Consider the following 54291-nt stretch of genomic DNA (forward strand, 5'->3'; position numbering starts at 1 on the left):
GTGGGAGACGGCAAGATCTTCGTCTACCCGGTGGAGGAATGCGTGCGCATCCGTACGGGCGAGCGTGGCGTGAGGGCCGTCTAGCCTCTTGCCGGCGCGCCCTTCGCAAGGCGCGCCGGCGTTCCCTAGAGGTCCTCGGCGGTGATGATCTCCTGCGGGATGAGCCGTGCCCCGTCGAGGACCTCGCGCAGGTAGGCAGCCTCGCGCTTCTTGAGGCAGGGCTCCAGGAGCTCGAAGCCGCGCACGGGGACCCCGCCCTGGTCGGTCTCCTCGTTGCCGCGGGGGTCGGGGAAGCGACGCATCGCGCGCTGGAGCATGAGGCGGTAGGCAGGCGCGAAGGGGGCGACGTCAAAGCGCCCGTCTGCGAGCTCGACGAGCTTGGCGAGGATCTGCAGGCCCGCACGGTCGAGGTCGCCCCAGTAGAGCACCTCGACGCGCTCGGCGCATAGCGTGGCAAGAAGGTCGGGCAGCTTGTGGGGGTCGTCGACCAGGTATCCGTTGCCAAAGACCACGCCGTGGACCCGCTCTCCGAGGATGCGCTTGCGACCCTCGACGAACATCGCGTTTCTCATGTTGACCCAGGGGTCGAGGTTCTCGGACACGACGAGGCGCATCTGGCGGTGGTGCTTGGGAATGTGGTGGAGCAGCTCGAGCTTGGCCTGCGGCCGGCAGCACAGCACGTCGGCGAGGCCCATGAGGTGCAGCAGCTTGCGCCCCTCGGACTCGAGCGCCAGGAACTTCTCGTCCCCAAAGACGCGGTAGGAGAGCTCGCGGCAGCTGAGGGTCCCGTCGCCGAGGGTGGGGGAGCCGGCGAGCGCGGCGTCGAGCGCGCGCAGCTCGCGCTCGTAGCGGACGAAGGCGTCGGGGGTGCTGAGCAGCCAGCCGTTGATCCACAGGCGCGGGTCGAGGTCGATGATCTTGCGGCGGATGTCGTTGAGCTCGGGCGTCTGCTTGCGGACGGTGTCGAGACGCGCGAGCGTGCGGGCGTCACGTCGTGCGGGCGGCTTGGGGCGCTCGGCGCGTGCGATGGCGCGCGGGGCGCCGTCGCTCTTTTCGGTGTGGTCGTCCGCCTCGCCGGGCTGGTCCTGGGGCTGGCGAGCCGAGAGGGAGAGGTCGTAGAAGTCTCCCTCCGAGGGGGAGAGCACCCCGATGCGTACGAGCGCCTTGAGGGAGGCGTCCCCCGCGCCGTACTTCGCGAGCACCTCGAGCACCTCCTCGCGCGCGAGGCGCGGCTTGCGCAGGCGTACGAGGCCGCTGGCGATTCCGCCCGCGTTGCCGCGCTCCTGAGCGGGCAGCTCCTTGCCCAGGACCTTGGCGAGCGCCACGACGGCGGCCTGCTCCTGCTCGGTGAGTTTCTGTGCCATGGGGTGCCTTTCGTTCGACTGGGCCTTCCAGCATACCGCGAAAGGAGGGAAGTGGCTCCTTGCATTGGCGCTGGCGCGACGCCGGGCCCTGCCCCCCGCCGTGAGCCAGCCGAAGAGCCGCGTGCAAAGGTCGTTTTGCGGCGGGCTCTTCGAATCGAGCGTGCAGTTTGGCCCTTCAGTCCATGAAGACAGGGTTTCGTGGAGCAGTTTGGCCTCTCAGTTCATGCCCTTTTGCCCCCTCAGAGCGAAATGGGACTCATTCGATTCAAATTATGGTTCTCTTTCCTGGGCAAACGGGAAATCGTGGCCGCGGTCGCGCCGAAAACTCATGTACCGAGAGGTCAAATTGCACAATCGACCCGCGTTTTCATGGCTCGAAGGGCCAAATTGCACAAAAGGATACCCCTGCTGGACCGCACGCCGCTGTTTTGGGCCCGGTCTGCAGTCCCCAATCCGGTTTCGCTCTCGGGCAGCCGCCCCTCAGGCATTCTCGGGCCGCTCCCTCTCATTAGCTGGCAGCTAATGAAATCGACGCGGCGCTCTCCAATAATGGGCTCGTTCGAACGCAGCCTCGTTGGACGCCAAGGGAAAGGCACAAGCATGAGCGACAAGAACATGGGCAAGAGCACGTCTGGAACGGCGATCGCGGGCCTGGTGCTGGGTATCGTCGCGGCGGTCTCGTCGTGGGTCCCCATCGTCAACAACCTCTCGTTTCTGATCGGCCTGGTCGGCCTCGTCCTGGCGGTCGTCGGCCTGGTGGGTGTCATGCGCGGAAAGAAGTCCGGCAAGGGGATGGCCATTGCGGCGCTTGTCGTGAACGTCGCTGCCATCGTCATCGTCTTGGGCACCCAGAGCGCCATGAGCGCCGCCATCGACGAGGCCACGAACGGCCCGGCGGTCTCCGGGGTCACCGCTCAGTCGAGCGACGACTCGGCGGACGACTCGGCGGACGCGTCGACCGGCGACTCCTCCCAGCCCGCCTCCACCGACCTTGCCCCCGGGACCTCCGTCGACCTGGCGAACGGGCTCTCCGTGACCGTGGATTCCGTCGAGGCCGGGCTCGTCAACTACGACGGGTCCACGGTCGTGGGCGTGCACGTCACCTACGTCAACAACGGGGAGGAGGGAGCCAGCTACAACTCCTACGACTGGAAGGGCGAGAACGCCGACGGCGCCCAGGAGCACACCGTCTACTTCAGCGAGGCGACCGACGACCTTGGCTACGGAACGCTCGCTGCCGGCGGCACCAAGTCCGGTACCATCTACTTTGCGGAGGGAGCCGTCAAGGCGCTGTACTTTGGCTCTCCGCTGAGTGACACCCCCACCGCAAGCTGGGTCGTAGAGTAAGGGCACACGATGAGCGAACCGCTGACCGAGGAGCTGCTCGACGAGCTTCTCTCCACGTCGAGCATCGACGACTACCTCGAGGAGCACGAGTCGCGCAGCCCGACCCTGGCCGAGTACCTCCAGCAGCTTCTGGACGAGAAGGGCCTCGAGCGCTCGCGCGTGGTGCGCATGGCAAACCTCAACGACACCTTCGGCTACCAGATCTTCCAGGGCACGCGACACCCAAGCCGCGACAAGGTCCTCCAGATCGCCTTCGCCATGGCGCTCACCCTGCGCGAGACCAACCGAGCGCTCACCGCGGCCGGCGTCTCGGAGCTCTACTGCAAGGACCGGCGCGACGCGATCATCATCTTCTGCATCGACCGCGGCTGCTCGCTGCAGAAGGTCAACGAGGAGCTCTATCGCTTCGGCGAGAAGACCGTCTGCTAGCGGCGCGGGCGCCTCCGCGTCACCGGGGGCGTCCGCGCGCTCTGCTACGATGTGCTCATGGAAGCCAGCACGAACAGCGGCGACGAGCTCGCCGCCTACCTTGCCTCGCTCGAGCGCGACGCCTGCTACCGCGTGGACGCGGTCTACAAGGACGGCCGCTACGAGCGCACCGAGCGCGTGTTCTTCGTGGGCGAGAACGGCGCCGAGCTCGGTCCGTTCGTGCGCAAGCTGCTCGTGGCGGACGCGGGGCTCGGCGGTGCCTACGAGACCCTGCTCGAGGCGCAGCGCGCCGGCGCCCGGTTCGCCCACCTCCCGCGCATCGTGGAGTGCCATCGCGGGGACGATCGCCTCGTCGTGGTGATGGAGCACGTCGAGGGGGAGACGCTCGCCGAGTGCGTGGATGGCGTCGACGGGGCTGCCGGGCGCCTCGACCTTGCCCGCTGGGTCTTCCCCGAGCTCTGCGACGCCGTGAGCGAGCTTCACGAGCGCATCGAGCCCCCGCTCATCCACCGCGACCTCAAGCCGAGCAACGTCATGGTGTCCAAGGCCGGTGTCACCCTCATTGACCTGGGCATCGCCCGCACGTTCAAGGAGGGCGCCGAGCGCGACACCGTGCGCTTCGGCACGCGTGCCTACGCGCCGCCCGAGCAGTTCGGCTTTGGCCAGACTGGCGTGACGAGTGATGTGTACGCGCTTGGGATGCTGCTCTTCTTCTGCCTCGCGGGCCGCGAGCCAACGACGCGTGACCGCGAGGAGGGCTTCGCGGGCGCCGGCGTGCCGGACGCGCTGCGCGCCGTGGTCCGCCACGCGACGGAGCTCGACCCGGCGGCGCGCTACGGCAGCGCGCGTGGGCTCAGGGCGGCGTTTCTCGCCGCGTTGCCTCAGGTGGGGGACGCGTCCGCGGGCGAGAAGGACGCTCGCTCGGCAGACACGCCGCCGACCTCCTTCGACTACCCGCGCGGCCGCGTCGCCCGCGCGCTTCCGGGTGAGGGGGGCGCGGGTCCGCTCTCGCGCGTGCCGGCATGGGTCGGCGTGGTCTGGAACACGGTGGTGCTTCTCGTCTGCGCGGTGCTCGTCGTGGGCTGCGTGATGGCGGTCGTCGATCCCACGCCGGAGAACGCCGCTTGGCCTGCGTGGTACCTGGCGTGGAGCTACTTCGCCTTCATGGTTCCGGAAATCGTCATCGCTGCCTACCTGCTGCTTGACCGGCGCCCGGTGCGCCGGGCGATTCCGCCGCTGGCACGTCTCACCGTGGGCCGCGAGCTTCGCGTGGGGCTTCTCGCCATGCTGGCGCTTCTCGCCGCGTGGATCGTTGCGACGGTGGTGATGCAGGCCGGGTAGTCGGGCGGCCTCGCGGCGCGCCGGACTTGACCGCTACCGCGCCTCGAAGGTCAGGTAGACGTACGAGCTGCTGTACTCGTCGTACTCCTCCTCCGGGTCGGTCTCGTAGCTCACCGTGCCGGAGAGGCCGCCCGCCGCGTCAAACCGGACGATGAGGTCGTCGTAGTACGAGCCTGCGCCGAACTGCTCCACGAACTCCTCCGGGAAGGTGGGCTCGGCCGCGAGCAGGCCGTCTGCGGCGACAGGCACGTCGAGCCCGGCGACCATCTCCGAGAGGCTCGCGAAGTCGCGCTCCGCCCGCGCGAGGTTCTCCTCCGGCGCGAGCGAGAGGTCGAAGTCTGTGTGGAAGTCCAGCGTCTCCACCACGCCGTCCTCGTTCATGGTCACGCACAGGCTGGACGTCTCCGGGTCACCGATGTCGAGCGTGTAGCCAAAGACGCGGTAGCCGTAGCTCTGGTAGCCCTCCTGCGGGTCGTCCGCGGAGACGTAGCCGCAGCCGCCGTCCTCGAACGCCGCGGCGACGGCGTCTATGGTCTCCGCGGCGGCCTGCTGCGCCTCGGACATGGCTGACGCCGACGCGGCGAAGCGCGGGACAAACACAATCACAAGTGCAATCACCGGGGCGAGAAACACCGCGAGGCGCCGCGGGGCGAGCCTGGGCATGGGCAGGCGGTAGCCCTCCGCGATGCGCCGGGCTGCCTCGTGCAGGGTGTGCATGAGGTGCCAGATGCCGAAGAGCCCGAGCGCGCCGGCGGCCACCTGCGCGGTCTCGCCGATGCCCTCGAGGTTCCTGTCGCCCCGCCCCTCGCCGACGGCCTGCGCCACGCGGCCCGCCGAGGCGAGGCCGAGGGCGGCGTTGAGCTCGCCGGGCGTGCTCGCGTCCACGTGCGGGGTGAGCGCCGCGCGCTCGACGGCGGCCCACTCGTCGGAGCCGGCGAGCGCGCGCGAGCGCACCAGCAGAACCATGGAGATGACCAGGTAGACGGCAACGATGGGAAGCAGCGCGAAGATGCCCACGTCATAGGTGCCCCGCGACTCCAGGGCGATGTCGTCGATCATGATGAGTACCACCCACGCCGCGAGCGTGGGGAAGATCGCGAGGAGGAAGTAGCCTCCCAGCTTGGGCCAGAGGTAGAGGCGCCGGATGAGGCGTACGTCTGAGTCGGTGAACATGGGGCTCCCTGGTCCTTCTTGCCGAGCGCGCCTAGCTGAGCAGACGCACGTTGGCCTCGAGCTCGGCGATGTTGTCCTGGTAGTGGAACGCGTGCATGCCCGCCGCCCGTGCGCCCTCGCAGTTGTCCGCGTTGTCGTCCACGAAGAGGCACTCCTCGGGCTCCAGCTCAAAGCGGTCGCAGAGCAGGCGGTAGACTGCCGGGTCCGGCTTCATGAGGCGCTCCTCGGCGGAGATGACGTAGCCGTCGAGGAAGGGGAGGGCGGGCGCGTGGGAGAGCTGCTCCATGACGCGTGTGTTGGCGTTGGAGAGCAGGTAGATGCCGTAGCCCTCTCCCTTGAGGCGGATGGCGAGGTCGTTGGTGGCCTCGATGGGGCGGGAGTGCTCCGGCCAGTGGCGGATGCACTCGCGAAGGTTGGGGCGCAGGCGCTCGGGCAGGTGGGCGGCGGCAACGCGGGACATGGTCTCGTGGCTGATGGTGCCGGAGTCCAGCAGGGCCCACGTGGTGGAGCCAAAGAGCGCGGCGTTGAGCAGCTCGGCGTCCTCGGGCGTGTCCGTGAAGAGCGTCGAGAAGTACGGCCCGTCGAAGGTCATGAGCACGTTGCCCATGTCAAAGATGACGTTTTTGATCGGTGCGCCGCTCGTCATGGGTGCCTCCCGCTGGTCGGGGTCCCTCCCTACAATCACGCTGAAAGTATACCGCTGGGCGGGGTGGCGGCTGCGGGCGGGCGCGTTGGGTGGCTCGTGCGGAGCTTTGCGTCGGGAGCGGGTGGGCCGCCACCATGCGTATCTAGGCGACAAGAACGTGGTTTTCCTGTCTGAACTGCTCGTAGTGCACGGCGAGAAGGTCGTTGCTCGGCGAAAGCTCGGGACGAACGGTCTCGCTTAGCCTCTTCATGTTGTAGCGCTCGTAGTCAGTGTTCCCAAGGCGGTCGCTGAGTCTCAGGACGTGTGTGTCCGGTTCAACGGAGATGAGGTGTGCGTCATAGAGTAGGTGAAGGTCCGCACGCAGGAGGATTCCGTTCTGTACGACCTGCGACCTACGCCCACGATAGGGATTGATGTGCGCGGCCTGGAGGACGGTTTCGACCGAGGTACCTGAAATGGCGCAGGCTCCCGCATACGCGTCCATGAGGTCGCTTCGGAATCTTCCCTGCTGCTCTCGTCTGATTATCTGAGCGGTGGCCACACGTCGTTCGTCGGATCCGTCGTACTCGATCATGACCTGCTGGCTCTTGGAGGGAAGTGCGTCGAAGCCCCGTGCGGCGAACGATCCCGCCGACTCAGTTGAGCTCGAGATTGGACCATGCAAGGTGAACATGTGCGTTGCGCCGTTGTAGCGTTCGACGAGGGCAAGGCCGAGCACGCGATAACCTTTGCGCTCACTCATCATGACCCCGACAGGAACGCCGTCGGTGAGGCAGTTCATCAGCGCCTCGTTGTAGCCTTGGCTCAAGTCGGACCCCTGATGTGCGGCGTAGTCGACGATCCAGGTCCCGTCGGCGAGTGGGATGGGCTTCCTGTCGTTGTAGCGCCCTGCTCCGCTTGAGTGGACCGAGAGGGCGTAACGCCGGCTTGACGCATAGGCAACGTGCGCAGCTCCGGGAACGTAGATGCCCGAGTCCCTGCTCAGCGGGATGGGCGTGTTCGGCTTGCGTTCCATTCGGTGGGGGAGCCGAGAGATCTTCTCGCCTGCGTTCTCGATGAACCACTCGTAGCATGGGACGAACTGCTCGGGAACGAGTCTCTTGGCGCGATCGAGCGACGGGAGAAGGATGGGGCACTCGTAGACAAGCTGACCAGACACGACTCCTCCCTTCCTTACCGGCGATTATAGGACAACCTCTGTCCCCCGCACGTGCTACACTGGCGCCACGGCAACGGATGGGAGGAAACACCATGGCTGACGTGCTCTTTGTTGAGTATCCCAAGTGCAGCACCTGCAGGCGGGCCAAGGCGTGGCTGGACGCGCACGGCGTGAGCTACACGGACCGCCACATCGTCGAGGACAACCCCACGGCAGACGAGCTCGTCGCCTGGCAGGCTCGCTCGGGCCTCCCCGTTCGCCGCTTCTTCAACACGAGCGGGCGGCTCTACCGCGAGCGGAACATCAAGGCCCTTCTCGACGCCGGAATGTCCGACGAGGACGCCTTCGCGCTGCTGTCCGAGGACGGGATGCTGGTGAAGCGACCGATCGTGGTGGGGGAAGACTTCGTGCTCGTGGGCTTTCGCGAGGCGGACTGGGAGGCGGCCCTATGCTGACGCGTGAGTTCTGCGCCGAGAACATGGAGCTCGTTCCCGCGGCGGTCGCTGCGGGCGCGGCGCGCGTCGAGCTCTGCGACAACCTGGCCGTGGGCGGCACCTCGCCCAGCTACGGCGTCATTCGCGCTGCCGTCGCGCACGCGCGCGAGACGGGCACGAGGGTGATGTGCATGGTCCGCCCGCGAGGCGGAAGCTTCGAGTACGACCCGGACGAGGCGGCCATGATGCGTGACGACCTGCTCTGCGCCAAGCGCCTCGGCGTGGACGGCGTGGTGTTCGGCTGCCTGCGCGACGGCCACCTCGACCGCGAGCTCACCTCCGAGCTGGCGCGTCTCGCGCACGAGGACGCGCCGGACGCTCCCGGTCACGTGGACGTGACCTTCCACATGGCCTTTGACGCCCTGCCAGCGGACGAGCAGCTCGCGGCCATCGACTGGCTCGCCGACCAGGGCGTGGAGCGCATCCTCACGCACGGTGGCGCGGCCGGCACGCCCATCGCGGACAACCTCGGGCGCCTGCGGGAGTTCGTCGAACGCGCCGCGGGCCGAATCACCATCTTGCCGGGTGGCGGCATCACCTGGGAGAACGCCGAGTCCGTGGCCCTTGAGCTCGGCGTTTCCGAGGTGCACGGCACCAAGATCGTCCGGGTGGCATAGCGTGGCCCAGGCAGGTGGGCGGACGCGGCGCGCTGCGGGCGCCGGCTCGGGGTTCGCCCAGGTGACGCCCGACCTGGGAGAGCATGTGAGTGGGGAGGTTCTTCTCGCCGCGCTCAAGGCGCCGGACGCGCGGGTGGAGAACACGTCCGTGTCCTCCCTCGAGCTGGAGGGCGTCTCCGCGGACGGGACGGCCTTTGAGAACGTGGTGTTTCGGAGCTGCACGTTCGATCGCGTGAACCTCTCCGGCTGCACGTTCACGGACGTGGTCTTTTCCGGCTGTCGGTTCGTGGGCTGTGACATGGGGCGCTGTTGGCTCAACCGCTGCGACTTTCGCAGCTGCTCGGCGCCTGGGCTGACGTTTCTCAAGGGGCGCCTCACCGGGGTGTCCATGACGGACAGCCAGATGGGGTACTGCGATCTCTCTGAGGCCACGGTCGACCGGCTGGTGGCGCGCGAGACCAGCCTCGTCGAGGCCAACGTCTACGGAACGAGGCTGCGCCGTGCGACGCTCGAGCGCTGTGACCTCACGCGCGCGACGGTCTTTCGCTCGAGTCTTGCCGGGATCGACCTCTCCACCTGCGAGATCGCGGGCATCCGCGTCTCGAGTGACTTTCACGAGCTGCGCGGCGCCACGGTGAGCGTCGAGCAGGCCGCGCAGCTCGTCGGGCTTCTTGGCGTCAAGGTAAAGGAGGACGAATGGCCCTGATAGACGAGAACGCCTCCCTCGAGGAGGTGCGGGCGGTCTTTAGGAACGACCACTTTGCCACCGACGCGTGCGGCTGTCGCGTCGTCGAGGCTGCGCGCGGGCATGCGGTCTGCGAGTTTGACATCACGCCGGGGCATCGCAACGAGAAGGGCGGCGTGATGGGCGGCGCCATCTTCACGGTTGCGGACCTCGCCTTTGCCGTTGCGTCCAACGTGGGCGAGGCCGTGACCGTCTCCGTGGCGAGCTCGATCGAGTTCATGAGCGCGGCGCGCGGGGAGAGGCTCATCGCCACGGCCGACGTGGACAAGAACGGCCGCACGCTGGCCTTCTACAACTGCCTCGTGACCGACGAGCTGGGCACGCCGGTGGCGCGCGTCACGCAGACCTGCATGCACCTGCGGGAGCGCTGAGGGGCCTCGGGCTCGGCCTTGGCGAGCGCGGGGCTAGTCCAGCTGCGCGAGCTGGGCCGGCAGCTCGCCCACGAGCGGGCGCATGTAGGTGCGAAGGCCCTCTCCGACTCCCATTCCGTCCGCGGAGATCCACTCGCTGGGCACGTTTCGTACCTGGTTGGCCACGGCGAGCACGTCGACGAGCTTGGTGCGGACCTCGTAGGGGGAGTCCGAGACGCGCTCGAGTGCGCACATCTTGGCGGTCTCCCCGGCAAAGGCAGCCTCGACCGCTGCGTACCCCAGGTCATAGGCCTCGTTGAGGTCGGTCTGGCTCGCGACGTAGCTGGCGCAGCGCTGGAGCGTGGAGAGCTCGACGGCGCGCGTCTTGCAGCCCAGCCGGTCCTTCGCGAGCGCCGCCAGGTAACGGCTCGCGCCCGAGAGCGTCGCGAGGTGCCCGAACTCGTCCGTGCCCACGCCCGGCGCCGCGGCGCGCTCGCAGACGAGCTGGCCGGATGCGTCACGCACGCCCTCGCTCACGCCCACCATCACCGTGTTCTTCTCGGCAAGAAGCGAGCCGAGGCGCTCCATGAGCGCGTCCTCGTTGAGGGGGACCTCCGGGAGCAGCACGACGTCCGGCTCGACGAGCGCGAGCGCGCAGGATGCGGTGAGCCAGCCTGCGTCGCGGCCCATGATCTCGACGAAGGTCACGCTCTTGAGGTTGTAGACGTCCGCGTCGTACGCGAGCTCGTTCATCGCGGTCGCGACGAAGCGGGCGGCGCTGCCGTAGCCAGGCGTGTGGTCGGTCCCGACGAGGTCGTTGTCGATGGTCTTGGGCACGCCGACGAAGCGGATGTCGCTGCCGGTCTGCTGTCCGTACGAGGCGAGCTTGGCGATGGTGTCCATGGAGTCGTTGCCGCCGATGTAGAGGACGGCGGACGCCCCCACCTCGTCGAAGCGCCTGAAGAGCCGTTCGTAGACGTCATGGCCTTCGGTGGGGGAGGGCAGCTTGAAGCGGCAGCTTCCAAGCCAGCTGGCGGGGGTGTTGCACAGAAGGTCGAGGTCAACGCGGCTTCCGAAGGCCTCGTCGAGTCGGACGGAGCGCCCGTCGAGGAACCCCTGGATTCCGTAGCGCATGCCCTCGACGCGCGCGCCTTCGAGGATGCCTGCGGCGATTACGCCCGCCAGGCTCGCGTTGATGGCCGCCGTGGGTCCGCCCGACTGTCCAACCAGCACGCACTTTTCGACCGCCACGATGCCTCCTTCGGTGTCTGCTCGATGTCGCAAAGCATATCTTATGTTCTGGAACGGCATCATCGTGTGTAATATCGGCCTTCGAGCCATGTTTTCCGGGGTCTGCGGTGCAATTTGACCTTTCGGTCCATGCAAATTCACCCCTAGGCCGTGGAACCAGTTCGAAGTATTTGCTAATAAAATGATAAACCCCAGTTGGCGAGAGGCTGCCGGCGTGTCAGGTCTCGTCAGTTCATGGACCGAAGGGCAAAACTGCACAGCGAGACGTGGGTTTCATGGATCGAAGGCCTCTTTTGCGCAAAAAGGCCGTCTCGGCAACGAGCCGAGACGGCCTCGGGGCGCCAGGCTGAGCCCGCGCGTGCGTCACGCGAGGTTGTAGAAGGCGTCCTTGCCCAGATACTCGGCGGAGGCGCCCAGCTCGTCCTCGATGCGCAGGAGCTGGTTGTACTTGGCCACGCGGTCGGTGCGGGCCGGGGCACCGGTTTTGATCTGGCCGGCGTTGGTGGCAACCGCGAGGTCTGCGATCGTGGTGTCCTCCGTCTCGCCGGAGCGGTGGCTCACCACGGCGGTGTATCCCGCGCGCTTTGCGGTCTCGATCGCGTCGAGCGTCTCGGTGAGGGTGCCGATCTGGTTGACCTTGATGAGGATGGCGTTGCCGGCGCCGACCTCGATGCCCCTCTTGAGGCGTGCCGTGTTGGTGACAAAGAGGTCGTCGCCCACGAGCTGGACCTTCTTGCCCAGGCGCTCGGTGAGCTTGACCCAGCCATCCCAGTCCTCCTCGGCCAGGCCGTCCTCGATGGAGACGATCGGGTACCGCTCCACGAGCTCGGCCCAGTAGTCGACCATCTCGTCCGACGTGAGCGTGCGGCCCTCGCCCTTGAGCTCGTAGGCGCCAGTCTCCTTGTTGTAGAGCTCGGAGGTGGCGGGGTCCATGGCAAACATGAAGTCCCTCCCCGGCTCAAAGCCCGCGGCACGCACGGCCTCCATCAGGTAGACGAACGGCTCGGCGTTTGTCTTGAGGTCCGGGGCAAAGCCGCCCTCGTCTCCCACGCCGGTGGAGAGGCCGGCCCCCTTGAGGGTGTCCTTGAGGGTGTGGTAGACCTGCGTGCACCAGCGAAGGCCGGTGGCGAAGTCGGGCGCTCCGACCGGCATGATCATGAACTCCTGGAAGTCGACGTTGTTGTCGGCGTGGACGCCGCCGTTCAGGATGTTCATCATCGGGACGGGCAGGGTGTGGGCACCCGCCCCGCCGAGGTAGGCGTAGAGCGGCAGGCCGGACGAGGCGGCCGCGGCGCGCGCGATCGCCAGCGAGCATCCCAGGATCGCGTTGGCACCCAGGCGGCCCTTGTTGGGGGTTCCGTCCGCGGCGATCATCGCGGCGTCGGCGCCGCGCTGGTCAGTGGCGTCGCGGCCCACGAGGACCGCGGCAAGCTCGTCGTTGACGTGGGCGACGGCCTGGGTGACGCCCTTGCCCATGTAGCGGTCCTTCTCGCCGTCGCGAAGCTCGACGGCCTCGAACTCGCCGGTGGACGCCCCGGAGGGCACGATGGCGCGGCCGAAGGAGCCGTCTTCGAGCGTGACCTCGACCTCGACGGTGGGGTTGCCGCGGGAGTCCAGGACCTCGCGACCGTACACCTTGGTAATCTTGCTCATGGCAGGCCTTTCTGTTTGAGTTGGCTAACTTTCATGTCCTAAGTATACCCGTTCTAACTTTCCCTAGACCGAGACGGCGAGAAGAACGTCGGCTTGCGCACTTTTCCCGCCCGCGTCCGAGCGCGGCGGGCGCGCGGTTATACTTTTCGTGATAGTGGCGCGGCTGGTCGTACGGGGACGCCCACCGCACGAGCGAGGAGGTTGCATGGGAGCGTTCTTTGGCGCGGTCTCGCACCGTGACGTTGCACTTGACGTGTTCTTTGGCGTGGACTACCACTCTCACCTCGGAACCCGCCGGGCGGGCATGGTGAGCTGCCGCGAGGGCGGCGGCTTCAACCGCCAGATCCACTCGATCGAGAACACCCCCTTCCGCACCAAGTTCGAGCACGACCTCCCCGCGCTCTCGGGCACCTGCGCCATGGGCTGCATCTCCGACAATGACCCGCAGCCCCTGCTTGTCCGCTCCCACCTGGGCGTCTACGCCATCTCGACGGTGGGTGCCATCGGCAACATGGACGAGCTCGTGGCTCGCTTCGAGGAGCAGGGCCACCAGTTCACCGCGATGGGGTCGGGCGGCGTCAACGTCAACGAGCTCGTGGCCGCGCTCGTGAACACGCAGGGCAGCATCGTCGAGGGCATCCGCTACGCGCAGGACCAGATCGAGGGCTCGCTCACGCTGCTCATCATGACCGAGTCGGGCGAGCTCATCGCCGCGCGCGACAAGATGGGCCGCCTGCCCGTCCTCATCGGCCGCGACGACGACGGCTACTGCGTGACCTTCGAGTCCTTCGCGTACGGCAAGCTCGGCTACGTCGACGAGCACGAGCTCGGCTCGGCGGAGATCGTGCGCATCACGGCGGACGGCTACGAGACGCTCTCCGCCCCCCGCGACGAGATGCGCATCTGTGCGTTCCTCTGGGTCTACTACGGCTATCCCAACTCCACCTACGAGGGCGTCAACGTGGAGTGCATGCGCTACCGCAACGGTCAGGTCATGGCGCGCACCGAGCGCGAGCGCGGGCTCCTGCCCGAGGTCGACTACGTTGCCGGCATGCCCGACAGCGGCCTGCCGCACGGAATCGGCTACGCCACCGAGTCCGGCGTGCCGCTCGCACGCCCCTTCGTCAAGTACACGCCCACCTGGCCGCGCTCCTTCATGCCCGCCAACCAGGAGGTCCGCAACCGCGTGGCCAAGATGAAGCAGATTCCGGTGCCCGAGCTCATCCGTGACAAGCGCCTGCTGCTCGTGGACGACTCCATCGTCCGCGGCACCCAGATGCGCGAGACGATCGACTTCCTGCGCGACACCGGCGCCTCCGAGGTCCACATGCGCTCGGCCTGCCCGCCGATCATGTACGGCTGCAAGTTCCTCTCGTTCTCCCGCAGCCGCTCCGAGTACGAGCTCATCGCTCGCCGCAAGGTCCGCGAGCTCGAGGGCGACGAGGGAGAGAAGCACCTCGACGAGTACGCCGACGGCACGACCGAGCGCGGCCGCTGCCTGCTTCGCTCCATCTGCGAGGAGATGGGCTTCGACTCGCTGGAGTACCAGAGCCTCGACGGCATGCTCGAGGCCATCGGCATCGACCGCAAGAAGGTCTGCACCTACTGCTGGAACGGCCGCGACTAACCTTTTCCCTCGTAGGCTTGACGTCAAGCCTGCGAGGCGTGGGACAGATGGGGTCGGAGGTAGGGTGTCCCACCTCCGACCCCGGTGTCTCACTGGGGGAAGCGCCGCTGTAAGCGATCGCCGTAGAGACACATCGCCGCAAGCAAGCCAAAAAGCGCGCACGTGATGATGAAGGGCAGTTGCGGCCACGCGGCGTACGCGATTCCCGCAGCAAGTCCGCCCACGACCCAGCCGACCGAGCGCATCTCGTTGTACAGGCTCACGAGCTCGCCCTGGTGCTCCGGGCTCGCTGAGGTCACGAGCTCCTGCACGAGCGGCAGGTGCATGGCGTTGAAGACAGTAAAGACGAGGTTGCCCGCCACGAACGCCGGCCCCGACCCAGCGATCGTGAACGCGAGGCTCGTAGCGCACGCCAGCATGAAGACCACGCCGATGCTGCGCAGCAGGCGTCCCCTCCGCATGAGGCGCAGGGCGATGAGCTGGTTTGCCACGAGCGTCACCACGCCGATCGACCCCTTCAGGTAGCCGATGTCGGCAGGCGTGAAGTCGAGCATGTCCTTGAGGTAGTAGTTGAGCGACTGCTCGTATATGGTGAGCGCGCTCATTGACACCAGCACCACGGCGAGAAACGCCACCACACGATGCCGCACCCGGAAGTCCGCGGAGCCGAGCTTGAGGGGGTTCCCGTCGCGTAGAAGCCGGCCGAGTCCAACGCGCTCGGTTCCGTACGCGCTTCCAAGCAGCGCGAGGGCGAGCCCCGCGACGGCGAGTACGCCCGTCTGCGCGAAGAACGACCGCACGTAGCCAGCGTCGCCGATGATCCCGCCCGCCGTGTAGCCCAGCGCCGTGGTGACCGCGGTCGCGGTGGCCAGATAGGTGAGGTTCCGCGCGCGCTTCTCGTCAGGCGAGGACCTCACGAGATAGACGAGCGACGCCACGTTAATCATGGCAACGAAGAAGCCGCTCAGAAGACGCCAGAGGATTACCTGGGCCTCGTTGGTTGACGCGAGAAACATCAGCTGCATCGCCGCGTAGCCAAGGCAGCCCACGGCAAAGACGCCCTTGCTCTCAAAGCGCACGCAGAGCTCGCCGGCCTCCTTTGAGAACAGGAAGCTCGTGAGGGCCATCGCTGCGTATGACACGCCAAAGATCCAGTCCTGCATTCCCATCTCCGCGATGAAGGTGGGGGTGACCGGGTGCACGAGGTTGAAGCCCAGGTTCTGGAGGCTCACAACCGCGATGAGAAACGCTGACTGGCTCATATGGGTCCTTTCGCCGACTAAGGCTATTATAATAAGCCATCGTTGTTTTATAAATGTGTCATAACAAGATGCGCGGCGGAGCGGGGAGGAGCGCAATGCCGCGCATCGCGCGAGACACGAAAGGAGGAGGCGAGCATGACGGGCAGTCCCATCGACAAGACGTCGGAAGAGCCCCTCTACTACCAGCTCTACAGCGTTCTCAAGGAGAGGATCGTCGACGGCACCTACCAGGTGGGGGAGACCCTCCCCAGCGAGAACGAGATGATCCGCGAGTTTGGCGTCTCTCGCATCACTGTTCGGCGCGCCCTCTCTGACCTAGAGAACGACGGCTACATCGAGAAGCGCAAGGGCAAGGGCTCCATCGTCTTGCGCATGCGGCTCGACCGCCCCCTCACGGTGTTCAACTCGTTCTCGGGCGACGCCATCGCGCGCGGCGACCGACCCGGCTCCATCGTCCTAAGCGTCGAGCGCATGCTCGCCGGCGTGCACGTGGCCGAGAAGCTCGGCATCTCGGCAAACGACGAGGTCTACGCGCTCATCCGTCTGCGCCTGCTCAACGGGCGCATCGTCGCTCTCCACAAGTCCTACGTCCGCACGGACCTCGGCTTCGAGATATCGCCGGAGGACTTCGGTGAGGACACGAGCCTCTACTCCTTCCTCGAGGAGCACGGCATCGTCTTGGGAAGCGCGGACGAGACCGTGGAGGCGCGCCTGGCGACCGCGGAGCTCCGGCGCTACCTCTTCATAGACGAGCAGTACTGCGCCGTGGTCTACAAGGAGCGCGTGACCTACGACGCCCGCATGAACCCAATCGAGTTCTCCGAGAACTCCTACCTCGGCGACCAGTACAAGTACTCCATCCACATCGTCAACGTGACGGGAGGCATCCAAAGGTGAGGCGCTTTGACTTCCACTCGCATCTTGGCAAGACGCGCAGCGGCGACGACAACAGCTGCTCTCAGATGGTCGAGCAGCTCTCGGCTTACGGCATCGAGAAAGTCGGCATCGTCTCGCTGTCCCAGAACAGCATGCGCGAGAACAACGACGTGATCGCGGCGGCCATGCGGGAGCGCCCCGACTTCGTGGTGGGCTACGCGGACATCGACCCGAAGGACCCGCTCGCCTACGACGAGATCGACCGCACCCTCGGTGACCTGCGTATGAACGGCGTCAAGTTCATGAGCTGGAAGCACGGCTACAACGTCGAGAACTGCCCGCAGCTCGAGGGCGTCGTGGACGCGATCGCGCGTTACGGCGTGCACATCCAGATCCACGGTGGGGCATCCCCGCTCTGCACGCCATACGTCTGGACGCTCTTCGCCCGCAAGCACCCCGAGATCGACTTCGTCTTCACGCACGTCTGCGGGCGCGAGTTTGGTACCACCTGCATCGAGCTCGTCCGCGACATACCCAACTTCTCCGTCGAGACGAGCGCAAACGAGGAGATGGACATCTTGCGTGAGGCCGTGCGCGTGCTTGGCAGCGAGCGCGTGGTCTTTGGAACGGACTGGCCCTACAAGCCCACCAACATCGAGGTCGACAAGATCTTGGAGCTCGGCCTCTCGGACGAGGAGCTGGAGAACGTGTTCTGGCGCAACGCGCAGCGCATCTGGGACACGCCCAACGCCTAGCGCCGGCAGCAGAGAAACCAGTCAGAAAGGGAGAACCATGAACGTCACCAACTTCCGTATTGATGACCGGCTCATCCACGGCCAGATCGTCACCCAGTGGATCGCTGACTCGGCGGCCAAGAGGATCGTCGTCGCCGACGACCGCGCTGCCGCGGACCCAACGCAGCAGATGCTGCTCAAGCTCACGGTGCCGGGAGGGATCTCGCTCGACATCCTGACGATCGCAGACGCTGCCGAGCTTCTCGCCAGGGACGAAAGCGAGCAGAACGTGCTGCTCATCGTGCGAAACCCCAAGGCTGCCTACGAGCTTGTCGAGGCGGGCTTCTCGCCCAAGAGTGTCAACGTGGGCAACATCTCGAACTCCCGCTCCGAGGTGGGACGCAAGCGCCTGCTCGCGTTCATCTACGTGGAGCCGGACGACGTGGCGTATCTCAGGAAGCTGATGGAAAGGGGGATTGAGCTCGAGATTCGCGCCGTCCCGGCGGACCGGCCCATCGACGTCGATGAGCTGCTGAGAAAAAACTCGCTTTAGAAGGGAAGGACCATGGATTCTGGACTGCTCGTGCAGGCTCTGGTGCTGACGCTTGTCACCTGGCTCATGTTCTTTGACAAGTACTGCACCCAGTTCTTCACGTACCGACCCGTGGTGATCGGGCCCATCGTTGGCCTCATCATGGGCAACTTCGAGATTGGCCTTCAGGTGGGCTGCATCGTGGAGCTCATGTTCCTGGGCCAGGTCTTCGTGGGTACGGCCCTGCCGCCCGAGGAGACCTTCTCGACGATCCTCGCCGCGGCCTTTGCGTGCATCGCAAACTCCACCGAGGTCGCGCTTGCCACGGCGCTCCCGCTTGCGGTTCTCGCCCAGATGGGCATGTACTTCCGCAACATGGTGCTGTGCGTCTGGACGGGGCACCGCCTCGAGGCTGCCGTCGAGCGGCATGACCTGAGGGGGATCACGATGAACTGCCTCGTACTCCCGAACGTGTTCAACTTCGTCCTGTTCGCTCTTCCGGTATTCTTGGCGGTCTACTTTGGAGCGGATTTGGTGCAGAGCATTATCAACGTGATCCCCCAGTCGATTATAACTGGCCTTGCCGTGGGCGGTAACATGATCGGCGCCGTCGGCCTCTCGCTGCTCATGAAGTCGATCAACTTCTCCAAGATGTGGTACTTCTTCCTGATTGGCTTCTTCTTCGCCAGCTACCTGGGCATCGGCAACATCGGCATCACCGTACTCGCCATCATCTGCGTCGCCGTCGCCTTCTACTCCGACCGCGAGCGCGACGAGCAGGTCGCCGTAGGCTGACCAATCCCACCGACACGCGACAGAAGGGCATAGCCATGTCTGAAACTGTGAACACCGCGCAGGACGAGTCCCTGCGGCGGCTCAGCAAGAAGGACCTCCTAAAGCTCTACATCTACTCCCAGGCCTTCGTCTCCGGCTTCAACTACGAGAAGCAGGAGGCCCCCGGCACCGTCTTCTCGCTCATCCCCGTGATTGAGAAGGTCTATGACAACGACGAGGAGAAGGTCGAGGCGTACCGTCGCCACACCGAGCTCTTCCTTACCGAGGCGCACCTCTCCCACCTGGTCCTGGGCATCACGGCGGCCATGGAGGAGGAGAACGCGCTGAGGCACGATATCGACCCGGCGTCCATCGGAGCCATCAAGTCTGCCCTCATGGGCCCGTTCGCCGGCATCGGCGACTCGCTCTACCACGGCACGCTGCGTCCGATCATGGCGGGCCTCGCCGTCTCGCTCATCACCGCGAGCGGCTACACCAGCCCGCTCGGCGCAATCCTGTTCCTCGTGGTGATGGCGGGCGTGGGCCAGGTGCTGCGCTACCTCGGAATCATGTACGGCTACAAGCAGGGCGTCTCTCTCGTGGCCAAGATCCAGAGTAGCGGCCTGCTCCAGAAGCTCACCAAATACGCCTCCATCGCCGCGTGCGTGGTCATCGGAGGCTTTGTCTCCAACCTCGTGGCCATGAACCTCGCGGTTACCTACTCCGCGGGGGAGACGGTGGTCTCCCTGCAGGAGACGCTCGACGGGATGATGCCGAGCATGCTTCCGCTGGCTCTCACGCTCGTGTGCTTCTGGCTCATCGACAAGAAGAAGGTCGGCCCCGTCCCGCTCATGTTCATCGTCATGATCCTGGGCGTCATCGGGAGCATGGCCGGAATCCTGGCCTAGCAGGCGTAAGGAGCTGAAATGGTCATCGACTATCATGCGCACCTCCCCTGGAGCAGGGAAGAGGACCGCTACCTTGTTGAGGACTGCCTGGAGGACATGGACGCCAACGGCATCGACGTGCGCATGATCTCCGCGCTGGACGGCTACTCGGTCCGCGAGCAGAACGCGGCCGTCCAGCGCGCAGTCGAGGCGCACCCCGACCGCCTGCTGGGCTCGGCGGTCATCAACCCGCGGATGCGCGATTGCCGGGAGGAGATGGAGCGCGTGGTGGCGTCGGGTGCGTTCCGCGCGATCGAGCTCGACGGCATGGAGCACAGCTACTACCCGGAGACCCAGCGCGTGTGGCTCGACCCCATCCTCGAGATGGCGAGAGACGCCGGAATGGTCGTCAACTGCTTCACCGGCTGGGGCCCGCGCTCGATGCCCGTGCAGTGGGCGCTCTACGCGCGACGCTTCCCGGGCCTTCCGTTCGTGATGCTCCACATGGGGACCACCGACTTTGGCTACGGCTGCGTGAAGATGGTCCCCGAGTACGACAACGTCTGGGTGGAGACGAGCTGCCTGTACGAGTTTCCCATCATCCGCAGGGCGCTTGCTGCCATCGACCACGAGAAGATCCTTTTTGGGACGCACTACCCGCACAAGTCGACGCACTGCTCGCTCCATGCGTTCGACCTTCTCGGCCTTGACGACGAATTCATCGAGCGGCATCGCTGCCTGAACGCAAAGGAGCTGCTGGGACTATGAGGAAGAAAAACGAGGTGCGGGCGCTGCTCGCCGAAGACGTCGTCTCGCTCTTCGACGACATCGACCAGAGCCGCGTGCTGGGGGCCAACGCGCAGATTGGGCTCATGCAGCAAATGATGCGCAGCGTGGTCGAGCACGCGCGTGGCGAGGGGCTCGACGTGATGCGCGGGCGCGTGGGAGACCTGGTGGACTACTACAAGGGGACGCGCGGGCAGAACTCGCGTGCGATCTACAACGCGCTGGGCGTCATGACGACCGCGTCGTTTGCCGAGGGCGTGACGGACGAAGGGGAGTTTGCGGGACGGCTGTTGCGCGACATCGACTCGTTCCAGGAGGACAACGCGCACAACGTGGAGAAGCTCGTGTCGTTTGCCGTGAACGCCTGCGCGCCCTTCTCGCACGTGATGTGCTTTGACTACTCGTCCACGGTGGAGGCGTTCATCCGGGCCCTGCCCGCGGACGTGGTCGTCTCGATTCCTGAGAGCCGGGCGCTTGACGGCGGGGCCCCGTTCCTGCGCGGGGCGGTGGAGTCCGGCCATGCGGTTCGCTTCATACCGGACACGTGCATGATGGACGAGCTCGCCTCCTGCGACGCTGCGTTCATCGGGGCGGAGACCATCTACGCGGACGGGACGACGTTCAACACCATCGGCTCTGACGTCCTGGCCGTGGTGGCACGCCATCTGGGAAAACCCTTCTACGTGCTGACGCCGCTGCTCAAGCTCGACCTGCGTGCGGTGCGTGGCACGCGAAGGCTGCGCCCGATGGAGTTTGACTACGCGCGTCGCCTGGGCGAGGTTGTTCCGGGCGAGCTGAGGGACCGCGTGGACTGCACCGGGGTGAAGCTCGTCTCGGTACCTGGGGAGCTGGTGACCGCCGTGGTGTGTGAGCGGGGCGTCATTCCGTCCGCGGGGCTGTTCCCGATTGCGCTCGAGTACGGCAGGAGTCTGGGGGAGGAGATCTGATGGTCGGAAGGGACCGCTTTCCGGTGGCGCTGGCGATGATCCAGCCGGAACCGATGCCGGGGTCGTACCGAAACGACGGGATGGGCATCGACGAGGTGGTCGAGCGGGCACTTGCCGAGGCGCAGATGCTTGCCGACAACGGGTTTGACGGCTACATCATCCAGAACCGCAACGACGCCCCGGTGCTCCAGCGCGCCAACGTGGAGACCATTGCGTACATGACGAGGGTGGCCCTTGAGCTGCGGCGAGCGTTTCCCCAGCTCATCCAGGGCATTCTCGTCAACTGGGACGGCGAGGCGTCGCTTGCTGTGGCAGACGCGGCGGGCAGCGACTTCATCCGCGTGGAGCATACCTACACCTCCGTGGAGGTTGGCTATGCCGGGCTCATGCACGCGCAGTGCGTTGACGTGCTGGCGCTCAAGAAGCGCCTGGGCTCCAAGGTGCCGGTGTTTGCGGACGTGCAGGAGGTGCACTACGAGCAGCTCTGCGGCAAGTCCGTGGTAGACAACGCCTGGGACACCGTGATGAACGCCTTTGCGGACGGGCTCTTCGTGGGCGGCCACTCGCTCGCGGAGAGCATGGAGCTCGTGCGCGCCGTGCGGGCGCGCCTGGGAGACGAGGTGCCCATCTTCCTGAGCAGCGGCTCGACGGGGGAAAACGTCAAGGAGATCCTCTCCGAGTACGACGGCGTGAGCGTTGGCACGTGGGTCAAGGACGGCAACATGAGAAACCCGATAAACCCCGAGCGCGCCCGCGTCTTCATGGACCAGGTGCGCGAGCTGAGGGCCGAGAGGAGCGCGCGTGGACGCTAGGTTTGTGGTGTGTGGGCACGGCAGGTTTGGCAGTGGCTTGCACGAGGCCCTGCGGCTGCTGTGCGGTGACGACGAGCGCGTTGCCTCGCTGGACTTCAAGGAGGGGGACAGCTTCGAGGAACTTGCAGAGCGCATGGCGGAGCTCGTGGATGAGGCGCCGGACGTTCCGACGGTCATCTGTACGGACGTGCAGGGAGGCTCTCCGTTTAAGGCGTCTGTGCTGACCGGGATGGGGCGCGACAACGTGCGCCTGGTCACGGGGACGAACTTCCCGCTGCTCATGGGGCTCGTCTTTCCCGCGGAGGAGACGGGGGACGTGGACAAGCTTGTGGCCGGCGCACTTTCCGCCGCACGCGACGCCCTCGTCACCGTCACCCTGTAGACACCTAGCCTCGCAGGCTTGACGTCAAGCCTGCGAGGCGTGGGACAGATGGGGTCGGAGGTGGGGCGTCCCCCTCCGACCCCGGTGTCTCACGGCGCCCTTAGCAGTTGCCCACGTAGACGTGGGGGAGACTCCGCCGCGCCACCTCGGCGAGGCGGTAGACGTCGCTCACGGGCGTGGCCGCGCGGTCCGTCATGCGCCAGCGCGGGAAGAAGCGCGTCACGTGGTAGGTGACGTCCCCCAGCCCCGCGAGCCAGCGGGCGATGGAGCCGACCGTCTCCTCCGAGTCGCTCAGGCCGGGCACCACGAGCGTGGTCACCTCGAGGTGACAGGCGGGGTCGGCGGCCAGGGTCTCGATCGTGTGCCGCACGCAGTCGAGGGCGCCCCCCGGCGCCCCGCACGCCCGGTAGACCTCGTCCGAGAAGCCCTTGAGGTCGATGTTGGCCGCGTCGACGAGGCCGGCGAGCTCTCCGAGCACGGAGTCGCACGCGCACCCGTTGGAGACGAGCACGTTGGCGAGCCCGGCCTCGCGTGCGAGGCGGGCGCAGTCCCGCACGTACTCCCAGCCCACCAGCGGCTCGTTGTACGTGTGGGCGATGCCCACGACGCGCGGGTCGCGTCGGCGCGCCGCGAGCGCCATCTCGACGAGCTCGTCGGGCGTCACCTCGCGCCAGCCGACGTCGCCTGACCCCGCCTGGGCGATGTCGTGGTTCTGGCAGAAGGGGCAGGCGAGGTTGCAGCCGTAGCTTCCGACGGAGACCACGTAGGATCCCGGCCTCCAGCGCGCGAGCGGCTTCTTCTCAACGGGGTCGAGCGCGAGCGAGGTCAGATGCCCGTAGCCTTCCGGGACCACGCGACCGCCCACGTTGCGCCGCGCCCGGCAGGCGCCAAGCGCGCCCGGGGCGAGGCGGCAGCGCCGCGGGCAGCTCGCGCAGACGGCGACCGCCGGGGCCGGCGCGCCCTTCTCTCCCGCGCCCTTCTCGCCCGCGCTCACGAGTGGCGCTCCACGCGAAAGCGCATCAGGCGCACGCCGGGCTCCCCGAGGTCGACGCCTCCCTTGCCTGCGGCAATGCGCAGCTGCTCATCCACGGTGTCCACCCCGTCGAGGTCGGGCAGCAGCAGGCCGCGCCGCCCGTCCGGGGCGCTTACGATGACGCCGTAGCGTCGCGGGTCGAGTGCCTGCGGCCCGTTCACGGGCTCGGGCTCCCCGAGGACGTCCACCTTGTAGACCAGCTCGGGCAGCTCCCGCTCCGTGACCGGCGAGAAGCGCGGGTCGTGGAGGCCTGCCGAGACCGCGTTGGCGATAATCTCCTCCGCGAGGTTCCCACGTGCGGGGGCGATGGTCCCGATGCAGCCCCTGAGCCGGCCGTTCTTTGAGATTGACACAAAGGCGCCCGCGCGGCGGGAACTGAGCCCGGCGCCGAGGCCGTCCGGCGGAGCCATGCGCTTGCCCGTGCGCACGCGGTGCTCGAGGGAGGCGCGCGCCAGCCGGACGAGGGGGTCCTCCTCGCTGCGGCGCCGCTTCATGTCCTCCCTGTGCCAGGCGTCGTAGCGCGCGTCCAGCGCACGCGAGGCGTCCTCGCCCTCCGGGCCGGCCGGGGTGAGGACGGCGACCCCGTACCCCACGCCAAAGGGGCCCTCGTACGAGAGGAGCTCCGCGTCGACGGCGGTGCGGTCGAGCGCGCCCGCCATGATCTGGAAGGAGCGCAGGCCGCACTCCGCCGCGCGCTCGCACAGGCTCGGGTCGGCCGTGAGCAGGCTGAGAAGGTCGTCCGACCCGAGCGCCGCGCAGGCGAGCTCGTCGAAGACGGGGCCCTCGGGCGCGTACCCGTACGGCCCGTCTGCGGAGAGCTTGTGGGAGAGGTCACCGGAGGCCACGTAGGCCACGCGCCTGCCCAGGGCCTGCGCCGCGCGCTGCACGAGCCGCCCCATGCGGTAGTGGTCGCGCGGGGAGAGCCCAGAGATCCCCATGCGCACCACGCGGTACGGGGCGACCTCCTCGCCCGCGCGCCGCCGGGCCTCGTAGGCCCCCTCGATGAAGTGCAGCGGGACGAGTGTGCCCCAGTCCAGCGACGCCTCGCGCTCGCCCCGCGTGCCGGCGCTCAGGCCCTCATCCCGGGCGAGGCGGCACAGCTCGCGGACCAGCTCCTCGTCGTAGGTCACCCGGGAGCCGTCTCGGGCGTCACCGAAGCGCGCGAACGTGCCGCGTGCGCCCGAGCCGGGGGAGACGTGCAGGTAGTCGAGGTACATGGCTGTGTGCGGGCTCGAGATGACGATGGTCTGGGGCTCGAGCTCGGCTATGCGCCGCGTCGCCTCGCGGTAGGCCTCGACGGTGCGGCGCGCGTCCTTCTCGCGCCCCTGGCCTACCCCGGCGACGATGACCGGCGGGTGCGGGACCGCGACGGCAATGACAACGGGCATGGTCCACCTCCTGTCTGCGCTTCTGTGCATTGTCCCCCTCGGGGCGGCTCCCGGGCGCCAGAACGCGGCGACGCGCACCGCATTCTCCGTGTGCGACAATGAAGCGGACTCGGGGCGGCTCCGGGCCCGCGGCCTGCCTGCCCGACCGGCGGTGAAGGGAGGACAGCGTGGCGCTCTTCGCACTTGGCGCGGCGTCGGCCGCCTACGGCGCGCTCATGGCCGTGCTCTACCCGGCTGGCGGCTTCTTCCTGGTGTGGATTGCGCTCGGCGCCGCGCTTGCGGCGCTTGGCTGGGCGAGAAGGACGTCTCGCTGGGCATGCCTCGCGGCCTGGGTCCGCGGGCTTGTCGTCGGGTGCTCTGCGGTGGTTCTTCTCGCCGTGTGCGCGCTCTGCGGCCTCGTTGCGAGCGCCGCCTCGGCGACGCCGCCTGCCGGCCTCGACTACCTGGTCGTGCTTGGCGCCGGCCTGCAGCCCGACGGCACGCCGAGCGAGGCGCTGACCTACCGGCTCGACGCGGCGCTCGACTACCTGGACGACAACCCCGAGACGACGTGTCTGGTCTCGGGCGGCCAGGGCGCGGGCGAGGTGCGCGCCGAGGCCGACGCCATGGCGGAGTACCTCGTCGCCCACGGTCTCGACGAGGGCCGCCTCGTGCGCGAGGACCGCTCGACCACCACCGCGGAGAACGTCCGCAACTCCGCCGGGCTCGTCGAGCCCGGCGCCGCGGTGGCGATCGTCACCAACGACTTCCACCTCTACCGGGCCCTGCGCATTGCCGAGAGAAACGGCCTCGCGGGCGCCCACGGCCTGGCGGCGCCGTCGAACCCGCTCTACCTGCCCCAGGCCGCGCTGCGCGAGTGCGCGGCCATCGTGAAGGACGCGCTAGTCGGAAACATCTGACGGGCGGGGGACGCCCCGGCCCGTGCGAGAGGAGACCGCATGAGAGTCGAGACCACTTGGGAGCGAGACGGCTACGTCCTGCGCTCGGCGGCAGCCGAGGACGTGGACGCGTACTGGGAGGCGTTCGACGCGCTCGACCCGGAGGGGATGCGCCTCACGGGGAGCGTGCCGCATACGCGCGAGGAGGTCACGAGCTTCTTCCTGCGCTGCGTGGACGACCCCGACCGCTTTGACTTCCTCGTCGTGGCGCCCGACGGCCGCATCGTGGGGGAGTCCGTCATCAACGAGGTGGACTGGGAGGCGAGAAACGCCAACTTCCGCATCTACCTCTTCGACGTGGGCGGCCGCGACCACGGCCTGGGCAGCTGGGCCACGTGCGCCACGAGGGACTTCGCCTTCGGCGAGGCGGGGCTCCATCGCCTCTCGCTCGACGTCTTCTCGATCAACCCCCGTGCGCGGCGCGTCTACGAGAAGGCCGGCTTCACGGTCGAGGGCGTGGAGCGCGACGCGATCTGGCTGGGGCCCGAGGAGGGCTACTGCGACGACGTCCTCATGGCGATTCTCGAGGACGAGTGGCGAGCGCTCGCGAGTGCGTAGCGCGCAAGACGAGGGCGCCCGGCCGTGGGGTCGGGCGCCCTCGCGCTGAGGTTCTTCTCGCCGGGCGGGACTCTTAGGCGGCTGCCTCGGCGTCGAGGGTCTCGCGGATGGCGAGGATGAACTCGCGCGTGCCGAGCGACTGCGGGTCGGGCAGCGTGGTGATGCGCGCGAGGTCCCCGGTCATCTTGCCGGCCTCGATGGTGTGGACGGTGGCCGCCTCCAGGCGGTTGGCAAAGTCCACGAGCTCGGGCAGCTCGTCGAGCTCGCCGCGCTTGCGCAGCGCGCCCGTCCAGGCGAAGATCGTGGCCACCGAGTTGGTCGAGGTGGGCTCGCCCTTCAGGTGCTTGTAGTAGTGGCGCTGGACGGTGCCGTGCGCGGCCTCGTACTCGAAGTAGCCGTGCGGGCTCACGAGCACCGAGGTCATCATGGCGAGGCTGCCGAAGGCGCTCGAGAGCATGTCGCTCATGACGTCGCCGTCGTAGTTCTTGCAGGCCCAGATGAAGCCGCCCTCGGACTTGACCACGCGGGCCACGGCGTCGTCGATCAGCGTGTAGAAGTACTCGATGCCCGCCGCCTCGAACCTTTCGCGGTACTCGGCCTCGTAGATGTCCGCGAAGACGTCTTTGAAGCGGTGGTCGTAGGTCTTGGATATGGTGTCCTTGGTGGCGAACCACAGGTCCTGGCCGGTGGAGAGCGCGTACTCGAAGCAGCTGCGCGCGAAGCTCTCGATGGAGGCGTCGAGGTTGTGCTGGCCCTGGACCACGCCCGGGCCGTCGAAGACGTGCACGAGCTCGCGGCGCTCGGCGCCGTCGGCCGCGGTGTAGACGAGCTCCACCTTGCCGGGGCCGTCCACGCGCATCTCGGCGTTCTTGTAGACGTCGCCGTAGGCGTGGCGCGCGATGGTGATGGGGCGCTTCCAGGTGGTGACCGTGGGCTCGATGCCCTTGACCACGATGGGGGCGCGGAAGACCGTGCCGTCCAGGAGCGCGCGGATGGTGCCGTTGGGGCTCTTCCACATCTGCTTGAGGCCGTACTCCTCCACGCGCGCGGCGTTGGGGGTGATGGTGGCGCACTTGACGGCCACGCCCAGGCGTTTGGTGGCCTCGGCGGAGTCAACGGTGACCTGGTCGTTCGTGGCGTCGCGGTGCTCGAGGCCGAGGTCGTAGTACTCGGTCTTGAGGTCAACGTACGGGCAGATGAGCTCGTCCTTGATGATCTGCCAGATGATGCGGGTCATCTCGTCGCCGTCCATCTCGACGAGCGGGGTCTTCATAGCAATCTTGGACATGCACGCCTCCTGTGGTCGGGTCGCACGCGTTGGATGGGGCGAGGTTATCACGTCGCGGGCCGCCCGCGCGCCGCATGGCGCAAGTTGAGACGGACTTGACATACGAGAGGTGTGCAATTTGGGCCTTCGAGCCATGTTTTTGCTCGTCTGCTGTGCAGTTTGGGCTCTCAGTCCATGCAATTTGGCGTGCCAGAGGGAGTGGGGGGAGCGTTTTCCCAGTTGATCATATTAAGTATGAAATCATAATGACGTTTGGGGGCGATTTTGCATGGACTGAAAGGCCAAATTGCGCTGCGACCCCTTGAAATCATGGACCGAAGGCCAGAATTGCACAGCGCCCCCCGAGGTCATGGCTCGAGGGGCGCCGCGGCGACTGGCTCTCCGGGGCCGGGAGCCTGCCCGTCGGGCTAGCCTTCCAATGCGGCGGCGAGCCAACTGGGCTGCTCCGAGCTCACGACGCGCGCGCAGCAGTAGGCGTCCTCGAGCGAGAGCGTCGCTACTGCTACGTAGCCCTCCGGGCGCAGCGCGAACGCGAGCGCCCCGTTGCCGTCCGGAACAAGGAGGAGCGTCTCGTCGGAGACGGGGTCGTAGGCGGTGGTGGCCATGCGCGGGTTGCGGGCTACGGCGTCGGACGCGGAGAACTCCGGGGCGGGGAGGCTTGGGTCGAGCGTGGCGAGGGCTGCGGGACCGAGGTAGCGGGCAGGCTTGCCGGCCCCGGAGGTGGAGAAGCCGGCGAGCTGCCAGGGAATGTCTCCCGACGCCGCGACGAGGCTGGCGTGCACGGGCTCGCCCTCCGAGGTGAGCAGGCCGGTGTCAAAGTCCGCGGAGGACCCATCGGGCGAGACGGCGAGAAGCCCCTCGGCCTGGATGCGGGCAAACGTCATGGAGAGGTAGCTGCGTAGGACGCGACGCCCCTCCCCCCAGGGCTCGGGGGCGGCGAGCTCCGCGAGGCGCTCGAGCGCCTCGTCCCACGATCCGAGGGCGACGGTCTGGGCAAGGGCCCGCTCGGGGTCGGCCGCCTCGTCCCCGGAGGGGGAGAGGAACGCCGACCAGGGGCCGGAGGGCATCGGGCTCAGCCCGTCGAGGCCCACCTCGCCGGGCTCGCCGGCGTCGACCTCGGAGAGCGCCCACCGCTTGCCCGCGACGGGCCGGGCCGAGCGGCGAAGCGTGACGCGAACGGGGGTCTTCCCGTCAGCCTGCAGGTAGCGGAGGGAGAAGGTGACGTTGCTGCGCGTCCCCTCGATCGAGCCGGTGGAACGTGCGGTTCGGAAGTCCTCCTCGAGCGTGGCCATGGGGTCGACATCGGCCGGGAGCACCTGGTAGAGGACGCTCAGCTGCTCGCTCGAGCAGCGCACGTCCGCGTGGAAGTCCTGTGGCAGGTCACTCTGGGGGCGGGAGACGACGGTCGAGCCGAGTGTGGGCGTGGGCTCGGCTGCGGAGGGACTTTCCTCGGGGACCTCGGCAGGCTCGGGGACGTAGGTGATGGTGAGCGAGATGGAGGGGGTCGTCCCGGACGTCACGGGCTCACCCGCGGCCTCGTCCGCCTCCTCGGTCGTGTCTTCCTGCGTCTCTGGCTTTGCCGCGGGCATGGGCTCTGCGTCGGCTCGTGCGGGCTCCTGCCCTTCCGCAGTCTCGGGCGCAGGGTTGGGCTCGGGTTCGGGCGCGGGCGCAGGTTCAGGCACGACCTCGACGGGAGCGACCTCAACGGGCGCCGTCTCGTCCGTCGTGACGGGCTCGGCCTCGGCCGCGGGCTCGGCCTCGGCCGCGGGCTCGGCCTCCGGCCGCCGCTCGACGTGGCGGGGCTTCACCGGCTTGAGCGCCTTGGCGCCGCGCCGCTTCCAGGGCTTTCCCTTCGCCGCAGCCTTGTCCGCGCCCGTCTTGGCGCGCTCCAGCGCGCGGTCGTACTCCTCGTTGGCGAGCACCGTCGCATAGACGTAGCCCTTCTTGAACACGGTGAGCTTGACGAACTCGCCGAGCTGCTCGCAGAGCTCGCGCATGTCCGCGCACCCCAGGTCCTCCGGGCAGAGCCCGTCGGCCGTGAGGGCCTCCTCGGCGCGCGGCAGCAGCGTCTGCTTCCCCACGCCGAGCGTATTTGAGAGAAGACGATACAGATACAGGCGATTACCTGCGGATATGTTGGGCATGATGCCTCTTTTCGGAGTATGGTGGCGCGCTGGGCGTGCGGGTGTTCGGACCTACTACCTTACTACCCAAACGCGCCGGGGGCGCTCACGCATCCGCCGCCGGCCCCTCCCGGCGCGCCGCCGTCCTGAGCGCGCGGTTGCGCAGGTTCGTGACGGTCGCCTCCATGCCGTGCGGAGCGTACGAGAGCGCCTCGAGAGACTCCAGGTCGTGCGGGAGGTACGCCGCGAGCGAGAGCTCCGCGGTCTGCACGGCGCGCCTCGGGGCCGGCCCCGGCGTCGTCGAGAGTGCCAGGACGCGCGCGCCCTGTGCCCCGAGCCGCTCCTCGTACTCGCTCGACGGCTCGTCAGGCCGCTCCGCGCGGGCGTCTCGGCTTGCCCACAGCAGCTCGTAGCCGGCAAGGGGCACCTGCGTGAGCATGAAGTCAAAGAGGGGCTGGCTGTCCGTGCGCAGCCTCACCTCCGCACCCTGCGCCAGGACGTCGCGGAAGTCCATCAGCCGCTCCATGCTCGCCATTCTCTTGCCGGCGTCGCGCTTGCGCGGGAACGGCGTGGGGAAGTTGAGGTAGATTCTCCCGAGCTCGCCCGGCGAGAAGAACTCGCGCACCCGCATGCCCGTTCCGGGGACGACAACGACGTTGGTCAGGCCGCTCTCGTGGACGCGCTGCGCTGCGTATGCCACGCAGATCGGCTCGGAGTCCATGGCGACGAACAGCACGTCGGGCTCGTGCCGCGCCGCCTCGACCGCAAAGGCGCCCTTGCCGCAGCCCAGGTCGAGGCGCACCTCCCGGTAGCGGGGGACGTCCGGCCCGGCTGCCCCGATCCCGGGCCAGCACGCCTCGGCCCAGCGACCTCGCCAGTGCTCGGGAGCGAGCTCGATGACGTCGCGGTAGCGCTCGAGGCGCTCCTCGAGCACAAAGTTCTTCGGCAGGCGTGCGTGCAGGGCGTGCATGGGGCTCCGTTTCCTCGTACGCTCGGGTCGTTGGCTCGTGCGGGCTACAGCAGCTCGTCGAGGGTGGCTCCATAGGAGGGGAGAAACTCGCGCACGAAGTCCGCAACCTCAGGCAGCTCGGCGGCCATCTCGTCGACGGCGGCGCGGCAGGTGCGCTCGGCGCTTCCAAACTCCGCGTTGCCGGAGCGGGCCTCGTCCACGCACTTGATGAGCGCGGAGATCTTGTCGGCGGCCTTCACGAGGCGGCGCAGGTAGCGCTCGTCCTCGTCCGCGTCCGAGGCGAGCCAGAAGACGTCCTCGAAGGCCGGGCGCAGGTCGGCGGGCAGCGCGCTCACGAGCCGCTCCTCCGCGCTGTGCTCGACGGCGCGGTACGCGTCGCGGATCGTTCCGTCGTGGTACTTCACGGGCGTAGGCATGTCCCCGGTGATGATCTCGGAGGCGTCGTGGTAGAGCGCCACGACCGCGGCCCGCTCGGCGTCGAGCTCCCGACCGAAGCGCACGTTGCCGATGACGCACAGCATGTGGGCGATCAGCGCCACCTCGAGCGAGTGCTCGGAGAGGTTCTCGGGGCGCGCGCTGCGCATGAGGGCCCAGCGCTCGATGTACTTCATGCGCGAGAGCAGCGCGAGGAAGTGCGACTCCCCGCCGCGCTCCGGGCCGAGGTTCTTCTCGCCCACTAGCCCAGGTCCTCCTGCGTGCTCTGCAGCGTGGCCATGAGGGCGGGGATGACCTGCTTCTTGCGGCTCACGACGCCCGGGAGGCGCGCCATGCCGTCCTTGGGCTCCACGTCAAAGGCGCGCGAGACGACCTCCTCGGCGCCCTCGCCGTACCACAGAATCTCGCTCGAGGAGCTCTTCACGTCCGTGAACAGGTAGAAGACGAGCGGCAGCTCCTCGGTCGCGGCGGCCTCGGCGAGGTAGGGCCCGACGAGCTCCTCGGCGGCCTTGCGGCTCCTCTCGGTCATGTAGCTGCCCTGGCCCACGCCGAACTTGACGTTGCCGCGGCTGAAGACCTTGAAGTCGCCGTTGAAGACCTCCTCGGCGGTGCGGCCGGTGAGGTCGGCACCCGCCTCGAACATGGCGTCGGCGTAGGTGTCGATGTCGACGCCGGCGATCCGTGCGAGGTCTGCCGCGGCGGCGCGGTCCACCTGAGTGCAGGTGGGGGAGCGGAAGGCCAGCGTGTCGGAGAGGATGGCGGAGAGCATGAGGCCCGCGACGTTCTTGGGGATCTCCACGCCGTTCTCGCGGTACATCATGTGCACGATCGTGCAGGTGCAGCCCACGGGCATGTTGCGGAAGTAGGCCGGGCTCGAGGTCTCGATGGAGCCGATGCGGTGGTGGTCGATGATCTCCATGATCTCGGCCTGCTCGAGGCCCTCGACGGACTGCGAGCGCTCGTTGTGGTCCACGAGGATGACGTGCTTCTTCTTGGCGGACAGCAGGCTCGGGGAGCTGATGAGGCCCACGTAGGTGCCGTTCTCGTCGATGACGGGGAAGAAGCGGTGGCGGCTCTGCGCCATCATCTTGCGCGCGTCGTCGATGGAGGTGTTGACGCTCGCCTTGAGGATGCCCTCGGAGAGCATCTTGGCGCGCACCGGGATGGACATAGAGATGAGGCGTGCGGCGGCGTAGGTGTCGTAGGGGGTGGTGATGATGGCGCAGCCGTGGCGCTCGGCGGAGGCGACCACGCGGTGCGAGACGTGGGCGCTGCAGCAGATCACGAGGCAGCTGGCCTCGCACTCGACGGCAAACTGCTGCGTCTCGTAGCGGTTGGTCACGAGCACGATGTCACCGGGCTTGACGGTGTCCTCCATCATCTCCGGCGTGGTGCCCACGCAGACGTTGCCCCCGGTCACGCGCGCCGTGGGGTCGCCGAGGATCATCTCGCCGTTGAGCGTGTCGATGATGTTGGCGTAGCAGGTGTTGGACGCGCCGATCACGCCCATGTCGAAGACGTCCATGTTGGCGTTGGCGATGTCCTTGACCGCGATGAGGCCCTCGAGGTGGTTGTCCTCGTCGGTGATGCAGAGGGTGTCCGCCTTGGCGTCGCGCATGAGGTTCCAGGCGGCAAAGAGGCTCATCTCTCCGTCGATGCCGCCCTGGCGCTGGATCTCGGTGTCCTTGACCTGCGGTGCGACGGACGTGATGAGCGCGGGCTCCTCAAAGCCAAAGTGGCGCAGGACAAACGCCGTCTCGCGGTTGACCGCGCCGGCGCGGCGCGGCTCATAGATGTTGGTGTGCTCGACCTCGTTCTTGAGGTGCGCGTACGCGATGGCCGAGCAGATGCTGTCCGTGTCCGGGCGCAGGTGGCCGATGACGTTGACCTTGCGAATACCCTCAGGCATTGGAGCTCCTCCTGTTGTGTTCCCCTGTCCTCTGATTGTGCCACGCGAGCCGGACCTTTTCAGGCGGGGCGTCCCCGAACGGCGTCATTCGTGCAGGCGCTGTGAACGCGCTGGCGAGAAGGACCGTGGGGCCGACTACCCGACGGTTCTTCTTGCCGGCGCGCCGCCCTGCGAAGTGATGATTTGTGTGTGGGCTTGGGGCCTGCCGGACCTCTCCCCGTATAATTGCGGCACGAGACAGAAAACCCCTGCTAGCGAAAGGCGAGAAACCCATGGCGGAGTTCGTCTACATGTTCAACCGCGCCCGCAAGGCCGTGCACGACAAGGTGATCCTGGACGACGTCACGGTGGGCGTGTACCCCGGCGCCAAGATCGGCGTGGTGGGCCCCAACGGCGCGGGCAAGTCCACGCTGCTCAAGGTCATGGCCGGTCTCGAGGACGTCTCCAACGGCGAGGCGCGCCTCTCCCCGGGCTACACGGTGGGCATCCTCCAGCAGGAGCCGCCGCTCGACGAGGACAAGACCGTGCGCGAGAACATCGAGCAGGCCTTTGGCGACGTCCTCGCCAAGATCGAGCGCTTCAACCAGGTGAGCGCCGAGATGGCCGACCCGGACGCGGACTTCGACGCGCTCATGGCCGAGATGGGCCAGCTCCAGGACGAGATCGACGCCGCCAACGGCTGGGACCTGGACTCCCAGCTCTCGCAGGCCATGGACGCGCTGCAGTGCCCCGACCCGGACTCCCCGGTGACGCACCTCTCCGGCGGCGAGCGCCGTCGCGTGGCCCTGTGCCGCCTGCTGCTCGAGGCCCCCGACCTGCTGCTTCTTGACGAGCCGACCAACCACCTGGACGCCGAGTCGGTGCTGTGGCTGGAGCAGTTCCTTCACCGCTACCCCGGCGCCGTCATGGCCGTCACGCACGACCGCTACTTCCTGGACGACGTGGCCGAGTGGATCTGCGAGGTCGACCGCGGCCAGCTCTACCCCTACGAGGGCAACTACTCCACCTACCTGGAGAAGAAGGCCGCGCGCCTCGAGGCGCAGAGCCAGCAGGACGCCCGCCGCGCTAAGAAGATGAAGTCCGAGCTCGCCTGGGTGCGCTCGAGCCCCAAGGCGCGCCAGGCCAAGAACCGGGCCCGCCTCGAGCGCTACGAGCAGATGGAGGCCGAGGCCCGCGCCGTGAAGCGCGTCGACTTCACCGACATCCACATTCCCGTGGGCCCGCGCCTGGGAGCCAAGGTCCTCGAGGCCGAGCACCTCTGCAAGAGCTTCGGCGACCGCGTGCTGATCGACGACCTCTCGTTCTCCCTGCCGCGCAACGGCATCGTGGGCGTGATCGGCCCCAACGGCGTGGGCAAGTCCACCCTGTTCAAGATGATCGTGGGGCAGGAGGAGCCCACGTCGGGCACGCTTACGGTGGGCGAGTCCGTCAAGCTCTCCTACGTGGACCAGATGCGCGAGGGCCTGGATGCCGAGAAGACCCTCTGGGAGGTCGTGAGCGACGGAAACGACTACATCCGCGTGGGCGAGGCCGAGATTCCGAGCCGTGCCTACGTGGCGGCCTTCGGCTTCAAGGGTGGGGACCAGCAGAAGCGCGCCGGCGTGCTCTCCGGCGGCGAGCGCAACCGCCTGAACCTGGCGCTCACGCTCAAGCAGGGCGGAAACCTGCTGCTGCTTGACGAGCCGACCAACGACCTCGACGTCGAGACCTTGGAGTCGCTCGAGGAGGCGCTCGAGGAGTTCCCGGGCTGCTCCGTGGTGATCTCCCACGACCGCTGGTTCCTCGACCGCGTTGCCACGCACATCCTGGCCTGGGAGGGCGACGACGAGAACCCCGGCCGCTGGCACTGGTTCGAGGGCAACTTCGAGGCCTACCAGGCAGACCGCGAGAGGCGCCTCGGCGCGGAGGCCTCCAAGCCGCACCGCCTGCACCGCAAGCTGACCCGCGACTAGAGTTAGGGCACAACCCGGCCATCGGCAGAGCGTGGCGAGAAGGACCGCGCGTCCTTCTCGCCACGCGTGCATTTGCCGGTGCCGGCGACGGTGCATGTGCGCGGAACTTTGACTTATGCACGATTCATTCGACCCCACAATGCGGAGGGCGGCGATTGGCCTGGGGCGGCTGGTTGCCGCCCTCCCGCTACTCGCGTCCGAGCACCCAGTCGATGGTGTTCGCCACTCGAATTCCTTCCTCGGTGACTCCAAGTCCCAGGCGGTCGAGGGTGAGCACCATTTTTGGGAACGCGTCTCGTATGGCCAGCAGCGGCGTCAGTTCGCGTTCGCGGGTCTTCTCGCCCAGCATGGTTTCTGTGACCTGCACGTAGAGGCGCTCATCGGCCCTTGTTGCCACAAAGTCCACCTCGCCGGTGCGAAGCGCACCCACCTCAATGTGATAACCGCGGCGTATGAGCTCGTTGAAGACCAGGTTCTCCAGCTGAAAACCGGTGTCGCCTGCCCGGAAACGGGTGGCGAGGTTCCTTAGCCCCAGGTCGACGGGATAGAACTTGCGCAGGGGTGCGAGCACGGTTTTGCCCTGAAGGCCGGTTTGCGATGCCTCGCGAACAATAAAGGCCTGCTCAAGGGCATTGATGTAATTGTCGATAGTCTCTGAACTGGTTCGTCTTCCCATGCTGGTGAGGGCACCCACCACCTTGTTGGTTGAGAAGAGATTGCCAGACGTGGAAAAGAGGTAGGCGATGAGACGTTGCAGCAAAGCGACGTCGCGCAGGTTGAGGCGCCGGGCCACGTCGTTCAGGACCACGGTGTCCATGATGGCGGAGAGCTCTCTCGCAGCCCCCTCCTGCGTTAGCTCGCGCAGGGCAAAGAGGCCCGGCATGCCCCCGAAGCGCAGGTAGTCGGCAAAGGCGGCATCCTCGGCGGAGGGTTCCCCGTACGCCTCAAGAAAGCTCAGGTATTCGGAGAAGGAGAGGGGGTGCACCGGAACGCTGACATATCGTCCGGACAGCAGCGTCGCAAGATCGGACGAAAGCATGTGGGCGTTTGAGCCGGTGACGTACACGTCCGTTGCGGGCCTCGTGTGCAGGCTGCGCACCACGCGCTCCCACCCCTCAACCTCTTGAATCTCATCGAGGAGAACATAGCTGGGCGTCTGCGGATCTGCGCGGTCAAAGGCCTCCTCTAACTCACAAACGAGCTCTTCTGCGGAGGTTGCCAGTGGCAGGCCGAACTCGTCGAGGCGCTTGAAGAAAATATTGCGCTCCGGCACGCCTTCGGCAACAAGCCGATCCCTGAATGCCGAGAGTATGGTTGACTTGCCGCAACGGCGAACGCCTTGGAGCACCTTGATCTGGGGGGTATCGCGCAGGGACTCGAGCAGCTCCTGATAGGAGGGGCGGTCAACGCGCGTGATTCTCTCAGTCATGTGAGCTCCTCTCATCATTTCGAGTATATCTGAAGCTAGAGTACTTTGAAGACGGAGTTTCAGGTATAACTGAAACTCCGTCCATAGAGTGTCGATGCTTCAGGCATGGCGGAAACTATGAACTCGTCAGGGTCCTTCTCGTCCGGGCGTCATGGCCGCCGACCGGCTGTTCCGCCGCGCAACGCGCTTGTCATCTGGCACGCACAAAACGTCCACAAGACGTTAGAATGAGGGCGCCCCGCGAGGGTGCCCTTTCTTGGGACAGACGGCGCACGGCGCCACGTAGATAGGAGAGCAGATGCACGGCGACATCAGGACGCGCAAGGCGGTCATCATCGGCGCGGGACGCGTGGGCAGCCACGTGGCCCTGTGCCTCATGTTCCAGCACCTCGTGAACGAGATCGTCTTCCTCGACGTCAACAAGGAGGCCGCGCGTGCCCAGGCGCTCGACCTCGAGGACCTGGCCTCCGGCCTCGGCGACTCGTTCACCATCCGCGTGGGCGAGTACGCGGACTGCCGCGACGCCCACTTCGTGATCCTCACCGCCGGCCGCAGCCGCCGCCCCGGCGAGACGCGCCTCCAGATGCTCGACGGCACCGTCAAGGTGCTCGACGGCATCGTGGGCCCGCTGCGCGACTCCGGCTTCCACGGCATCCTGATCAGCGTCTCCAACCCGGCCGACATCGTGGTCGAGTACCTCTACCGCAACCTCGGCCTGCCGCGCAACCAGGTCTTCGGCACCGGCACCGCGCTCGACTCCGCGCGCCTGCGCCGCGTGCTCTCCGAGACCATCGACGTCTCGAGCCGCCAGATCCAGGCCTTCTGCATGGGCGAGCACGGCGACTCCATGTTCATCCCCACCTCGCGCATCTCGGTCGAGGGCATCAACCTGCGCGAGTACCTCTCCCTGCGTGACGACGTGGTCGACTCCATCGACTTCGGTGACGTCATGCGCCGCGTGCGCGAGTCCGGCGCCGCGATCATCTCCGGCAAGGGCTGCACGGAGTTCGGCATCGCCTCGATCGTGGCCGACCTCGTCACCTCGATCCTGCACAACGAGAAGCGCGTGGTCCCGCTCTCCACGCACCTCGAGGGCGAGTACGGCGAGTCGGGCATCTCCGCCGGCGTCCCGTGCGTGATCGGCGACCGCGGCGTCGACTCGGTGCTCGAGATCGACCTCTCCTACGACGAGCGCCGTGCGATGCGCAAGTCCTGCTCGATCATCCGCGACTACTGCGAGAAGGCGCTTCCCGCTCAGGAGTAGGGCCTGCGGTGGGAGGATCTCGGCCCGTCGTCCCCGTGCGCGCGGGGCGGCGGGCCGCTTTCGTTCCCGCGGGGGCCGGCGCCGCGGCCCGAAAAGGCTTACCAAACCGTCATGCAACAGCTTGCTGGGGGGGGGTTCTCCCAGCGTACAATGGAGCGGCTTTCCGAGCCACGACGACAGGAGTCCCATGATCAGAATCGATCACGTGAGCAAGTCATACGACGGCGGCGCCACCCTCTCGGTGCGCGACCTCAGCCTCGAGATTCGCTCCGGCGAGATCTTCGGCCTGCTCGGCCCCAACGGAGCGGGCAAGTCAACGCTGCTCAACATGCTCGCGGGCGTCCTCGCGCCCACCTCGGGCACCATCGAGCTCGGCGGCGTGAACGTGGTGGAGAACCCGCTCGCCGCCAAGCGCAACCTCTGCTACGTGGGCGACTCGCCCGACCACCTGCTGCGCCTCAAGGGCCACGAGTTCCTGCGCTTCATCGCGGACGTCTACGAGGTTCCCCAGGACGTGCGCTCCGCGCGCATCGCCGAGCTCGCGCACGAGTACGGCATGGAGGGCGAGCTGGACAACCAGATCCAGTCCTACTCCCACGGCATGCGCCAGAAGATGATGATCATGGGCGCGCTGCTGCCCGACCCCGAGACCTGGATTCTCGACGAGCCCATGACCGGCCTCGACCCCAAGGCGTCGTGGCTGCTCAAGCAGTCCATGCGTCGCCACGCCGACGCGGGCAAGACGGTGCTCTTCTCCACCCACGTGCTCGACGTCGCCGAGAAGGTCGTGGACCGCGTGGGCGTGATCGCGCACGGCGAGCTGCTCTTCGTGGGCACCGTCAATCAGATGCGCGAGCACTTCAAGAGCAACGGCTCGCTCGAGGAGATGTTCCTCGAGCTCACCTCCGAGAACTCCCCGTTTGCGTCGGAGCCGGAGAGGGGCGCGGCGGGCGAGAAGAACGATGCCCCCGCGGCGCGCCCGGCGGGTGCGCCCGAGCCGCCGGAGGTGCGCTAGCATGGCGCGCGCGGCGGCCCAGGACTTCTCCTGGAAGCAGTTCCGCGTGATGCTGCGCGTGATCCGCAAGGGCGAGCAGCACCTCGACAACACCGGCATGGGCCTCGGCGGGGACGCCGAGGCCACGGGCAAGGGGGTCGCCACCAAGGTGGGGCTCGGCCTGAGGCGCGTTGCCATGGCGGTCCTCTACCTCATCCTCGCCGGTGCCTTCTTCGCGCTCGGCATCGGCCTGGGCGCGGCGGGCGTCACGCCCTACTCCGCCTTCAGCCTCTCGGTGGTCAGCCTCGTCACGCTCACGGTGCTCACGGGCGTCTACCAGGCCGTGAACATCCTCTACTTCGTTCGTGACCTCAGCTACTACCTCACGCTGCCCATCTCGGCCACCACGATCATGTGGGCCAAGCTCACGCACTTCCTGGCCCTCTCCGTGCTCGGCGACCTCATCCTCGTCCCCGTGCCGCTCGGCTGCCTCTTCGCGCAGAGCGCGCCGGCGCTCACCTGGCCGCTCACCGTCGTGGCCTTCGTGCTGTGCGCGGTGGCGGTCAACCTCGCGCTGGTCATCGTGTGCGTGCCCATCATGCGCTTCTCGCGCCTCGCGCACGACAAGGACCGCTTCTCGCGGGTCTTCGGCGGCCTCATCGTGGTGCTTGCGCTCGCCATTGGCGTGGGCAGCCAGTTCGCCCTGCGCGGCGACGGTCTTGCGAGCTTGGCCTCCGGTGCCGACGAGCTGCTCTCCGGCGGCGCTCCCATGGTGGTGATGGGCGTGATCTGCCCGCCCTCGCTCTTCGTGCGGCAGGCGCTGACCGGGGACGCGCTGGGCGTGGCGAGCGGGCTGGCGCTCATGGTGGCGAGCGTGGCGCTCTACGCGCTCGTCCTCTCCGCGCTCGCGCGGCGCTGGTACTTCGAGGGGGTCCAGTCGCTCCAGGGCGCGGGCGCCAAGAGCGGCCGCCGCGTGGAGGGCGCCGAGCTCGCGCGCGCCACGCGCTCGCGCGGCCAGGTCTCGGCCAATCTCTCCCGTGACTGGAAGACCATGGTCCGCGTGCCCGTGTTCTTCAACCAGTTCGTGCTGAGCTCGCTGCTCATGCCGCTCTACTTCGTGGTCATCATGGTGGCGAGCGGTGTCCTCGCGTTCTCGGAGATGGAGCAGGCCGGCGTCTCGGTCCCGTTGCTGCTCGAGCTCGTGCGGACGGCCACGGCCACCTTCACGCCGGGCAGCCTCGAGCTCGCGTGGTGCGCGGTGGGAGTGCTCGGCTTCTCCATCCTCCTCGGCTTCTCGTCCTACACCTTCACGATGGGCGTGAGCCGCGACGGGGACGACTTCTTCTTCCTGCGCGCCCTTCCCATGGACTGGCGCTCCTACCTCGTTGCCAAGTTCGTCTCGCCGTTCGCGCTCTCCACGGTGCCGATGCTCGTGCTCATGCTGGTGGCGCTCGTGGTGCTCGGCGTTCCCGTCGTGTCCGGCGCCTACCTCGTGCTCGTCTACCTGGGGGCCACCGCGACGCTCGGGCTGCTCTCGCTCGGGCTCGGGGCGCGCTTCCCGCGCCTCACCTGGGACAACGAGGCCCAGCTCGTCAAGGGTGGCGGCGCGACGCTCATGGTCTTCGCGGGACTCGTGGTGGGCGTCGTGGTGATGGCGCTGCCCGCGCTCGCGCTTCTCGCCGGGTGCCTGTGGCTCGTGATCGAGCCCTGGCTTTGCCTCGTGCTCGCGCTCGTCGCCTTCGTCGCGGAGGGTGCGGCGCTGGCGTGGTGGGTGCTGGGCCCCTGCGCGCGTCACCTCTCCCGCCTGGAGCGCTAGCGGAGAGCTCCGCGCGCCCGACGTCGCGAGGTGCCCCCTGCCCGAGGCCCTTCTCGCCTCCGTGGGCAGGGGGCACGCGTGTGCCTGGGGCCGGGACGCGCCCTGGATGCGCGCTACCCGACGAGCGCCTGGAGGATTGCCACGAACGCCGCGATCGACAGGGCGAGAAGTGCCGTGAGCCCCCAGGCCCTGGGGTTGCCCCAGTTCATGGCCCAGCCGACGCCAAAGCGCCGCGGCAAGATCACGGCCGGGTCCTCGCGGTTGACGTAGAAGATTCCCGCCTTCCAGTGCTCGTCGTCATCGAAGTCGAGCGTGCGGGCCGCGGGCGTGTGGCGCAGGAGCCGGGTGCCGGACTGTCCGTAGGCGGCCGACGTGCCCAGGGTCACCGCGCACGCGGCTACGCAGACCACGGCGACGCCGACGGCGGCGTGGCCCATGCTGATCACGCCCGCAAACGAGAGCGGCATGAGGGCGATCGACGCCTGGACGAGCATGCCGGCGGCGAGCAGCGCCAGGCTCTGCGCCCGGGCGAACGCCCCGTAGGCGAGGGAAGAGGAGGCGGGCGCCTCCGTGGAGACCGGGCGCTTGCTGCGCCGGATCATCCAGTGCGACGAGGCGAAGGCCCCGCCCAGGAAGAGCTGGATCGCCGCCGGGAACGCAAAGACGACCCACCCCTTTGCGATGGTGTCGTCGACCTGCCCCGCCGCGTTCATGTGGATGGGGACGACGTCGGGCATGGAGGGGTAGAGCGCTGCCGTCAGCGCGAGCGTGGCGAGAATGACGGGCAGGTAGAGGAGGTTCCACCAGAGCGAGAGGACCTGCGGGGCGTCCTGCGCGGCGGAGCCCACGACGGCGCTCGCGCGCTCGTGGCGGGCCTGCCACCCCTCGGCCCGCTTGATGGCGCGCACACGCGAGCGGAAGGCCAGCATCAGCAGGAACCCCGCGAGGGGAAGGGACAGCACCACGGCCGCGAGCCCGACGGGGCTGGTGCCGGCGAGCGTCCAGGAGAGCGCCACGGCGAGCGCGGAGAGGGCCAGCATCGCGAGTGAGTAGGCGACGCGCATGCGGCGCAGGCGCGGGTCGGCTTGGGCGACCTCGGGGACGGTGACGGCAAACGCCTCGCGGCGGCGCGTGAGCCACGGCACGAGGGCGAAGGTGGCCCCGGTGAGCAGGGTGATGAGCGCCATCATGGTGCGCCCGGTCAGGGAGACGAGCTCGGGTGACATGGTCAGGCCCCCTCGGGGAGGTCGGAGGCCGCGCGCAGCGCCGCCTCGACGAACGCGGCCCGCGTGCCCCCGGACGCCTTGAACTCCACGGCGAGCCTCCCGAGCTCCTCGTCGAGCGCCGCCTCGTCCATGCCGGCGGCCGGGTCCGCGGGGGCGTCCGCAACGTAGGCGCCGCGCCGGCCGAGCATGATGACGTACCCCTCGTCGCGCAGGGTCGCGTATGCCTTGTTGACGGTGTGCAGGTTGATGCCCAGGTCCTCCGCGAGCGAGCGCACGGAGGGCAGGGGGTCGCCGGGGCGCAGCTCGCCCGCGGCTATCCCCGCGATGACCTGGGCCCGCAGCTGCAGATACAGCGGGGTCTCGGAGAGCTTGTCCACGGTTATGACCATGAGGGTCGCTCTTCTCGCCGGCGTGTTCTTGTTCTATGGGAACTATAGCAGACGTCCGCGAAGTGTGGTATACCATCGCATCATCTGTTCTATTCCAGATAGAGCAGAGAGGCGTTGGCGGGGAGGGCCCCGCCGCGAAAGGAGGAAGCGATGGCGCGTCCCATTCTGGAGGTCGAGCACTTCACGAAGCGCTACGGCGACAAGGTCGCGGTTCGTGACGTCTCCCTGACGGTCGAGGCCGGGGACATCCTCGGGTTCATCGGGCACAACGGCGCGGGAAAGACCACGCTCATCCGCTCGGTGGTGGGCGCCCAGCCGGCGAGCGGCGGGCAGGTCCGCGTGTGCGGGGCGGACGTCGCGCGCGAGCCCGTGGCGGCCAAGCGCCGCCTGGCCTACGTCCCCGACAACCCCGACGTCTACGAGTTCATGACGGGCATCCAGTACCTCGACTTCATGGCCGACGTCTTTGGGGTGGACGCGGCCACGCGGCGCGCGCGTATCGCGGAGCTCGCCGAGCGGCTCGAGCTCACGTCCGCGCTCGGCGACCTCGCGGGCAGCTACTCCCACGGGATGCGGCAGAAGCTCGTCCTCGTGGGGGCGCTGCTGCACGACCCGGATCTGCTCGTTCTCGACGAGCCCTTCGTGGGTCTCGACCCCGCCGCGTCCCATGAGCTCAAGGCGCTCCTGCGCGAGCGCGCCGAGGCGGGCGGGGCGGTGTTCTTCTCGTCCCACGTACTCGAGGTCGTGGAGCGCCTCTGCGACCGGGTCGCCGTGATTCGCGCGGGTGAGCTCGTGGCCCTGGGGCCCACCGACGAGGTGTGCGGCAGCGAGTCGCTCGAGGACGTGTTCCTCGAGCTCGTCGAGGGCTCGCGCGACGAGAGGGGAGGTCGGTAGCGATGGGTGACTTCGGGAGGCTGGTCGCGCTCCAGGCGCGCTCGCTCGCATGGGGACTCGTGGGCCGCGGGCACGGCGGGAGGGCGCGGGCGCTTGGCGTCGCGCTCGGCGCGCTCGCGCTCTCGGGGCTCGCCGTCGCCTACCTGTACCTGACGGGAAGTGGGCTCGTGGCGCTGGGGCTCGCGCAGGCGATCCCGGCGCTCGCGGCCCTCGCGGGCTCGCTCGCAGGCGTGGCCTTTGCGTTCATGAAGGCCAACGGCACCCTCTTCGGCCTGCGCGACTACGACTTCGTGGCGGCCCTGCCGGTTCCCACAGCCGTTGTCGTGCTCGCGCGCATGGCAACGCTCCTCGGCAGCGGCGTGGCGCTCTCCTTGATCGTCTCCGCGCCGCTCTACGTCGCCTACTTCGGCGCGGTGCCGGCGGGTGCGCAGGCGCTCGCGTGCGCCGTCCTGGGGACGCTCGTCGCACCGCTCGCCCCGGTCGCCGTCGCGTCGCTCGCCGCCTTCGGCGTCTCCGCCGCGGCGGCGCGCTTCCGTCACGCGGGCGTGGCCTACCTGGTCCTCTCGCTCGCGCTCGTGGTCGCGATCGTCGTGGGGTCCGCGGTGCTCGGCGCGGAGGCGGGAGACATGGACGCCGACGCGCTCGTCGCCGCGGCGGGCGGCGCGGCGGCGCTCCTGAGCTCGTCGGTCGAGGCCGCCTACCCGCCGGCGGCGTGGCTCGCCGCGGCCGTGACGCACGGCTCGTGGGCCGGCCTCGCGGCGTTTCTCGGCACGTCGGCCCTTGTGTGCGCGGCCACGGCCGCGCTCGTGACGCGCCTCTACCCGCGGATGGGCGGCACGGTCTCCGTGCGCGGCGGCCGCTCGTTCAGCGCGAGCGGGATCCGGGGGAGGGTCGCCTCCCCGCTCGGGGCGCTCGTCATCAAGGAGCTTCGCCGCGTGGCCACGCTGCCGACCTATGCGCTCAACTGCTGCGTCGGGCTCGTGCTCATGGTGGTGCTGGCGGCGGCCCTGGGGGTGGTGGGGCTCGAGGGCCTGCTCACCTCCGGGGCGATCGACGGCGTGGACGTGACGGCCGAGCAGGCGGCCGCGATCTCGGTCCCGGTGTGTGCGGCGCTTCCGTGGGCCTTTGGCTTCTGCGCGGCGATGTCGCTCACGGCGGCCCCGTCCGTCTCGCTCGAGGGGCGCTCCGCGTGGGTGATGGCGTCGCTTCCGCTCGCGCGGCGCACGGTGCTCGGTGCAAAGCTGCTGGCGAACCTGGTGCTCGGCGGGGCCGCCATCGCCGTCTCCACGGCGGTCCTTCTCGCCTGCGGGAGGGTGGGCGTGACGTGCGCCCTCGAGTGCGCCGTGGTCGCGACGGGGATGCTCGCGGGCCTTTCCGGCCTCACGATCACGCTCGACGCGCGGCGCCCCAACTTCGGCTTCTCCTCGCCCAACGAGGTCGTCAAGCGCGGGTTTCCCATGATGGTGGGCGTCATGGGCGGCCTGGTCGTCTCGTTTGGGTGCGCCTTCGCGGCGTTTCTCGCCAGCTCCTCGCTCGGGCAGCTCGCGGCAGACGCCCTTAACGTGGGGGTGCCCGCGCTGGTTGCCGTCGCGGGCATGGCGGCGTTTCTGCGCGAGACGAACGACGAGCACGTCTACGCGTAGGCGCACGGGCGAGGGGCGGCCACGCATGACCGCCCCTCGGCGTGTTCCCCGTGCGTGTCCGGGCGGGCCTACCTGCGCGAGGCGGCAAAGGCGGCCGCTCCGACGATGCCTGCGTCGTTGAGCAGCGTCGCGGGATAGACGGGCGTCTCCACCTCGAGGTACGGGAAGAACTTCTCGTGCCGCTTGCTCACGCCGCCGCCTATGACAAAGGCCTCGGGGCTGAGGTAGAACTCGAGGAGGCGCAGGTACTTGGTCAGGCGCTTGCCCCACTTCTTCCAGCTGAGGTCCTCGCGCTGGCGGGCGGAGTCGGCCGCCAGCCGCTCGGCGTCCTCGCCGTGCTTGCCCATGGTGAGGTGGCCGAGCTCGCTGTTGGGCACGAGCACCCCGTCCATGACGAGCGCGGTCCCGATGCCGGTTCCCAGCGTGACGGTGACCACGAGCCCGCGGTGGCGGCGCGCCTCGCCGTAGAGGCTCTCGGCAAGGCCGGCCGCGTCGGCGTCGTTGACCACGTGGACGGGGCGCCGGCACGCCTCGGAGAGCTTGGCGGTTATGTCGACGCCCACCCAGGACTGGTCGAGGTTGGCCATGAAGCCGATGGGCCGGCCGGGGTGGACCGGCGCCGGGAAGGCAACGCCCACCGGCACGGACGCGTCCACCTCAAAGTGGTCGAGCAGCTGAGAGACGATCTGCGAGACCGCCTCGGGCGTGGACTCCTCTGGGGTGGGGGTGCGCAGGCGCTCTGCCGCAAAGCGGCCGCGCTCAAGGTCGACGGGCGCCCCCTTGATGCCGGACCCACCGATGTCGATGCCAAAAGCGTCCATGCCGTGCCTCCCGTTCCCTCGTGCGGACAGCTGGCAAAACTGTAGGACGCGCGGGTGCGGCCGCGGGCGAGAAGAACCCCGTGCGGCGGCGATGGGACGGCCAGCGTGCGGCGGACGGCTACGCCCGGACCTTGAGGGACTGCAGGTACGCCCTCTGCTCGGGCGTCACGCGGCGGCTCTCGCGCGCCTTCTGCAGCGACTTGTTGTGCGTCCACGCGTCCAGGCGCGGCGGGCGCGCCTCAAAGAGCGGAAGCGTCGCCTCGCCCTGGCGTATCAGGGCGTACGAGAAGTACCAGGCGCGTGCCATGTTGACGTAGTACTCCGGGCGGTCAATGTCTGCGACGAGCTGCAGCTGGCTCGGCTCGAAGGCGTCGCCCAGAAAGAGCGACATGAGCGTGGTCACGCCGAAGCGCACCACGTACTCGGGACTCTCAGGCGCGACCCACGAGCGGATTCTCTCGATCGTGGCGTCCAGGTCTCGCCCGAGGGCGCCCACGCGGATGAGGTCGCACGTGGCCCAGTTGTCCACGTGGGGGAGAAACGCCTCCAGCAGGCAGAACGCCTCCTCCGGCGTCCTGGCGAGAAGCCCGATGAGCTCGGCGTGGAGGTTCATCTCGTCATAGGTGGCGTGCGGCAGATGCGCCGCCACGAAGGCATGCGCCTCGTCCGGGCGCCTTCGTGCGAGCTCGCGGGCGTAGCGGCGCAGCGCGGGCGTGCGCACGCCGAGGATGCGCCCCGCCTCGACCGTGGGGACGAGCCTGGCCTGGAAGTCGCGATAGGCCGGGTCCGCCAGCGCGGCGAGCTCCTCTCGGATGGTCGGCATGGAGGCCCCTTCCGACTGCGGATGGTAGACCCATCTTAGGTTGCTTCGTGGCGATGCGCCCTTGTCGAGGATACATACCTTTGGTATGTTTATTCTGGCGAGAAGGACGGAGGTCCCCCATGGCGCGCAACAAGTATCCGGAGGAGACGGTCCGGCGCATCCTGGACGTGGCCGAGGAGCTCTTCATGACCCGCGGCTACGAGCGGACCACGATGGCCGACATCGTGGGCGGTCTCGGCGGGCTCACCAAAGGGGCCGTCTACCATCACTTCAAGAGCAAGGACGAGGTATTCGAGGCGGTGTTCGAGCGGGCCAACCGGCCCGTCGTGGAGCGCTCCGACGCGATCGTCGCCGACCCCTCGCTCACGGGCCTCGAGAAGCTCCGCGCGCTCGACGAGGCGTCCGCGTCCGGCCCCTCCGCGGAGATGTGGGCCGCGATGCGCCCGTCGGCCGACCCCGTGAAGAGCGCGCGCATCCTCGCGCGCGAGTACCAGGACGTGCTCGAAACCGCGCACGCCTACGTGGAGCCGGCCATCCGCGAGGGCGTGGAGGACGGGTCCATCCGCTGCGAGCACCCCCGCGAGACGGCGGAGGTCCTGCTCGTGATTGCCAACCTGTGGATGGTGCCGCTGTTCAACCCGGTTGCCTCGGAGGAGGAGTTTGCGGCGCGCGTGGAGGTCTTCCTCAAGGTGGCGCAGGCGCTTGGGATAGACCTTGTGGACTGGGAGTCCATCGACCCCTCGCGCGTGATTCGCGACGCGTGGGCGCCCTTTTCGGGGCAGGGGGAGCAAGATACGTCTGAGGCGTCTGGGGCGGGGGAGGAAACCGCCGGTGGCGCACGTGAAATGCAACCGGGGGTTGGTGGTGGCAACCGCTAGACGCCCGTATCGTGACACCTGGGCGAAGGAGAGCCGCCTCGTGCGGCTTCCTTTCGAGCCAATATACATACCAACCGCATGTATGAAAGGGGAAGATGATGACACAGGAGTCGGGCAGGCGGGGTGCGCGCCTCTTCTCGCCGGGGTTCGTGGCCATCATGGTCGCCCAGGTCTTCTCGCTGCTGGGGATGGAGATCCTGCAGTTCGTGATCCCGCTCCACCTGCTCAACCTCACGGGCTCGGGCACGCTCTACGGGGCGGTCGTCGCGCTCGGGAACGTGCCGTACCTGCTGCTCGCCCCCATCGGCGGTGTGGTCGCCGACCGCACGCGCAAGCGCGCCGTGATGGCGGCGTGCGACCTCGTGCTCGCCGCGGCGCTTCTCGGCTACCTGGCGCTCTCCGGGTCCACGCAGCTCGTCCCCCTCACGTCAGCCGTGCTGATGGTTGCCTTTGCGGCGCAGGCCATCTACCAGCCCTGCGTGCAGTCCTCGGTGCCGCGCGTGATGGCCCCCGAGCGCCTGGAGCAGGCCGTCGCGGTGACCAACCAGGTGAGCATGCTCACGGGCATCGGGGGGCCGGTGCTCGGCGGGCTCGTCTTCGGGTTCTTTGGGCTGGCGCCCATCGTGGTGGTCTCGGCGGCGTGCTTCGTGGCGGCGGGGGCCCTGGTGCTCGCGTTCGTGCGGGTGCCCTACGAGCCTCCCGCCCGCACGGCGGGGCCCCTCGCCACGGTCCGAAACGACCTCGCGGAAGCCCTGCGGTTCCTGCGCTCGCGTCCCGTTATGTGGCACATCATCATCGCCGCCACGCTCGTCAACCTGTTCGGCTCCTCCTTCTTCAACGTGGGCTCGTCCTACATCGTCACCGAGACGCTGGGCCTCTCCAACCAGCTGCTTGGGGTTCTCCAGGGCACCCTCGCGGTGGGCGGCCTCGTCGGCGGCGCCGTGGTGGCGCTGCGCCCGGGCGGGCTGGGGATCAAGAGCTCGCCGGCGCTTCTCGGCTGCACGGCAGCGGGCCTCGCTGCCATAGCGGCGGTGCTCGCTGCGCCGCTGCCCGCGCTCGGCGCCTACGCGGGGATGCTCGTCGCCTACCTCGCGTCGATGGCCTTCTGCATGGCGCTCTCCATCGTGGCCATGTCGTATCTGCAGCTCAAGGCGCCGGAGACGCTGGTGGGCAAGGTCATGGCGCTCACGGTCATGCTCGCAAACTTCGCGGCGCCCGCCGGCCAGGTGGTCTATGGGCTGGCCTTCGACCGCGTGCCGGCCTGGTCGGTCGCGCTCGTCGCCGCGGTGGCGACGGCGGCGGTCGCAGCGTGGCTCTCCCGCTCCATCCGCGAGAGGTAGGCGGCTATCTCGGCGTGCGAGCTGAGCTCGACGAGCTGGCAGGTTGCCGGGCGCCTCTCGAGAGCCTCGCGGATCAGAGGCTCCTTCTTCTCCCGGAACTCCATGACGTAGCGCTCGAACTCCGGGTCGTGCTTCGTCTTCTTCCAGGGGAGGTCCTCTCGCGGCCCTCCGATGCGAGAGCGGACGGCGTCGAGGCACTCCTGCGTGGGCGGGCTGAGGAGAAAGACGGTGTCGGCCCTCTCCAGGCGCTCCGGAAGCGTGCGCAGGTAGGTGCCGTCGATGATCCAGCGAGGCTGGGCGACGATCGCCGCGTGCTCCGCGTCGAATCTTTCCGGCGCAATGTGGCTGCCGTCGGGCAGGTGCCAGACCATGTCGAGGTAATGCAGGGGGAGGCCGGTGATGTCGCGCAGCGCCCTCCCGAGGGTGGACTTCCCGGCGCCCGAGCTGCCAACGATGGCGATGCGCTCCATGTGTCCCTCCCGTCTTGAAACCGAATATGTGTTCTGCTATAGTGTAGACGTGTAGACAGAGAAAAGCAACGGGGGTGGGAAATGGCTACGGCGGTTGTCTCGGGCCGGGTTGATGAGCGGGTGCGGCAGCGCGCGGATGCCTACATAAAGGCCGCGGGACTAACCCCGGCGGACGTCATTCGGGTGGTCTGGGAGAACATCGCGCGGACGGGCGAGGTCCCGGACGAGGGGGAGGCGCAGGGCGAGACCCCCGACGCGTTCGAGGACTTCATGGCGTTCAGGGCAAGCCTGCCCAAGGCAACGTGGCTCGCGGACCTGACGGACGAGCAGATGAAGGACATGATTGCGAGCCGCTATGCGTAGCTACAACAGCAGGCGCCTCCTCTTTGACACCAATGTCGTTCTTGATGCCGTTTGCCCCGAGCGTCCCCAGTCCAAGGAGGCATGTGAGGTTCTTCGCCTCTGCAACGGAGAAGGCGACATGGGAATTGTGGCCGTGAGCTCGCTCAAGGATGCGTACTACATCCTCTGCAGGCAGTATGGGGAGTCCTGCGCGCGGACCTCAATCAAGAAGCTCACGGAGCTGCTGACCATCGCGCCGATAGGCGCGGAGGAGTGTGATCTCTCTCTGCACGGGAACGAGCCCGACTTTGAGGACGGGCTCATCCGAGCCTGTGCGGAGCTCAATGACGTTGACTTCATCCTCACGCGGGACGCCCGCGCCTTCGCAAGGTCAAAGGTGCGGGCGGTCACGTGTGCGGAGTACCTTGAGATTGCGGGGTGGTAACCGAGGGCAAGCCTACCTAAACAGCGCGTTCATGAGCGCGGCTCCGTTGTAGCCGATGAAGGCGCCGATGGCTGCGGCGAGGAGCGTGAGCCCAATCGTGCGAATGACCTTCATCCAGCGCGGGATGAGGCGCTCGCGCCGGCCCTTCTCGGTGTCGCGGTCGATAGGCTCGCCCATCTGGAAGGCGAGAATCTCGTGGTAGGTGACGAGGTCGTGCTCCTTCTTGATGCGCTCGGCCCACGTGGCAGCAAACATCGCCACGCCCCACAGCGTGACGGCGAGAACCACCGTGGGAACCGTCTGCTCGGCCGGCCAGTCCCACACCACCAGCTGGGCAGAAAGCCACACGAGCGCCGCAATCATGAGCAGCAGGAAAACGAGCATTACGAAGCCGAGCCTCTTGAACGTGAGCGCGTCCTTCTCGATGGTCTTGGTCATGGTGTCCACATCTCCCTTGATCAGGCTGTCCACGGACGTGCCGAAGATCTCGGAGAGGAGAAGCAGGCTCTGGACGTCGGGATACGTCTTGTCGTTCTCCCAGGACGAGATGGTCTGGCGGCTCACGTACACGCGGCTCGCCAGCTCGTCCTGGGAGATTCCGAGAGCCGAGCGACGCTCTCTGATGCGCGACCCTATCTCCATGCCCTGCGCCCTCTCGTCCTTCTTGGTGCGCCCCTTGTCTGAGCGCAGACTGCCACGACCGGGTGCAGCGTACCATCAAAAGGGGCCGACGTGGGGTGCCCAGCGTTGTCAAATGACCTTTACATGCCAGCTGACCTGCGGTTCTGTCGCCCCATAGCATCAGTCTCGGTGATCGTGCCACCTCTTGCGGCGCCGGTTGCACAGCGGGATCGCAACGAGCAGAAGCGCGACGACGAAGAGGATCGTGAGGTCCATGGCCGTCACCCCCTAGAGCTCTCGGCGCTCGTAGAGTCGCAGGGAGATAGCGGCGGAGACGGCCAGCACGAGCGCGGACGCCACGAGCAGGACGCCCATGCTCGCCGCCACGCCCGCCGGCGTCTCGATGAAGGCGAGCAGGCTCGTGAGGGCGTCGGTGCCCACGATGCCGCCGTCGAGCAGGCCGCTGTTGCCGATCAGCGAGACGGGGAGCACGAAGAAGACGAGCACCATGATGAGCGGGAGGTACTGCGTGGCCTTGGACTGCCCGAAGCGGAAGTAGAGCGGCGTGACCACGCTCGCGACGAACGACCCCATGAAGATGCAGAAGAAGGAGGAGAAGAGCGTGGCGAGGACGTTCTCGAAGCGGTAGGCGAGCATCTCGGAGAGCCCCATGGGAAGGTCGACGAACGTGGCAAGGGCGGTCACCAGCCCCGCGCCCACGAGACCCGCCACGAGGCCCACGAGCCCGAGCGTCACGATTACGCCGTAGCGGGCGAGCACGACGTCGTGGCGGGAGAGCGGCATGGTGAGGCGGAAGAGCCCCCAGTCGTTCTGCTCGTCGTAGCCGGCGGCGCCCATGGCGCCCGTCATGAAGCACATGCAGGTCAGGATCGCGGGCGCGGCGATGATGGACTGCATGCCGCAGCAGACGAACAGGGAGACGAGAAAGCCGAGGAGCAGGAGCTGACGCACGTAGCTTGCGAAGATGGTCATCTCGACGAGGTAGGCGCGCTTCATTATCGGACACCGCCCTTCAGGGTGAGCGTGAGGTAGTCGTCTATGGTCATGCGGTCGCAGGGGATCTCGGGGAACCGGCGGGCAAAGTCGTAGCGGTCGGGGACGAGCACGTCGATGCCGTACTCGTGGCGCAGGTAGCGCAGCTCGCTCTCGGGCACCATCCCGGAGGCGGCCACGCGCTCGAAGTCCGCGACGCGGCAGCGGGCGACGCCCATCTCGTCGGTGATGGCGTCCTTGGGCAGGTCAAAGACGATGCGTCCCTCGTCGATGCAGACCACCCGGTCGGCGATGCGCTCGAGGTCGCTCGTGATGTGGCTGCTCATGAGGACGGCGCGGCCGGGCTCGGCCACGAAGTCGCGCAGGCGGTCGAGGACCTCGTCGCGCGCCATGGGGTCGAGCCCCGCCGTGGCCTCGTCGAGGATCAGGACGTGGGCGTCGTGGCTGAGGGCGCAGGCCAGGCTGAGCTTCATGCCCATGCCGCGCGAGAGGTCCTTGACGCACTTCTCGGCGGGGAGGTCGAAGGTGTCGATGAGCCTTGAGAAGCGGTGGGCGTCCCAGCGGTCGTAGGCGCGCGCGTAGATCGTGCCCACGTCGCGCACGCGCAGGTGGCCGGGCAGCGAGACCGTGTCGAAGACCACGCCGACGCGCTCCTTGGCGTGCGCCCCCTCCGGGCGGGAGAGCAGCTCGCTGGGCGTGCCGAGCACGCTCGACGTGCCGCCGTCGGTTGCGATGAGGCCGAGAAGAGCCTTGATGGTGGTGGACTTGCCGGCCCCGTTCTTGCCGACGAAGCCCACGACCTCGCCCTCGCGGACGTCAAGGTCGACGCCCTCCAGGGAGAAGCCCTCGTAGTGCTTGGTAAGCCCGTGCGCGCTGACGAGCGGCGTGTCGGTGGTGGTGTCTGAGGTGTGAGTGTTCATCAGTCGTCACTTTCCATGAGTAGGTTGAACATCTCCTTGAGCTCCCCGTCGGAGAGCCCGGCGGCCCGGCCGTCTGCGATGGCGCGCGTGAGCAGGGACTCTACGCCGCGCATCCGCTCCTCGCGGATGAGCTCCATGTTGCCGCCGGCGACGAAGCTTCCCTTTCCCTGCACCGTCTCGATGAACCCGGCCGCCTCGAGGTCCGTGTAGGCGCGCTTGGTGGTGATGACGCTCACGCGCAGCGAGCTCGCAAGGGCGCGGATGGACGGCAGCTGCTCGCCCTCGGCTAGCTCGCCCGCGAGGATCGCGGCCTTGACCTGGTCGGTGATCTGCTCGTAGATGGGCTTGTTGCTCGCGTTCGAGATGATGATTTCCACGTGACTCGGTTCCTTCCTCCCAGCCCGGCGGGGCGTCCCCCGTCGGGGAGCCGCACCTCGGGCGTCCCCGGTGCGCGGCAGGGGTCGCGGCGGACGTCTTCGCGCTTCCCCTACGGGTATAGTGTGTATACCCGATGACTACAGTATATACTCACCTATACACAGCGCAAGGAAGAATCGGGACTTTTTTGAGCGGGGCGTGGCGGGGCCCCACAAGCTCTGACTTATGTACGAGCAAGAGGTTCTTCTCGCCTGGCGAGAAGAACCTCACACAGCAACTACCTGCATATATGTAAGTCTGAATCAACAAACTCCGAGTTTTGCTCGAGCAAAAGTCGGAGTTCGGGGCTGGGCTGGCATGCCAAGGGGGCGCCGGCGCGCGCCGACGCCCCCGCAGGTGGGGCCTGACCGGGCCGCTACTTGACCGTGAGCACCGGGACGTCGACGGAGCGGAGCACGCCAAAGCTCACGCTGCCGAGCATGCCGCGCAGCGCGCCGAGTCCGCGCCGCCCCATGACCACGAGGTCGATGTCGTGGCTGGTGACGTAGTCGGCGATGCCCTCCACCGGGGAGCCGGCGATGACGGCGTCGGCCACGATCTTGCAGCGTGCGTCGTCGCGCGACTGGTCGACCACGTCCTGCACGTCCGCGCTTGCTCGCTGCACCACGGAGTTCATGATGCGCTCGTAGCTGTCGGGGTCGCCGAGCGCATAGGGGACGTCGAAGCCCTCGCCCATGAGCGTGGGGTTGGGCAGCGCGGCGGAGGGGATGACGGTCACCACGTGCACCTTGGCCTCGGGGTAGGGGCCCGCCAGCCCGAGCGCGATGTGCACGGCGCTCTTGGCGTGGTCAGACTCGTCGTAGGGAACCAGGATATTCTTGAAGAACATGGTTGCCTCCTTCGTCAGAGACTGCCGTCTACCTGCGTTATACCCTTCGCTCGGCGAGAAGGGCGTGCGTTCGGCGAGCGTTGGCGAAAACTAGCCTAAAGGGGCCTGCGCCGCACGGTCCGCGATTGCAGGGGGGTTGCCATGCGCGTCACGGTACTGATGGAGAACAGCACGCCCTCGAGTCGGCTGGCGGCGCGTCACGGACTCAGCCTGTGGCTGGAGCTCGACGACGGTCGCCGCGTCCTCTTTGACATGGGCCCCAACGACGGCTTTCTTGCCAACGCGCGGTCGCTCGGCGTGGACGTGACGGAGGCGGACCTGGCGGTGGTCTCCCACGGTCACTACGACCACGGGGGCGGGCTCGGCGCGTTTCTCGCCGCGTGCGGGGATGCGGGCCGCGACGTGCCCGTCTACGTGCGGGAGCACGCCTTCGAGGAGCACGTCTCCGGCACCCCGGAGCGCCACCACGCAATCGGGCTGGACCCGGCGCTGGCGACCGACCCGCGCGTGCGCCCGACGGGCGAGAGGTGCGACCTGGGAGGCGGGCTCGCGCTCTTCTCGACCGCGCGGCGCGCCCACCCCACGGCTCGCTCCAACGGACGCCTGATGGAGCGCCGAGACGGGGCGCTCGTGCCCGACCGCTTTCTCCACGAGCAAAGCCTGATCGTGCGCGAGGGCGATCGCCTCACGCTGGTCTCCGGCTGCTCGCACGGCGGCGTCCTCAACCTCATGGACGTCGCCGAGGAGCTTGCCGGCGCGCCGCTCACGTCCGTCGTGGCCGGCTTTCACCTCATGGATCCGAGCGGCGGGACCGTGGAGGACGAGGGGCTCACGCGCTCGCTCGCCCGCGAGCTCGCCGCGCGGCGCGCTCGCTACCTCACGTGCCACTGCACCGGCACCGACGCCTTCGCGC

At 67.9% G+C, this 54291-nt stretch carries 56 protein-coding genes (2 of these 56 only partly in view); 31 read left to right on the forward strand and 25 right to left on the reverse strand.

The features are described from left to right. Positions 1-84 carry the end of a P-II family nitrogen regulator gene (locus tag B5F23_RS04575; RefSeq protein ID WP_087352240.1) on the forward strand. It extends 255 nt beyond the left edge of the window, so only the last 84 of its 339 coding nucleotides appear in the window; its start codon lies beyond the left edge, outside the window; its stop codon occupies positions 82-84. A gap of 41 nt (positions 85-125) precedes the next feature. On the opposite strand, the gene B5F23_RS04580 is transcribed toward B5F23_RS04575, so the two are convergent. After that, complete coding sequence (locus B5F23_RS04580) at positions 126-1364, reverse strand: Wadjet anti-phage system protein JetD domain-containing protein (RefSeq protein WP_206392250.1); 1239 nt, start codon at positions 1362-1364, stop codon at positions 126-128. A 600-nt stretch (positions 1365-1964) separates the two neighbouring features. Between B5F23_RS04580 and B5F23_RS04585 the strand changes: the two genes are divergently transcribed. The 3 genes from B5F23_RS04585 to B5F23_RS04595 are packed head-to-tail and all read left to right on the forward strand — an operon-like array spanning position 1965 to position 4481. Then, a complete protein-coding gene (locus tag B5F23_RS04585; RefSeq protein WP_087352242.1) occupies positions 1965-2711 on the forward strand; it encodes a DUF4352 domain-containing protein in 747 nt (248 codons plus the stop codon). A gap of 9 nt (positions 2712-2720) precedes the next feature. Further along, a complete protein-coding gene (locus tag B5F23_RS04590; protein WP_087352244.1) occupies positions 2721-3140 on the forward strand; it encodes a transcriptional regulator in 420 nt (139 codons plus the stop codon). Positions 3141-3197: 57 nt separating this feature from the next. Continuing rightward, positions 3198-4481 carry a serine/threonine protein kinase gene (locus B5F23_RS04595; RefSeq protein ID WP_087352247.1) on the forward strand — a complete coding sequence of 428 codons (1284 nt, stop codon included), beginning with the start codon at positions 3198-3200 and terminating at the stop codon, positions 4479-4481. A gap of 33 nt (positions 4482-4514) precedes the next feature. Here B5F23_RS04595 and B5F23_RS04600 read toward each other — a convergent pair whose 3' ends face one another. The 3 genes from B5F23_RS04600 to B5F23_RS04610 all read right to left on the reverse strand — a co-directional run bounded on the left by B5F23_RS04600 (position 4515) and on the right by B5F23_RS04610 (position 7459). After that, positions 4515-5654 (reverse strand): hypothetical protein, encoded by a 1140-nt coding sequence (locus tag B5F23_RS04600; protein ID WP_087352249.1) that lies wholly within the window; start codon positions 5652-5654, stop codon positions 4515-4517. A 31-nt stretch (positions 5655-5685) separates the two neighbouring features. After that, on the reverse strand, positions 5686-6300 hold the full coding sequence (locus tag B5F23_RS04605) for an HAD family hydrolase (protein WP_087352251.1): 615 nt from the start codon (positions 6298-6300) through the stop codon (positions 5686-5688). A 142-nt stretch (positions 6301-6442) separates the two neighbouring features. Further along, positions 6443-7459 (reverse strand): HNH endonuclease, encoded by a 1017-nt coding sequence (locus B5F23_RS04610; RefSeq protein ID WP_087352252.1) that lies wholly within the window; start codon positions 7457-7459, stop codon positions 6443-6445. Between the two features lie 92 nt (positions 7460-7551). On the opposite strand from B5F23_RS04610, the gene B5F23_RS04615 reads away from it, so the two are divergent. The 4 genes from B5F23_RS04615 (at position 7552) to B5F23_RS04630 (ending at position 9686) form a co-directional block, all read left to right on the forward strand. Further along, positions 7552-7914 (forward strand): arsenate reductase family protein, encoded by a 363-nt coding sequence (locus B5F23_RS04615; protein WP_087352254.1) that lies wholly within the window; start codon positions 7552-7554, stop codon positions 7912-7914. After that, the gene (locus B5F23_RS04620; RefSeq protein WP_087352255.1) at positions 7908-8570 is read left to right on the forward strand and encodes a copper homeostasis protein CutC; all 663 of its coding nucleotides are present in this window, start codon (positions 7908-7910) and stop codon (positions 8568-8570) included. Before B5F23_RS04615 ends, B5F23_RS04620 begins: the two co-directional genes overlap by 7 nt. Positions 8571-8655: 85 nt before the next feature. Then, a complete protein-coding gene (locus B5F23_RS04625; RefSeq protein ID WP_241145799.1) occupies positions 8656-9276 on the forward strand; it encodes a pentapeptide repeat-containing protein in 621 nt (206 codons plus the stop codon). Continuing rightward, on the forward strand, positions 9267-9686 hold the full coding sequence (locus tag B5F23_RS04630; protein WP_206392253.1) for a PaaI family thioesterase: 420 nt from the start codon (positions 9267-9269) through the stop codon (positions 9684-9686). The genes B5F23_RS04625 and B5F23_RS04630 overlap by 10 nt, the downstream gene beginning before the upstream one ends. Positions 9687-9719: 33 nt before the next feature. Here B5F23_RS04630 and B5F23_RS04635 read toward each other — a convergent pair whose 3' ends face one another. Both B5F23_RS04635 and eno read right to left on the reverse strand, forming a co-directional pair. Continuing rightward, positions 9720-10916, reverse strand: coding sequence for a diphosphate--fructose-6-phosphate 1-phosphotransferase (locus B5F23_RS04635; protein ID WP_241145800.1), 1197 nt, complete (start codon positions 10914-10916; stop codon positions 9720-9722). Between the two features lie 363 nt (positions 10917-11279). Continuing rightward, positions 11280-12569: a phosphopyruvate hydratase gene (gene eno / locus B5F23_RS04640; protein WP_087352259.1), complete on the reverse strand. Its 1290-nt coding sequence runs from the start codon at positions 12567-12569 to the stop codon at positions 11280-11282. 205 nt (positions 12570-12774) lie between these two features. On the opposite strand from eno, the gene B5F23_RS04645 reads away from it, so the two are divergent. Then, positions 12775-14196 (forward strand): amidophosphoribosyltransferase, encoded by a 1422-nt coding sequence (locus B5F23_RS04645; RefSeq protein ID WP_087352261.1) that lies wholly within the window; start codon positions 12775-12777, stop codon positions 14194-14196. Positions 14197-14285: 89 nt separating this feature from the next. On the opposite strand, the gene B5F23_RS04650 is transcribed toward B5F23_RS04645, so the two are convergent. Then, positions 14286-15458, reverse strand: a complete 1173-nt coding sequence (locus B5F23_RS04650) for an MFS transporter (protein ID WP_087352263.1) — start codon at positions 15456-15458, stop codon at positions 14286-14288. Between the two features lie 135 nt (positions 15459-15593). Here B5F23_RS04650 and B5F23_RS04655 point away from each other — a divergent pair, with 135 nt between their 5' ends. Genes B5F23_RS04655 through B5F23_RS04695 form a run of 9 tightly spaced genes read left to right on the forward strand, consistent with a single transcriptional unit; the run spans position 15594 to position 22188 of the window. Then, positions 15594-16355: a GntR family transcriptional regulator gene (locus B5F23_RS04655; RefSeq protein ID WP_087352265.1), complete on the forward strand. Its 762-nt coding sequence runs from the start codon at positions 15594-15596 to the stop codon at positions 16353-16355. Continuing rightward, positions 16352-17089 (forward strand): amidohydrolase family protein, encoded by a 738-nt coding sequence (locus B5F23_RS04660; protein WP_087352267.1) that lies wholly within the window; start codon positions 16352-16354, stop codon positions 17087-17089. The genes B5F23_RS04655 and B5F23_RS04660 overlap by 4 nt, the downstream gene beginning before the upstream one ends. A gap of 37 nt (positions 17090-17126) precedes the next feature. Beyond that, positions 17127-17621, forward strand: a complete 495-nt coding sequence (locus tag B5F23_RS04665) for a PTS system mannose/fructose/N-acetylgalactosamine-transporter subunit IIB (protein WP_087352268.1) — start codon at positions 17127-17129, stop codon at positions 17619-17621. 12 nt (positions 17622-17633) lie between these two features. Further along, on the forward strand, positions 17634-18395 hold the full coding sequence (locus B5F23_RS04670; RefSeq protein ID WP_087352270.1) for a PTS mannose/fructose/sorbose/N-acetylgalactosamine transporter subunit IIC: 762 nt from the start codon (positions 17634-17636) through the stop codon (positions 18393-18395). Positions 18396-18430: 35 nt separating this feature from the next. Continuing rightward, positions 18431-19282, forward strand: coding sequence for a PTS system mannose/fructose/sorbose family transporter subunit IID (locus B5F23_RS04675; protein ID WP_087352271.1), 852 nt, complete (start codon positions 18431-18433; stop codon positions 19280-19282). 18 nt (positions 19283-19300) lie between these two features. Next, positions 19301-20029: an amidohydrolase family protein gene (locus B5F23_RS04680; RefSeq protein WP_087352273.1), complete on the forward strand. Its 729-nt coding sequence runs from the start codon at positions 19301-19303 to the stop codon at positions 20027-20029. Continuing rightward, on the forward strand, positions 20026-20994 hold the full coding sequence (locus B5F23_RS04685) for a hypothetical protein (protein WP_087352275.1): 969 nt from the start codon (positions 20026-20028) through the stop codon (positions 20992-20994). Before B5F23_RS04680 ends, B5F23_RS04685 begins: the two co-directional genes overlap by 4 nt. Beyond that, positions 20994-21806: a BtpA/SgcQ family protein gene (locus B5F23_RS04690; RefSeq protein ID WP_087352277.1), complete on the forward strand. Its 813-nt coding sequence runs from the start codon at positions 20994-20996 to the stop codon at positions 21804-21806. Before B5F23_RS04685 ends, B5F23_RS04690 begins: the two co-directional genes overlap by 1 nt. After that, positions 21796-22188 carry a PTS sugar transporter subunit IIA gene (locus B5F23_RS04695; RefSeq protein WP_087352279.1) on the forward strand — a complete coding sequence of 131 codons (393 nt, stop codon included), beginning with the start codon at positions 21796-21798 and terminating at the stop codon, positions 22186-22188. Before B5F23_RS04690 ends, B5F23_RS04695 begins: the two co-directional genes overlap by 11 nt. A 100-nt stretch (positions 22189-22288) precedes the next feature. Here B5F23_RS04695 and amrS read toward each other — a convergent pair whose 3' ends face one another. Further along, the gene (gene amrS / locus B5F23_RS04700) at positions 22289-23182 is read right to left on the reverse strand and encodes an AmmeMemoRadiSam system radical SAM enzyme (protein ID WP_087352281.1); all 894 of its coding nucleotides are present in this window, start codon (positions 23180-23182) and stop codon (positions 22289-22291) included. Beyond that, on the reverse strand, positions 23179-24609 hold the full coding sequence (gene amrA, locus B5F23_RS04705; RefSeq protein WP_087352283.1) for an AmmeMemoRadiSam system protein A: 1431 nt from the start codon (positions 24607-24609) through the stop codon (positions 23179-23181). The genes amrS and amrA overlap by 4 nt, the downstream gene beginning before the upstream one ends. Positions 24610-24776: 167 nt before the next feature. On the opposite strand from amrA, the gene B5F23_RS04710 reads away from it, so the two are divergent. Continuing rightward, positions 24777-25508, forward strand: coding sequence for a YdcF family protein (locus B5F23_RS04710; RefSeq protein WP_087352286.1), 732 nt, complete (start codon positions 24777-24779; stop codon positions 25506-25508). 39 nt (positions 25509-25547) lie between these two features. Beyond that, the gene (locus tag B5F23_RS04715) at positions 25548-26105 is read left to right on the forward strand and encodes a GNAT family N-acetyltransferase (protein ID WP_087352287.1); all 558 of its coding nucleotides are present in this window, start codon (positions 25548-25550) and stop codon (positions 26103-26105) included. A gap of 73 nt (positions 26106-26178) precedes the next feature. Here B5F23_RS04715 and B5F23_RS04720 read toward each other — a convergent pair whose 3' ends face one another. The 5 genes from B5F23_RS04720 to B5F23_RS04740 form a co-directional block, all read right to left on the reverse strand. Continuing rightward, positions 26179-27393 (reverse strand): NADP-dependent isocitrate dehydrogenase, encoded by a 1215-nt coding sequence (locus B5F23_RS04720; RefSeq protein ID WP_087352289.1) that lies wholly within the window; start codon positions 27391-27393, stop codon positions 26179-26181. A gap of 407 nt (positions 27394-27800) precedes the next feature. Further along, positions 27801-29537, reverse strand: coding sequence for a DUF3825 domain-containing protein (locus B5F23_RS04725; RefSeq protein ID WP_143786355.1), 1737 nt, complete (start codon positions 29535-29537; stop codon positions 27801-27803). A gap of 85 nt (positions 29538-29622) precedes the next feature. Next, the gene (gene trmB, locus B5F23_RS04730; RefSeq protein ID WP_087352292.1) at positions 29623-30486 is read right to left on the reverse strand and encodes a tRNA (guanine(46)-N(7))-methyltransferase TrmB; all 864 of its coding nucleotides are present in this window, start codon (positions 30484-30486) and stop codon (positions 29623-29625) included. 44 nt (positions 30487-30530) lie between these two features. Further along, positions 30531-31163 carry a 5'-deoxynucleotidase gene (gene yfbR / locus B5F23_RS04735; RefSeq protein WP_275083203.1) on the reverse strand — a complete coding sequence of 211 codons (633 nt, stop codon included), beginning with the start codon at positions 31161-31163 and terminating at the stop codon, positions 30531-30533. After that, a complete protein-coding gene (locus tag B5F23_RS04740) occupies positions 31163-32830 on the reverse strand; it encodes a putative manganese-dependent inorganic diphosphatase (RefSeq protein ID WP_087352294.1) in 1668 nt (555 codons plus the stop codon). The genes yfbR and B5F23_RS04740 overlap by 1 nt, the downstream gene beginning before the upstream one ends. A gap of 272 nt (positions 32831-33102) precedes the next feature. Between B5F23_RS04740 and ettA the strand changes: the two genes are divergently transcribed. Then, positions 33103-34782 (forward strand): energy-dependent translational throttle protein EttA, encoded by a 1680-nt coding sequence (gene ettA / locus B5F23_RS04745; RefSeq protein ID WP_087352296.1) that lies wholly within the window; start codon positions 33103-33105, stop codon positions 34780-34782. 187 nt (positions 34783-34969) lie between these two features. On the opposite strand, the gene B5F23_RS04750 is transcribed toward ettA, so the two are convergent. Beyond that, positions 34970-36211 carry an ATP-binding protein gene (locus B5F23_RS04750; RefSeq protein WP_087352298.1) on the reverse strand — a complete coding sequence of 414 codons (1242 nt, stop codon included), beginning with the start codon at positions 36209-36211 and terminating at the stop codon, positions 34970-34972. Between the two features lie 298 nt (positions 36212-36509). Between B5F23_RS04750 and B5F23_RS04755 the strand changes: the two genes are divergently transcribed. The 3 genes from B5F23_RS04755 to B5F23_RS04765 all read left to right on the forward strand — a co-directional run bounded on the left by B5F23_RS04755 (position 36510) and on the right by B5F23_RS04765 (position 40285). Next, on the forward strand, positions 36510-37475 hold the full coding sequence (locus tag B5F23_RS04755) for an L-lactate dehydrogenase (protein WP_087352301.1): 966 nt from the start codon (positions 36510-36512) through the stop codon (positions 37473-37475). Positions 37476-37662: 187 nt separating this feature from the next. Beyond that, a complete protein-coding gene (locus B5F23_RS04760; RefSeq protein WP_087352303.1) occupies positions 37663-38490 on the forward strand; it encodes an ABC transporter ATP-binding protein in 828 nt (275 codons plus the stop codon). Position 38491: 1 nt separating this feature from the next. Then, the gene (locus tag B5F23_RS04765; protein WP_158096120.1) at positions 38492-40285 is read left to right on the forward strand and encodes a putative ABC transporter permease subunit; all 1794 of its coding nucleotides are present in this window, start codon (positions 38492-38494) and stop codon (positions 40283-40285) included. Positions 40286-40398: 113 nt separating this feature from the next. Here the strand turns inward: B5F23_RS04765 and B5F23_RS04770 are convergent, their stop codons facing one another. Together B5F23_RS04770 and B5F23_RS04775 are read right to left on the reverse strand one after the other, a co-directional pair. Further along, complete coding sequence (locus tag B5F23_RS04770; protein ID WP_087352308.1) at positions 40399-41511, reverse strand: DUF1648 domain-containing protein; 1113 nt, start codon at positions 41509-41511, stop codon at positions 40399-40401. A gap of 2 nt (positions 41512-41513) precedes the next feature. Beyond that, entirely contained in the window at positions 41514-41900 is a 387-nt protein-coding gene (locus B5F23_RS04775; protein WP_087352310.1) for a GntR family transcriptional regulator, read from the reverse strand. Between the two features lie 150 nt (positions 41901-42050). On the opposite strand from B5F23_RS04775, the gene B5F23_RS04780 reads away from it, so the two are divergent. Both B5F23_RS04780 and B5F23_RS04785 read left to right on the forward strand, forming a co-directional pair. Then, positions 42051-42794 (forward strand): ABC transporter ATP-binding protein, encoded by a 744-nt coding sequence (locus tag B5F23_RS04780; protein WP_087352312.1) that lies wholly within the window; start codon positions 42051-42053, stop codon positions 42792-42794. Between the two features lie 2 nt (positions 42795-42796). Then, positions 42797-44437, forward strand: a complete 1641-nt coding sequence (locus tag B5F23_RS04785) for a putative ABC transporter permease subunit (protein WP_087352314.1) — start codon at positions 42797-42799, stop codon at positions 44435-44437. 68 nt (positions 44438-44505) lie between these two features. Here the strand turns inward: B5F23_RS04785 and ppgK are convergent, their stop codons facing one another. Further along, entirely contained in the window at positions 44506-45258 is a 753-nt protein-coding gene (gene ppgK / locus B5F23_RS04790) for a polyphosphate--glucose phosphotransferase (protein WP_087352316.1), read from the reverse strand. Positions 45259-45376: 118 nt separating this feature from the next. Beyond that, complete coding sequence (locus tag B5F23_RS04795) at positions 45377-46081, reverse strand: DNA alkylation repair protein (RefSeq protein ID WP_087352318.1); 705 nt, start codon at positions 46079-46081, stop codon at positions 45377-45379. A gap of 119 nt (positions 46082-46200) precedes the next feature. On the opposite strand from B5F23_RS04795, the gene B5F23_RS04800 reads away from it, so the two are divergent. Both B5F23_RS04800 and B5F23_RS04805 read left to right on the forward strand, forming a co-directional pair. Beyond that, complete coding sequence (locus tag B5F23_RS04800) at positions 46201-46959, forward strand: TetR/AcrR family transcriptional regulator (RefSeq protein ID WP_158096121.1); 759 nt, start codon at positions 46201-46203, stop codon at positions 46957-46959. A gap of 98 nt (positions 46960-47057) precedes the next feature. Beyond that, positions 47058-48299, forward strand: coding sequence for an MFS transporter (locus tag B5F23_RS04805; RefSeq protein ID WP_158096122.1), 1242 nt, complete (start codon positions 47058-47060; stop codon positions 48297-48299). On the opposite strand, the gene B5F23_RS04810 is transcribed toward B5F23_RS04805, so the two are convergent. Beyond that, on the reverse strand, positions 48191-48769 hold the full coding sequence (locus tag B5F23_RS04810; protein ID WP_206392259.1) for an adenylate kinase: 579 nt from the start codon (positions 48767-48769) through the stop codon (positions 48191-48193). The two genes, B5F23_RS04805 and B5F23_RS04810, sit on opposite strands and share 109 nt — an antisense overlap. A gap of 81 nt (positions 48770-48850) precedes the next feature. Here B5F23_RS04810 and B5F23_RS04815 point away from each other — a divergent pair, with 81 nt between their 5' ends. Then, the gene (locus B5F23_RS04815) at positions 48851-49132 is read left to right on the forward strand and encodes a type II toxin-antitoxin system RelB/DinJ family antitoxin (protein WP_075279797.1); all 282 of its coding nucleotides are present in this window, start codon (positions 48851-48853) and stop codon (positions 49130-49132) included. Then, on the forward strand, positions 49125-49556 hold the full coding sequence (locus B5F23_RS04820) for a type II toxin-antitoxin system VapC family toxin (RefSeq protein ID WP_087352324.1): 432 nt from the start codon (positions 49125-49127) through the stop codon (positions 49554-49556). The genes B5F23_RS04815 and B5F23_RS04820 overlap by 8 nt, the downstream gene beginning before the upstream one ends. 12 nt (positions 49557-49568) lie before the next feature. Here the strand turns inward: B5F23_RS04820 and B5F23_RS04825 are convergent, their stop codons facing one another. From B5F23_RS04825 to B5F23_RS04845, 5 genes are all read right to left on the reverse strand, one after another. Continuing rightward, positions 49569-50198, reverse strand: coding sequence for a helix-turn-helix domain-containing protein (locus B5F23_RS04825; protein WP_087352326.1), 630 nt, complete (start codon positions 50196-50198; stop codon positions 49569-49571). Positions 50199-50465: 267 nt separating this feature from the next. Then, positions 50466-51194 carry an ABC-2 transporter permease gene (locus B5F23_RS04830; protein WP_087352328.1) on the reverse strand — a complete coding sequence of 243 codons (729 nt, stop codon included), beginning with the start codon at positions 51192-51194 and terminating at the stop codon, positions 50466-50468. Then, entirely contained in the window at positions 51194-52111 is a 918-nt protein-coding gene (locus tag B5F23_RS04835) for an ABC transporter ATP-binding protein (protein WP_087352331.1), read from the reverse strand. Before B5F23_RS04835 ends, B5F23_RS04830 begins: the two co-directional genes overlap by 1 nt. Continuing rightward, positions 52111-52488 carry a GntR family transcriptional regulator gene (locus tag B5F23_RS04840; RefSeq protein ID WP_087352332.1) on the reverse strand — a complete coding sequence of 126 codons (378 nt, stop codon included), beginning with the start codon at positions 52486-52488 and terminating at the stop codon, positions 52111-52113. The genes B5F23_RS04835 and B5F23_RS04840 overlap by 1 nt, the downstream gene beginning before the upstream one ends. 416 nt (positions 52489-52904) lie before the next feature. Continuing rightward, positions 52905-53378 carry a universal stress protein gene (locus tag B5F23_RS04845; protein WP_087352334.1) on the reverse strand — a complete coding sequence of 158 codons (474 nt, stop codon included), beginning with the start codon at positions 53376-53378 and terminating at the stop codon, positions 52905-52907. Between the two features lie 141 nt (positions 53379-53519). Here B5F23_RS04845 and B5F23_RS04850 point away from each other — a divergent pair, with 141 nt between their 5' ends. After that, on the forward strand, positions 53520-54291 hold the 5' portion of the coding sequence (locus B5F23_RS04850) for an MBL fold metallo-hydrolase (protein WP_087352336.1). It continues 65 nt past the right edge of the window; only the first 772 of its 837 coding nucleotides appear in the window; the start codon lies at positions 53520-53522; its stop codon lies off the right edge, out of view.

The organism is Olsenella sp. An188, from assembly GCF_002160255.1.
GTDB classification, from domain to species: domain Bacteria; phylum Actinomycetota; class Coriobacteriia; order Coriobacteriales; family Atopobiaceae; genus Thermophilibacter; species Thermophilibacter avistercoris.

Coding starts and splice junctions, on each gene's coding strand:
- B5F23_RS04580 (WP_206392250.1), bottom strand. CDS start 1,364: ATGGCACAGAAACTCACCGAGCAGGAGCAGGCCGCCGTCGTGGCGCTC.
- B5F23_RS04585 (WP_087352242.1), top strand. CDS start 1,965: ATGAGCGACAAGAACATGGGCAAGAGCACGTCTGGAACGGCGATCGCG.
- B5F23_RS04590 (WP_087352244.1), top strand. CDS start 2,721: ATGAGCGAACCGCTGACCGAGGAGCTGCTCGACGAGCTTCTCTCCACG.
- B5F23_RS04595 (WP_087352247.1), top strand. CDS start 3,198: ATGGAAGCCAGCACGAACAGCGGCGACGAGCTCGCCGCCTACCTTGCC.
- B5F23_RS04600 (WP_087352249.1), bottom strand. CDS start 5,654: ATGTTCACCGACTCAGACGTACGCCTCATCCGGCGCCTCTACCTCTGG.
- B5F23_RS04605 (WP_087352251.1), bottom strand. CDS start 6,300: ATGACGAGCGGCGCACCGATCAAAAACGTCATCTTTGACATGGGCAAC.
- B5F23_RS04615 (WP_087352254.1), top strand. CDS start 7,552: ATGGCTGACGTGCTCTTTGTTGAGTATCCCAAGTGCAGCACCTGCAGG.
- B5F23_RS04620 (WP_087352255.1), top strand. CDS start 7,908: ATGCTGACGCGTGAGTTCTGCGCCGAGAACATGGAGCTCGTTCCCGCG.
- B5F23_RS04630 (WP_206392253.1), top strand. CDS start 9,267: ATGGCCCTGATAGACGAGAACGCCTCCCTCGAGGAGGTGCGGGCGGTC.
- eno (WP_087352259.1), bottom strand. CDS start 12,569: ATGAGCAAGATTACCAAGGTGTACGGTCGCGAGGTCCTGGACTCCCGC.
- B5F23_RS04645 (WP_087352261.1), top strand. CDS start 12,775: ATGGGAGCGTTCTTTGGCGCGGTCTCGCACCGTGACGTTGCACTTGAC.
- B5F23_RS04650 (WP_087352263.1), bottom strand. CDS start 15,458: ATGAGCCAGTCAGCGTTTCTCATCGCGGTTGTGAGCCTCCAGAACCTG.
- B5F23_RS04655 (WP_087352265.1), top strand. CDS start 15,594: ATGACGGGCAGTCCCATCGACAAGACGTCGGAAGAGCCCCTCTACTAC.
- B5F23_RS04665 (WP_087352268.1), top strand. CDS start 17,127: ATGAACGTCACCAACTTCCGTATTGATGACCGGCTCATCCACGGCCAG.
- B5F23_RS04670 (WP_087352270.1), top strand. CDS start 17,634: ATGGATTCTGGACTGCTCGTGCAGGCTCTGGTGCTGACGCTTGTCACC.
- B5F23_RS04675 (WP_087352271.1), top strand. CDS start 18,431: ATGTCTGAAACTGTGAACACCGCGCAGGACGAGTCCCTGCGGCGGCTC.
- B5F23_RS04680 (WP_087352273.1), top strand. CDS start 19,301: ATGGTCATCGACTATCATGCGCACCTCCCCTGGAGCAGGGAAGAGGAC.
- B5F23_RS04685 (WP_087352275.1), top strand. CDS start 20,026: ATGAGGAAGAAAAACGAGGTGCGGGCGCTGCTCGCCGAAGACGTCGTC.
- B5F23_RS04690 (WP_087352277.1), top strand. CDS start 20,994: ATGGTCGGAAGGGACCGCTTTCCGGTGGCGCTGGCGATGATCCAGCCG.
- amrA (WP_087352283.1), bottom strand. CDS start 24,609: ATGCCCGTTGTCATTGCCGTCGCGGTCCCGCACCCGCCGGTCATCGTC.
- B5F23_RS04715 (WP_087352287.1), top strand. CDS start 25,548: ATGAGAGTCGAGACCACTTGGGAGCGAGACGGCTACGTCCTGCGCTCG.
- B5F23_RS04720 (WP_087352289.1), bottom strand. CDS start 27,393: ATGTCCAAGATTGCTATGAAGACCCCGCTCGTCGAGATGGACGGCGAC.
- B5F23_RS04725 (WP_143786355.1), bottom strand. CDS start 29,537: ATGCCCAACATATCCGCAGGTAATCGCCTGTATCTGTATCGTCTTCTC.
- trmB (WP_087352292.1), bottom strand. CDS start 30,486: ATGCACGCCCTGCACGCACGCCTGCCGAAGAACTTTGTGCTCGAGGAG.
- B5F23_RS04740 (WP_087352294.1), bottom strand. CDS start 32,830: ATGCCTGAGGGTATTCGCAAGGTCAACGTCATCGGCCACCTGCGCCCG.
- ettA (WP_087352296.1), top strand. CDS start 33,103: ATGGCGGAGTTCGTCTACATGTTCAACCGCGCCCGCAAGGCCGTGCAC.
- B5F23_RS04750 (WP_087352298.1), bottom strand. CDS start 36,211: ATGACTGAGAGAATCACGCGCGTTGACCGCCCCTCCTATCAGGAGCTG.
- B5F23_RS04755 (WP_087352301.1), top strand. CDS start 36,510: ATGCACGGCGACATCAGGACGCGCAAGGCGGTCATCATCGGCGCGGGA.
- B5F23_RS04760 (WP_087352303.1), top strand. CDS start 37,663: ATGATCAGAATCGATCACGTGAGCAAGTCATACGACGGCGGCGCCACC.
- B5F23_RS04765 (WP_158096120.1), top strand. CDS start 38,492: ATGGCGCGCGCGGCGGCCCAGGACTTCTCCTGGAAGCAGTTCCGCGTG.
- B5F23_RS04770 (WP_087352308.1), bottom strand. CDS start 41,511: ATGTCACCCGAGCTCGTCTCCCTGACCGGGCGCACCATGATGGCGCTC.
- B5F23_RS04775 (WP_087352310.1), bottom strand. CDS start 41,900: ATGGTCATAACCGTGGACAAGCTCTCCGAGACCCCGCTGTATCTGCAG.
- B5F23_RS04780 (WP_087352312.1), top strand. CDS start 42,051: ATGGCGCGTCCCATTCTGGAGGTCGAGCACTTCACGAAGCGCTACGGC.
- B5F23_RS04785 (WP_087352314.1), top strand. CDS start 42,797: ATGGGTGACTTCGGGAGGCTGGTCGCGCTCCAGGCGCGCTCGCTCGCA.
- ppgK (WP_087352316.1), bottom strand. CDS start 45,258: ATGGACGCTTTTGGCATCGACATCGGTGGGTCCGGCATCAAGGGGGCG.
- B5F23_RS04795 (WP_087352318.1), bottom strand. CDS start 46,081: ATGCCGACCATCCGAGAGGAGCTCGCCGCGCTGGCGGACCCGGCCTAT.
- B5F23_RS04800 (WP_158096121.1), top strand. CDS start 46,201: ATGGCGCGCAACAAGTATCCGGAGGAGACGGTCCGGCGCATCCTGGAC.
- B5F23_RS04805 (WP_158096122.1), top strand. CDS start 47,058: ATGACACAGGAGTCGGGCAGGCGGGGTGCGCGCCTCTTCTCGCCGGGG.
- B5F23_RS04810 (WP_206392259.1), bottom strand. CDS start 48,769: ATGGAGCGCATCGCCATCGTTGGCAGCTCGGGCGCCGGGAAGTCCACC.
- B5F23_RS04815 (WP_075279797.1), top strand. CDS start 48,851: ATGGCTACGGCGGTTGTCTCGGGCCGGGTTGATGAGCGGGTGCGGCAG.
- B5F23_RS04820 (WP_087352324.1), top strand. CDS start 49,125: ATGCGTAGCTACAACAGCAGGCGCCTCCTCTTTGACACCAATGTCGTT.
- B5F23_RS04825 (WP_087352326.1), bottom strand. CDS start 50,198: ATGGAGATAGGGTCGCGCATCAGAGAGCGTCGCTCGGCTCTCGGAATC.
- B5F23_RS04830 (WP_087352328.1), bottom strand. CDS start 51,194: ATGAAGCGCGCCTACCTCGTCGAGATGACCATCTTCGCAAGCTACGTG.
- B5F23_RS04835 (WP_087352331.1), bottom strand. CDS start 52,111: ATGAACACTCACACCTCAGACACCACCACCGACACGCCGCTCGTCAGC.
- B5F23_RS04845 (WP_087352334.1), bottom strand. CDS start 53,378: ATGTTCTTCAAGAATATCCTGGTTCCCTACGACGAGTCTGACCACGCC.